The organism is Janthinobacterium kumbetense, assembly GCF_023703445.1.
In the GTDB taxonomy this organism is placed as follows: Bacteria; Pseudomonadota; Gammaproteobacteria; order Burkholderiales; family Burkholderiaceae_D; genus Janthinobacterium; species Janthinobacterium kumbetense.
In genome coordinates this window covers 114,483-159,087 of sequence record NZ_JAMQGR010000010.1, presented here as the reverse complement: position 1 = coordinate 159,087, position 44,605 = coordinate 114,483, and the positions used below count along the sequence as shown (strand labels likewise).

Below are 44,605 nucleotides of genomic sequence, written 5' to 3'. Positions count from 1 at the left end.
CAGGCGTAAAAAAAGGCACCGCTACGCGGTGCCTTGTTCATTTGTCATAACCATTAAAAATGGTAAGCGACTTTGACGTTCATGTAATTGACGCCGCTATTCGGTTTCTTGTAGCCGCCGTTCGAGAAATGCTGGATCTTCGCAGCGACTTCCCATTTGTTATTGAAGATATAGCCAACGCCGATATGGTCGCCGAACTGGAAGTGGGTCGACAGGCGGTTATCGTCGTTATCGTACAGCTTGGACAGCATGTGTACGCCAATGCCGCCTTCCGCATAGAAGCCCAGCTTGTTCGTGTTTTCAAAGCGGAACACGGGGGTAAAGCCCAGGTCCCACAGCTTTTGATGCTGGCCGGGGACATTGCGATAGCTCTTGCCATCCCAGCCGCCGATGCTGGCATCCCAGTAACCGCTCAGCTGTGTGCCATTCGATACAAACCAGGCCTTATCCCAGTTCGAGGTCACGCCGGCGCGTACCATTTGTACCTTCACGCCTTTGGCATATTCGCCGTAGACGGAGTCGATCAGTTTGTCGTCGGCGGCAAAGCCGGCGTTGGCTGCCATCAGCGCGGCAACAGCGGCGATGGATTTGAGGATATTCTTCTTGAAGGACATAGAGGCTTTCATCGTAAAATTGGCCGTAAGGCTCGTCTTGTTTGCGCAGACACCCAGTTTTGCACAGTGTTCCCGCCACCCGTTTGATTTCAGAGGTTCAATTGACATTCTCTACAAAAATCGCATTTCTCGGTATCGGTCTGATGGGGGATCCGATGGTCCGGTGCCTGCTGCGCGCTGGATATTCTGTCACAATTTGGAATCGCACGCACAGCAAGGCCCAAGTCTTGCGTGAGGCAGGGGCGCAGGCGGCCGTATCCGTGGCTGAGGCGGTCAATGGCGCGGACGTGGTCATCTCGATGCTGGAAGCCGGTCCCATCGTGGCGCAGGTGCTGCAAGAGGCGCTGCCAGCCTTACATGCAGGGGCGCTCTGGGTTGATATGAGTTCCACCAAGCAAGCAGAAGCGCAGCAATTTCATGCCACCTTGCAGGCGGCAGGCCATGCCTTCATCGATGCGCCTGTGTCGGGTGGAGTCGGCGGGGCACAGGCGGGCACCCTGGCCATCATGGCCGGCGCCAGCGCCAGCGATTACGCGCGGGTTGACGTGATTCTGTCGGCCATGGGGCGCCCGACCCTGGTGGGGGCGCCAGGCAGCGGCCAGGTCGCCAAGCTGTGCAATCAGCTGATCGTCGGCGCCACCCTGAATATCGTGGCGGAAGCGTTATTGTTGGCGCAGGCGGCCGGTGCCGATGCGGCCGCCGTGCGGGCAGCGATACGCGGCGGTTTTGCCGAGAGCAAGATTCTGGAGGTGCATGGCCAGCGCATGCTGGAGCGCAATTTTGTTGCCGGTGGACAGGTGAAAAGCCAGATCAAGGATATGCACAACATCCTCGCGGCTGCCGAGGCGGCGCACGTCACCTTGCCGGTGACGCAATTGGTGACGCAGCGCTATGAAACCCTTGCCGCCAGCCACCCGACGGCAGACCACGCGGCTGCCTTGCTGGCCCTGGAAGCGTTGAATCCGGGCCTGCGCCTGGGCACCGGTCCGGATAAGCTGAGCTGATTTACGTGACGGGCAGGCTCGCTTCTGCCAGCTTGACCCAGAAACTGGCGCCGATGGGCAGCAGATTGTCATTGAAGTCGTAGCTGCCATTGTGCAAGACGCACGGACCCAGGCCGTGGCCGCCATCGCGGTGCTCGCCATCGCCATTGCCGATGAAGATATAGCAGCCGGCTTTTTCCTGCAGGAAAAATGCGAAGTCTTCCGCACCCATGGTCGGTTCGACATTCGCGTTGACCTTGTCGGCGCCCACCACGCTTTTCATCACTTCCACGGCAAATGCCGTTTCCTTCGCGTGGTTGACCAGCGGCGGATAGTTGCGCTTGAAGTGGAACTCGACTTCGGCGCCAAAGGCGGCGGCCGTGTGCACGGCGATGTCGCGCATGCGCTCTTCGATCAGGTCCAGCACGGGCGTGGTGAAGGTGCGCACGGTGCCGACCAGGCTGGCGTCGTCGGGAATCACATTGGTGGCGCTGCCCGCATGGATTTGCGTGATCGACAGCACGGCCGTGTCGAGCGGGCTCTTGTTGCGCGTGATGACGGTTTGCCAGCTTTGCGCGATTTGCACGGCCACCATCACAGGGTCGATGCCCTTGTGCGGCTGGGCCGCGTGCGCGCCCTTTCCTTTGACGGTGACGTGGAATTCATTGCTGGACGCCATCATTGGCCCTTCCACCACGCTCAGGGTACCCGCTTCCGCGCCTGGCCAGTTGTGCATGCCGTAGATGGCATCCATGGGAAAGCGTGTAAACAAGCCGTCTTCGATCATTTCGCGCGCGCCGGCGCCGCCTTCTTCCGCCGGCTGGAAGACGAGGTAGACCGTGCCATCGAAGTTGCGGTGTTGCGCCAGGTAATGGGCGGCGCCGAGCAGCATGGCCGTGTGGCCGTCGTGGCCGCAGGCGTGCATCTTGCCCGGATGACGTGAAGCATGCTCGAAGGTATTCATTTCCTGCATCGGCAAGGCATCCATATCGGCACGCAAGCCGATGGCGCGCTTGGACGTGCCATGCTGGATGATGCCGACCACGCCAGTGCGGCCCAGGCCGCGTACCACGGGAATGCCCCATTCCGTCAGTTTGGCGGCGACCACGTCCGAAGTGCGCTGTTCTTCGTAGCACAGCTCGGGATACGCGTGCAGGTCGCGACGGATACCTTGCAGCTCGGATTGAAACGCCAAGATCGGATCAACTAGTTTCATGGGACTCTCCTGTGGATGCTGGCGCGCAGCAATGTATGGCGCGCCGGACCGCGCTTGTTTGATCAAAAACAGGCGCGGCTAATAGTGCATTGTAGCCCTTGTTTGCCGGGTAAATCCAGCGCACGGACGTGCCTGCCACGGCGCCAACAGCAAGCGCGCGGAATGGTTTACAGTATCGCCTTCCCCCAACGTTTTTGGATTGCCCCCATGACCACCACCCAAGTGCGCGCCGCCTGCCCGCTCGACTGCCCCGATACCTGCGCCTTGCTGGTCACCGTGACCGACGGGGTGGCAACAGCCGTCAAGGGCGATCCCGACCACCCGACCACGGCGGGCGTGCTGTGCACCAAGGTGTCGCGCTTCACGGAGCGCACCTACCATGCGGACCGGCTGCTGCATCCGCTGCGCCGCGTGGGCAAGAAGGGGGAAGGCAAGTTCGAGCGCATCAGCTGGGAAGAAGCGCTGCAGACCATCGCGGCCCGCTTGAAACCGATCGCCGCGCGCGATCCGCAGGCGATCTTGCCGTACAGCTACTGCGGCACCATGGGCCTGGTGCAGGGCGAGTCGATGTCGTCGCGTTTCTTCAACCAGCTCGGTGCTTCCTTGCTGGACCGCACCATCTGCGCCTCGGCGGGCGCCACGGGCTACCGCTACACGGTGGGCGCCAGCATCGGCACGGACCTGGAACAGTTCCAGAACGCCAAGTTGATCATCATCTGGGGCGGCAACCCGATCGCCTCGAATTTGCACTTCTGGATGCGCGCGCAGGAAGCCAAGCGCAATGGCGCCACCCTGATCGCCATCGACCCCTACCGTTCGTTGACGGCGGAAAAGTGCCATCAGCACGTCGCGTTGCTGCCGGGGACCGATGCGGCCCTGGCGCTGGGTTTGATGCATGTCTTGATTGTGGAAGATTTGCTCGATCATGATTACATCGAGCGCTACACTGTTGGCTACGAGGCCTTGAAACAGCGGGCCCTGGAATGGCCGCCCGAGCGGGTGGCCGAAGTGTGCGGCATCACGGCCACGGAAGTGGTCGACTTGGCGCGCCTGTACGGCCAGGCCTGCCGCTCCGGCGAGGGCGCCGCCATCCGCGCCAATTACGGCGTGCAGCGCGTGCACGGCGGTGGCATGGCCGTGCGCAATATCGCCTGCCTGCCGGCCCTGACGGGCGCCTGGCGCCATCCGGCCGGCGGCATGCAGCTGTCGAGTTCGGGTTCCTTCCCCATCAACCGCAAGGCCCTGCAGCGCCCCGATTTATTGAAAGGCACGCCGCGCACCATCAATATGAGCACCATCGGCGACGATTTATTGAAAGAAAGTTCCGCCGATTTCGGCCCGCAAGTCGAGGCCGTGATCGTCTACAACTCGAATCCCCTGGCCGTGGCGCCCGATTCCTCGAAAGTGGCGCAGGGCTTTGCCCGCGAAGACTTGTTTACGGTCGTGCTCGAACATTTCCAGACCGATACCGTCGATTACGCCGACATCGTGTTGCCCGCCACCACGCAGCTGGAACACGTCGATACGCATGCCACCTATGGCCATCTGTACATGATGGCGAACAATGCGGCCGTGGCGCCGCTGGGTGAAGCGAAGGCGAATACGGAAATCTTCCGCCTGCTGGCCCAATACATGGGCTTTGATGACCCGTGCTTCCAGGAAAGCGACGATGCGCTGGCGGCCAAGGCATTCGATGCGTCGGATGCGCGCGCCGTGCATTTCGACTGGGAATCGCTGAAGCGCACGGGCTGGCAAAAGCTGGCCATGCCGGAAGCGCCATTTGCCGAGGGGCGTTTCCCCACGCCATCGGGCAAGTGCGAGTTGTATTCGGAAGCCATGGCGCTGGCGGGCCTCGATCCCTTGCCCACGTATATCGCGCCGCACGAATCGCTGGCCAGCAATCCCGCGCTGGCGGCCCGCTATCCGCTGGCCATGATTTCCCCACCGGCGCGCAATTTCCTCAATTCCACTTTCGTGAACGTGAAAAGCCTGCGCGCGGCCGAAGGCGAGCCGCACCTCGATATCCATCCCGACGATGGCGCCGCGCGCGGCATCGTGGCCGGCGACATGGTGCGCATCTTCAATGACCGCGGCAGCTTTGTGGCCAAGGCCAGGGTGACGGACAAGGCACGACGGGGCCTGGTCGTGGGCTTGTCCGTGTGGTGGAAGAAACTCGCCAGCGACGGCAAGAACGCCAACGAAGTGACCAGCCAGCGCCTGACGGACATGGGCCGCGCGCCGACCTTCTACGATACGCTGGTTGAAGTGGAAAAGGCTGCCTGACCATGGCGCGCTGGCCGGCCCGCTTGCTTGTCGGCACGGTGTGCCTGCTGCTGGGCGGCTGCACGCAATTGCGCTACTACACGCAAGCGGCGCAGGGGCAATATGCCCTGTGGTCCGGCGCGCGCCCTATCGGCGACTGGCTCGATGACCCGGCTACCGAGCCGCGCCTGAAAGTGCGCCTGGCTAAGGCGCAGCAAATCCGCCGCTTTGCCGTCAGCGAGCTGGACCTGCCAGACAATGGCAGCTACAAGAACTATGCGGCGCTGCGGCGCCCGTTCGTGCTGTGGAACGTGGTGGCCACGCCGGAATTGTCGCTGCAGCCGCTGCAATGGTGTTTTCCCATTGCCGGCTGCGTCAGCTATCGCGGCTATTACAGCAAGGAGGAGGCGCTCGCGTATGCCGATGAGTTGCGGGCCCAGCATTACGACGTGCAGGTGGGCGGCGTGCCCGCGTATTCTACCCTGGGCTGGTTCGACGATCCCCTGCTGTCGACCTTTATCAATTACAACGATGCGGAGCTGGCGCGCCTGATCTTTCATGAACTGGCGCACCAGGTGGTGTACGTGCCTGGCGACTCGGCCTTCAACGAGTCGTTTGCCAGTGCCGTGGAAGAGGCCGGCGTGCAGCGCTGGCTGGCGCGCGAGGGCAACGACAGCATGCGCACGGCGTATGCCCAGTATGCTGCGCGGCGGCAGGATTTCCTGGCCTTGCTATTGAAATACCGGGGCGAACTGGAGTCCGTGTATGCGAGCGACGCCAGCGATGCGGACAAGCGCGCGCGCAAGGCGCAGGTATTTGCGGCATTGCAAGAAGCGTATCAGGTCCTGAAGAAAAACTGGGGTGGTTTTGCCGGTTACGACCGCTGGTTCGAGCAGCCATTGAGCAATGCGCACCTGGCTTCCGTGTCTACCTACAATGAATTTTTGCCCGCCTTTAAAAAATTGCTGGAAGAAAAAAAGAACTTTCGTGCTTTTTATGCTGCAGTGCACACAATGGCCCAGATCAAGAAGCCTGAGCGCAGGCAGGCGCTGGAACAATTGTCCAGCCCGTGACCCGTAAAGATTGTCCCGGACGTCAAGGCGAACGATCCTGCAACAGCGTATTTATCATGTTGCAGTGCAGCACAAAATACCCCTAGAGTTGCCGCTCGAATACTGTTGAAAGCGCTTGCATGGAAGCCCGGCGCCCGATAGCATCGCATTAGTAGCATAGAGCAATTGCTCGTCAGAATGCTCAAACTGACTGCAGGACGACAGAATCCGCAGCAATGATCCGCGCCGGCAGGGTGCGCCGGCTCCCCCACGATTATTCGAGACAAGAGGCACAGGATGGAAAAAATTTGGCTGAAGTCGTATCCTCCCGGCGTCCCCGCCGACATCGATCCTGATCAATATCGTTCGCTGGTGCATTTGCTGGAAGAAGCGTTTCAGAAATATGCGGATCGCAATGCCTATGTCTGCATGGACAAATTTCTCACCTATGCTGAACTCGACACCTATTCGCGCCAGCTGGGCGCCTGGCTGCAAAGCCGCGGCCTGAAGAAGGGGGCGCGTGTCGCCCTGATGATGCCGAACGTGCTGCAGTATCCGGTGGCGATTGCTGCCGTGCTGCGCGCCGGCTACACGGTGGTCAACGTCAACCCTTTATATACGCCGCGCGAACTCGAGCATCAGCTCAATGATTCGGGCAGCGAAGCCATCATCGTGCTGGAAAACTTTGCCCACACCCTGGAACAGGTGCTGGGCAAGACGGCCGTCAAGCATGTCGTCGTCGCCAGCATGGGCGAAATGCTCGGCGGCTTGAAGGGCATGATCGTCAATTTTGTCGTGCGCAATGTCAAGAAGATGGTGCCCGCGTATTCCTTGCCGAACGCCATGCGCTTCAAGCAGGCGCTGGCGCTGGGCAGCCGCATGAAACTCACGCCCGTCGAGCTGAGCGTCCATGACGCTGCTTTCCTGCAATATACGGGCGGCACGACGGGCGTGTCGAAAGGCGCGACCTTGAGCCACCGCAATGTGATTGCCAATGTGCTGCAGAGCGAAGCGTGGTCCGGCGCGGCGCTCGACCAGAACAGCAAGGAGCAGATGATCGTCGTCTGCGCCTTGCCGCTGTACCATATCTTTGCGCTGACGGCGTGCGCGATGTGGGGCACGCGCGTGGGCGCCCTGAATATCCTGATCCCGAATCCGCGCGATATTCCGGGCTTGATCAAGGAGCTGGGCAAGTACAAATTCAACCTGCTGCCAGCGGTCAATACCTTGTATAACGCGCTGGTGAACCACCCCGACTTTGCCAAGCTCGATTTCTCGGGCTTGAAGATCGCCAATGGCGGCGGCATGGCGGTGCAGCAAGCCGTCAATGACAAGTGGCTGCAAGTGACGGGCGTGTCCATCATCGAAGGCTATGGCTTGTCGGAAACATCGCCCGTCGCCACCTGCAACCGCGCCGACAGCACGGCGTTTTCCGGCACCATCGGCTTGCCCGTGCCCTCGACCGACATCGCCATCCTTGACGATGACGGCAAGGAAGTGCCGCTGGGCCAGACGGGCGAAATCGCCATCCGCGGCCCGCAAGTGATGAGCGGCTACTGGAACCGTCCCGACGAGACGGCCAAGGTGATGACCCCCGATGGCTACTTCAAGTCGGGCGACGTGGGCATCATGGACGAGCGCGGCTACGTGAAGATCGTGGACCGCAAGAAAGACATGATTCTCGTTTCCGGCTTCAATGTGTATCCGAACGAAGTCGAAGCCGTCATCGCGGCCCATCCTGGCGTGCTCGAGTGCGCCTGCGTGGGCGTGCCGGACGAACACTCGGGTGAGGCCGTAAAAGTGTTTGTTGTGCGCAAGGATCCGAACCTGACCCAGGCAGTGCTGGCCGCGTACTGCAAGGAACAATTCACGGGTTACAAGCGGCCGAAATACATCGAGTTCCGCGATGAACTGCCGAAGACCAACGTCGGCAAGATTTTGCGTCGCGCCCTGCGTGACGAAACAAAGATAGCAGCATAAACAGTGTGGGATGCGCCAGGAGGCGCGTCCCTTTTACAGATAAAGATGAGGCGAGATGGACAAGATTTGGTTGAAGTCGTACCCGGACAGCGTTCCCGCAGAGATTGATTGCACGCAATACCGTTCCGTCACGCATTTGCTGGAAGAGTCGTTCCAGAAATATGCGGACCGCAACGCCTTCGTGTGCATGGATAAATTCCTCACCTACCGCGAGCTTGACCAGCTGTCGCAACAGATGGGCGCCTGGCTGCAAAGCAAGGGCCTGCAAGCGGGCGCGCGCGTGGCGATCATGTTGCCGAACGTGTTGCAGTATCCGGTGGCCATGGCGGCGATCTTGCGCGCCGGCTACACCGTGGTGAACGTCAATCCGCTGTACACGCCGCGCGAATTACAGCACCAGCTGATCGATTCGGGCAGCGAAGCGATCATCGTGCTGGAAAACTTCGCCACCACGGTGGAACAGGTATTGCCGCATACCCAGGTCAAGCATGTGATCGTCGCCACCATGGGCGACTTGCTCGGTGGCTTGAAGGGCACCATCGTCAACTTTGTCGTGCGCAAGATCAAGAAAATGGTGCCCGCGTTTTCCTTGCCGGGCGCCATCGGCTTCAACAAGATGCTGGCCGAGGGTGCCCGTTTGACCTTGACGCCGGTGCAGCAGGGACATGACGATATCGTCTTCCTGCAGTACACGGGCGGCACGACGGGCGTGTCGAAAGGCGCGATGTTGTTGCACCGTAACGTGATCGCCAACGTGCTGCAAAACGAGGCGTGGATGTCGCCCGTGATGACCAAGGAAATGCGCGCGACCTCGATGGGCTTCATGTGCGCCTTGCCCCTGTATCACATCTATTCGCTGACGGTCAGCGCCCTGATGGGCATGCGCCTGGGCGGCATGAGCGTGCTGATCCCCAACCCGCGCGACATCCCCGGTTTCGTCAAGGAATTGTCCAAGCACAAGATCGTCGTCTTCCCGGCAGTTAATACTCTATATAACGCGCTGCTGAACAATGCCGACTTCGCCAAGCTCGATTTTTCCAGCTATAAAGTGTGCAATGGCGGCGGCATGGCCTTGCAGCGCAATGTGGCCGAGCGCTGGCTGAAATTGACGGGTTGCCCGCTGATCGAAGGCTATGGCATGTCGGAAACGTCGCCTGTGGTGACGGGTAACCGTGTCGACATCACGGAATTCACGGGCACCATCGGCTTGCCTTTCCCGTCGACGGAAGTGGCGATTTTGAACGACGATGGCGTGGAAGTGCCGCTGGGCGAACCGGGCGAGATCGCCGTACGCGGCCCGCAAGTGATGGCGGGCTACTGGCAGCGTCCGGACGAGACGGCCAAGTCGATGACGGCCGACGGCTATTTCAAGACGGGCGACGTGGGCGTCATGGATGAGCGCGGCTACGTGAAGATCGTGGACCGCAAGAAAGACATGATCATCGTTTCCGGCTTCAATGTGTATCCGAACGAAGTGGAAGACGTGGTTGCGTCGTGCCCGGGCGTGCTGGAATGCGCCTGCATCGGCGTGCCGGATGCCAACTCGGGTGAAGCCGTGAAAGTGTTTGTCGTGCGCAAGGATCCGAACCTGACGGTGGAACAGATCCGCGAGCATTGCAAGCATGAATTGACGGCGTACAAGAAGCCGAAATACATCGAGTTCCGCGATGAATTGCCGAAAACCAATGTCGGCAAGATCTTGCGCCGTCAATTGCGCGACGAAAAGAAAGCGGCTTAACTCGCCGCCAAGGCTGTGTCCGCCGCCACGGCTTGCCGTGGCCGGGCGGGCAAGCCGAAGCAGGGACGCAGCCAGTTCACCTTGCTGATCAGCAGCGAGGTGCCCAGCCAGCAGGCAGCCACCGTGCCTGCCAATATCAGCAGCGGCTCGAGCACGGGGCCCAGCTGCAACGGCACCAGCCAGTAGGCCAGCAGCACGATCGCGCTCTGGTGCAAGATGTACCAGGGAAAGACGGCCTGGCGCGCCCATGGCAGCCAGGCAAACGGTTTGTTCAGCAAGGTGTGCGACCAGCCCAGGATGGCGCAGATGGCCAGCCACATGTACAGGTTGCGCATGGGCCAGGAACCAAACGAGGCCCAGGTCAGCAGGTTTTCCGAAGCCACCAGGTCAAAACCCAGATACACGGCAAACGCGCCGGGCGCCAGCAGCAGCGCCTGCCAGCGCAAGCGGGCCAGTTCCTGCCACACTCCCTTGTCATTGCCCAGCCACCAGCCATACAGATACATGGTGAAATAGATGGCGTGCGCGTACCAATCCTTGAGCAGCGCATGGGTTTCCGGATAGCGCAGCTTCAGGAAGACCGTTGCCGCCAGCGTTGGCAGGGCGGGCAGGACCAGCAGGCGCCAGCCGCGCAGGCCCGCAAACAGCGGTCTTGCCTTGGCCAGCAGCGGCTGCAAGGCCACCAGCACGATGGTGTACAGCAACAGATACACCAGATACCACAGATGGTTCCACGTAAAACTGGTTTTCCAGCCCGTAAATGCGCCGGCCGGCCAGGCGTGGCCGCCAAAGTAATGCAGCAGGAATGGTCCATAGCCAGGCTCGACCAGGCCGTTGCTGACGCCCTCGCAATACGGTTGCACGGGAATCACCACCAGCACGCCAAACAGCAAGGGCAGCAACAGGCGCTTGATCCGGCGCCACAGGAACGCACCGCTGGACGCCTGCGTCATCATGGCGCAGGACACGCCGGAAATGAGGAACACGATTTCCATGCGCCACCGGTTGATAAAGACCATGGGAAAGTTCAATGTTTCCGTCAAGTAAGTACTTTTCATGTGGAAGGCGGCGCCATCCAGGTACAGCATGGCCGTGTGGTAGACGATCAGCAGGCTGAAGACAAGAAAGCGCAAGGCATCGATATCGTAACGGCGGGAATCTGTGGTCATGGTCGTGGGGTCCGTCGGCAAGGGAATGCCCCAGCATAGGCAGGCCGCATGGGGTGAACCAGCGAAAAGTGATCAATCGCGGGCTGTTTGTGACGAGCGGTGGCGCTGGGACGGCTTTGGGACCTTACAATCATGCAACTTATTCACTGTCCGCCGCCATGCGTCTCTCTTCCACCGATTTATTGCAACGATATCAACGCTGGCGCCAGATCGCCGAGCCAGCTTTCTGGATCGTCCTGTATCTGCTGCAAACGTCGCTCAACTGCTGGATCAGCTGGGCCGACCGCGTGCGCGCCGGGCTCGATACGCCCTTCTGGGAAGTGGCCGTGTGGGAGTGGAGCAGCAACCTGGTGCTGCTGGCGCTGGTACCGGTGGTGATCCTGGCTAACCAGTTTCGCCCCTTGCACCTGGTTTTCCAGAGGCAGAACCTGCGCTGGCACCTGGCCGCGTCGCTCGTCTACAGCCTGGTGCATGTGCTGGCCATGGTGGCCTTGCGCAAACTGGCTTACTGGAGCGCCGGCAGCGACTACGATTTCGGTAACTGGTGGCGCGAGTTGCCGTATGAATATGTCAAGGATGTGCGTACTTACTTCTCCATTTTATTGTTCACGGGCTTTTACCAGTTGCTGTTGATGCGCTGGCAAGGCGAGGCGACCCTGCTGGGCGAACCCGACGAAGGGCCTGCCGTGGAACCGGTGCAGCAGCCGGAACGCTTTCTGGTGCGCAAGCTGGGCAAGGATTTTCTGTTGCCGGCCTTTGAAATCGAGTGGATACAGGCGTGGGGCAATTATGTGAATCTGCATGTGCGCGGCCACGACTATCCGCTGCGCTCGACCATGGCGGCCATCGAGCGCCGACTCGACGGCAAGCGCTTCCTGCGCGTGCACCGCAGTTACATCGTCAACCTCGATTTTGTGCGGAGCATCGTGCCGCTGGAGTCGGGCGATGCGCGCGCCGTGCTGTCCACGGGCGGCGAAGTGCCCGTCAGCCGGCGCTACCGCGACGCCTTGAAAAGCATAGGCTAGATGCGTTGCACGCCAGCCTTGCCGTCCTGGACGGTGAAACTGGCCAGTGTCGCGATGGCCGACGCGCTGTCGCGCACATTCTCCAGGCCCTGGAACAGGGCCGTGGTTTTCTCCGGCGTGATGTCCAGCAACATATACCCGCGCTTGTCGCTGCGTCCGTAGCGGATGTGCGGGTTCATCGCCACGTACTGCTCCGTGCGTGCTTGCGGGCGGGAACTCGACGTGATTGAGGTACCGCAAAACTCGGTGGCCAGCACGGGATTATCCTTGCCGGCAGGGCGCATGGCGTTGCGGCTCAGTTCGGTGGCATAAAAGGTGTGCACGTCGCCCGACAGCACCAGCGGGTTGCTGGCCTTGCTGCTGCGCAAGGCGTCGAGCAAGTGCTGGCGCGCCATCGGATAGCCATCCCAGCCATCGGTCCAGATGCGTTCGTCGCCGGGCCGCAGGATGGGCACCTGGCTCGATTGCGCCATCAGGGTTTGCTGGGCCAAAATGTTCCAGCGCGCAGGCGAATTGTCGAGGCCGGCTTGCAGCCAGCGCTGCTGTTCCTCGCCCAGCATCGTGCGGTCGGGCTTGCGCAAGTCGGGACAGTTACGCGTGGTAACGGAATTCGAGCCGCCGCGGCCCGGCTTGGCGCAGGCGTGGTAGGCGCGGTATTGCCGGTCGTCCAGCACGTGAAAGCGCGCCAGGCGGCCCCAGTCATAGCGCTGGTAGATGCGCATGTCGACAAAACCCCGCCGGCCCAGCGGCAGCAGGCGCAGCGGCATGTGTTCATAGAATGCCTGGTAGGCGGCCGCGCGGCGCTGCAAAAAGGCAGGCGTGAGCAATTCGTCGCGGTCATTGCCGTAATCGTTGGCCACTTCATGGTCGTCCCAGGTGACGATCCACGGCGCGGCCAGGTGCGCACCCTGCAAGTCGCGGTCGCTCTTGTATTGTGCGTAGCGGGCGCGGTAGTCGTCCAGAGTAAAACTTTCATGCGTGCGCACGGCCCGGCTCGGGTGCTGCAGCTGGTATGGACCCCATTCGTAGATGTAGTCGCCAAGGAAGGCCACCAGGTCGGGCGCGGCGGCGGCGATGTGCCGGTGCGCCGCGTAGGCGCCGAATTCCCAGTGCTGGCACGAGGCGACGGCCAGTTTCAGCGAAGAAGGCATGGCGCCGGGCTCGGGCGCTGTGCGCGTGCGGCCCACGGGGCTGACGGCGTCGCCCAGCATGAAGCGGTACCAGTACCAGCGTCCGGGCGCCAGGCCGCCCACATCGACGTGCACGCTATGCGCGAGGGCGGGCGTGGCCGTGGCCTGGCCCTTGGCGGCGATGCGCCGGAACGCCTCGTCGTCCGCCACTTCCCAGCGCACGTTCAGGACGATGGCGGGCGTGGCGCTGGCATGCAGCGGGTCGTAGCAGATGCGCGTCCACAGCACGACGGCGTCCGGCAAGGGCGAGCCGGAAGCGACGCCGAGCGCAAACGGGTAGCCGGCGCCATTCAGGCGCGTGGCGGCGCTCGCGCTGGAACCGGACAGCACGCTGCCGGCGGCGGCCAGCGCACCGATGCGGGCGGCGCTCTGCAGGAAGATGCGGCGCTGGCTATCCATGCCGTCTGAAAATAAAACGTGGGATTAATGTAACAGCGACAATCAAGGCGACAGCAAGGTCTCGATCGGCGGCACTTTGCGCGGTTTGCGGTCGGAGTCCGTCGCCACATAGATCAGGGTGGCTTCCGTGACTTTCACGATGCACGCCTGCAGGCGGTTGCGCTCGGCATACACCTCGACATTGACGGTGATCGAGGTATTGCCAACCTTGACGATGTCGGCGTAGAAGGAGAGTAGATCGCCGACGAAGACGGGGTTTTTGAAGACGAAGGAGTTGACGGCGATGGTGGCGACACGGCCGTTGGCGCGCCGCGTGGCCGGCAGGGAACCGGCGATATCGACCTGCGCCATGATCCAGCCGCCGAAGACGTCGCCGTACACATTGGCGTCGGACGGCGCGGGCATCATGCGCAATTCCGGCATTTTTCCGGCGGGCAGGCCGGAGGCGAGGCAGTTGTCGGGGCGGTCGGGGGAGGTGCTCATCTTTTATTCTCATGAAAGGCTACAATTGCCCCGATTGAACCATAAAAAGCCGACCTTCGCCATGCGCCGTTCCCAGACTCCCCCTCCGCCCCGCTCGCCAGCTTCCGCCAGCCACAGCGATTTCGCCACCATCAAGACCTTGCTGCCGTATCTGTGGGTCTACAAATGGCGGGTGCTGCTGGCGCTGCTATGTCTGGTGGGCGCCAAGCTGGCCAACGTGGGCGTGCCCCTGATCCTGAAAAAACTCGTCGACGCGATGACGATCACGGCGGCCCATCCGCAAGCGCTGCTGGTGTTGCCGGTCGGCTTGCTGGTGGCGTATGGCTTGCTGCGCCTGTCGACCACCCTGTTTACGGAGTTGCGCGAATTCCTGTTTGCGCGGGTCACGCAGCGCGCCGTGCGCACCATCGCCCTGCAAGTGTTCCGCCACCTGCACGCCTTGTCCCTGCGTTTCCACCTGAATCGCCAGACGGGCGGCATGACGCGCGATATCGAGCGGGGCACGCGCAGTGTCGGTTCGCTCATTTCTTACACCCTGTTCAACATCCTGCCGACCTTGGTGGAAATCACCCTCGTGCTCGGCTACCTGGTCTTGCACTACGACATCTGGTTCACCGTGATCACGGCCGTGGCGCTGGTGTCCTATATCGCGTTTACCGTGCTGGTGACGAACTGGCGCACGCATTTCCGCCGCACCATGAACGACCTCGATTCGAAGGCAAATACCAAGGCCATCGATTCGCTGATTAACTATGAAACCGTGAAATATTTCGGTAACGAGGATTACGAGGCGAAGCGCTACGACGAGGGCTTGCAGCGCTACGAATCGGCGGCCGTCAAATCGCAGACTTCCTTGTCCTTGCTCAATACGGGTCAGTCGCTGATCATCGCCACGGCCGTGACATTAATTCTCTGGCGCGCCACCGTGGGCGTCATCAACGGCACGATGACTCTGGGCGACCTGGTGCTGGTGAACGCCTTCATGATCCAGCTGTATATTCCCCTCAATTTCCTGGGCGTCATCTATCGTGAAATCAAGCAAAGCCTGGCCGACATGGAACGCCTGTTTTCCTTGCTGAACGAGAACCGCGAAATCGCCGATACGCCGGAAGCCAAACCGCTCGTCACGCGGGGCGCGGCCGTGCGTTTCGCGCATGTGGATTTCAGTTATGAAGCCAAGCGGCAAATCCTGTTCGACGTGGATTTCCAGATTCCCGCCGGCACCACGACGGCCGTGGTGGGGCATAGCGGCTCGGGCAAGTCGACCCTGTCGCGTTTGCTGTTCCGCTTCTATGAAGTCGATGGCGGCGGCATCACCATCGATGGCCAGGATGTGCGCGCCATCACGCAGGATTCCCTGCGCGCAGCCATCGGCATTGTGCCGCAGGATACGGTGCTGTTCAACGACACTATCGAATACAACATCGCCTATGGCAAGCCGGGCGCCAGCAAGGAAGCCATCGTGGCGGCCGCGAAAGCGGCGTCGATCCATGATTTTATTGAAAGCTTGCCAGATGGCTACAATTCCATGGTGGGCGAGCGAGGCCTAAAACTGTCGGGCGGCGAAAAGCAGCGCGTGGCCATCGCCCGCACCTTGCTGAAAGACCCGGCCATCCTGATCTTCGACGAAGCCACCTCGGCGCTCGATTCCAAGGCCGAGCAGGCGATCCAGTCGCAGCTGAAGGACATCGCCAAAAACCGCACCACCCTGGTCATTGCGCACCGCCTGTCGACGGTGGCGGACGCCCAGCAAATCCTGGTGCTCGACCATGGCCGCATCGTCGAGCGGGGCACGCATCCGCAATTGCTGGCGCTCGATGGCCTGTACGCGCAGATGTGGCAACGCCAGCAGGCAAATATGGACGACGAGGCGCAAGAGGACGAGTTGGCGGGGCTGGCGCCGGCAAAATAAATCGGGAAGGCGAAATCAGTAGGAAAAATGCTACAGCCGCGCCGATTCAGGCGCGCGTATAGCGCCTATTTGCGGGCAATCGCAGAAAACGGCTAGTCCAGCGCTGAAAATGAAATAAAATTAATTCTATTGGTGGCGTCTGCACCACAGTTGTTTCGTTCGGAGTCCATCCGGTTTGTCCGCCCAGGAGAATTTATGAAATTGACCAAAATCATCGCCACGCTGCTCAGCGTCGGTGTCATCAGCAGCATGTCGCCAGTCCAGGCTCAGGAATTGACCGGCACCTTGGCCAAGATCAAGAAAGCCGGTTCCGTCACCCTCGGTGTGCGTGACGGTTCCGTTCCCTTCTCCTATCTCGATGACAAGCAGCAATACCAGGGTTATTCGATCGACCTGTGCATGAAAGTCGTCACTGCCCTGCAAAAGCACCTGGGCCTGAGCGAACTGAAAGTGGTGATGAGCCCAGTCACGTCGGCCAATCGCATCCCGCTGATGGCCAACGGCACCATCGACCTCGAATGCGGCTCGACGACGAACAACCTGGAACGCCAGCAGCAGGTGGCATTCGCCCCTACCATGTTCGTCATCGGCAACCGCGTGCTGTCGAAAAAATCCTCGAATATCAAGACCCTGGAAGATTTGCGCGGCAAGACCCTGGTCGCCACGGCCGGCACGTCGACCATCAAGCAGATGACCATCCTGAACAAGGAAAAAAACCTGGGCATGACGATTGCCGTCGGCAAGGACCACCCTGAATCGTTCCTGATGCTGGAAACGGGCCGCGCGGTGGCCGAAGCCAACGACGATATCCTGCTGGCGTCGCAAGTGGCCAACTCGAAAAACCCGAACGACTACGAAATCACCAAGGAAGCGCTGTCGGTCGAGCCGTACGGCATCATGCTGCGCAAGGGCGATCCAGCCTTCAAGAAAGTGGTCGATGACGCGCTGATCCGCCTGTACAAGAGCGACGATATCAACCGCATCTACGCGAAATGGTTTACCTCGCCGATCCCGCCGAAAAACATCAACCTGAAATTCCCCATGCCGCCGCAATTGAAGGCGGTCTTCACGAATCCGACCGATTCGGGCGACCCGGCTGCGTATGCGGCCGTACCGGAAGCGCAGAAGACCTCGGACAAACGGAAAAAATAACAAGAGTGCGTAACAAATCGGGGGGCGCAAGCCTCCCGTTTTATTTACGGGACGGGTGGCGGACAAGCCGCTTTCCTTGAGCTGCATGGAAGGATGATCATGAATTACAACTGGAATTGGCGCATTTTCTGGGAGATTTCTCCCGATGGCGTGGGCACGTACATGGACACCCTGTGGTCCGGCCTCGTCTGGACCCTGGCCACGGCCGGTGCGGCGTGGATCATGGCGCTGATATTGGGCCTGGTGATCGGCACCATCCGCACCCTGCCGAACAAATGGCTGGTGGGCGTGGCCAATGCCTACGTCGAATTGTTCCGCAACGTGCCGCTGCTGGTGCAGATGTTCCTCTGGTATTTCGTCATGCCGGAGCTGCTGCCGCCTGACCTGGGCGCCTGGGTCAAGTCGCTGCCGAATGCGCCGTTCGTCACGGCCGTGCTGTGCCTGGGATTTTTTACGTCCTCGCGCGTGGCCGTGCAGGTAACGACGGGCATCGAGGCGCTGCCGCGCGGGCAAAAACTGGCCGGCACGGCGCTGGGCCTGACGCTGCCGCAAACCTACCGCTTCATTTTGCTGCCGATGGCTGCGCGCGTCATTATGCCGCCGCTGACCAGCGAATTTTTGAACATCATCAAGAACAGTTCCGTGGCGCTGACCATCGGCCTGATCGAACTGACGGCCAGCGCGCGCGCCATCCAGGAGTTTTCCTTCCAGGTGTTCGAGGCGTTTTCGGCCGCCACCATCATCTATGTCGTCGTCAATCTGCTGGTGGTGGTGCTGATGCACCTGATCGAAAAAAAGGTCGCCATCCCGGGCTTCATCGTCGCCGGCGCCAAGACGGGAGGACATTGATATGTTCGGTAATTTCGACTTCGATGTCATCTCCCGCTCGTGGGTCTACCTGTTCCAGACCGGCATGGTCTTCACCCTGAAACTGACGGCGCTGGCCATGGTCGGCGGCATCGTGCTGGGCACCCTGCTGGCGCTGATGCGGCTGTCCGGTAACCGCATCGTTTCGGGGGTGGCATCGAGCTACGTCAATCTGATACGCTCGATCCCGCTGGTGCTGGTGATCTTCTGGTTCTACTTCCTGGTGCCGTATATCGCCGCCTGGGTCATCGGCGCGAACGAACCCGTGAAAGTGGGCGCGTTTCCTTCCGCGCTGATCACCTTCATCATGTTCGAGGCAGCCTACTATTGCGAGATCATGCGCAGCGGCATACAGTCGATTCCGCGTGGCCAGGTGTGGGCCGGCCAGGCGCTGGGCATGAATTACCGGCAAACCATGGGCAGCATCGTGCTGCCGCAAGCGTTCCGCAACATGATCCCCGTGCTGCTGACGCAGACCATCGTGCTGTTCCAGGACGTGTCGCTCGTGTACGTGCTGTCGATTCCCGATTTTGTCGGCGCCGCCTCGAAGATCGCCCAGCGCGACGGCCGCCTGGTGGAGATGTACGTGTTTGTCGCCGTCGTGTATTTCGTGCTGTGCTATGCCTTGTCGTTCCTGGTAAAACGCCTGCAGAAACGCGTCGCCATCATTCGCTAACCGAAAAAGAAAGAACAAGATGATTGAACTCAATAACGTCAGCAAATGGTATGGCCAGTTCCAGGTACTCACCGACTGCACCACCAATGTCGCCAAGGGCGACGTGATGGTCATTTGCGGCCCTTCCGGGTCCGGCAAGTCGACCCTGATCAAGACCGTCAACGGCCTTGAGCCGATCCAGCAGGGACAGATCATCGTCGACGGCATCAGCGTCAACGATCCGAAAACGAATCTGTCGAAACTGCGCGCGCGCATCGGCATGGTGTTCCAGAATTTCGAGCTGTTTCCGCATTTGTCGATCCGCGAAAACCTCACCATCGGCCAGATCAAGGTGCTGGGCCGCAGCGCCGACGAAGCCAATGCCAAGGGCTTGAAATACCTGGACCGCGTGGGCCTGCTGTCGCAGCAGGATAAATTCCCGGGCCAGCTGTCGGGCGGCCAGCAGCAGCGCGTGGCGATCGCCCGTGCGCTGTCGATGGATCCGATCGCCATGCTGTTCGACGAACCCACGTCGGCGCTCGATCCGGAAATGATCAACGAAGTGCTCGACGTGATGGTGGGCCTGGCGCAGGAAGGCATGACGATGATGGTCGTCACGCACGAAATGGGCTTTGCCAAGCGTGTGGCCAACCGCATCGTCTTCATGGATCAGGGCAAGATCATCGAAGATTGCAGCAAGGATGACTTCTTCAACACGACACGCTCGGACCGGGCGCGCGATTTCCTCGCCAAGATCATCCATTAATTTTTTTTGAAGTTGAGTACGAATGCCTGTCATGAAACAAATAGCCGGCGCCATGCTGGCGCTGGGCCTGCTCGCCCATGCCCACGCGGCCGACAAGATCGCCGTTGACATCGCCCTGCGCGACGCCACCCTGATCGACGTTGCCGGCGGTCGCGCCGTCAACGGCAAGACCGTGCTGCTCAAGGGCGACAGCATCGTCGCCGTCGTCGACGACGCGCAGTTGCGCAGCTACGCGCCGAAGCAGACCATCCGCCTGCCCGGCAAATACCTGATGCCGGGCCTGTGGGACACGCACGTGCACTTTGGCGGTGGCCCCGAGCTGATCGACGAGAACAAGCAGTTGCTGCCCCTGTACCTGGCGCACGGCATCACCACGGTGCGCGACTGCTCGGGCGACTTGCCCGACACGGTGCTGGCATGGCGCCGGCAGATCAACGCAGGCCAGTTGCAAGGGCCGACCATCTTCACGTCGGGCGCCAAGCTGGAAGGCATCAAGCCGCTGTGGAAGGGCACCATCGAAGTGGGCACACCGCAGGAAGTCACGCGCGCGCTCGACGGCCTGCAGGCGCAGCAAGTGGACTTCGTGAAGATCACGGAAAACACGCTGAAGCCTGAGCTGTACCTGGAAGCGCTACGCCAGGCGCGCGAACGGGGCATGCGCACCTCGGGCCATATCCCTGTGCAGCTCACACTGGAGCAGATGGCCGATGCGGGCCTGGGCACGATCGAACATCAATCGTATTTGCTGCGCGCCACCACGCCGCGCGAGCAGGAGCTGACGGACAAGGTGGCCGCCGGCGCGATGACGGGCAAGGAGGCCATGCACGCAAGCGTGCAAAGCTACGACGAACCGACGGCGCGCAAGGCCTTCAGTTATCTGGCCGCGCGCGGCACGGCCATCGTGCCTACCCTGTGGGGTTCGCGCGTGACGGCTTACCTGGACCGCGAAGATCACACGCACGATCCGGCCCTGCAATACATCGGCAAGGGCTTGCGCGCCACCTACGACTGGCGCGTGCAGCGCGCCGCCAAGGATGGCCCGGAAGCGATCGCCCTGCGTCACGCGCAGTTCGAGCAATCGGCAAAGCTGCTGCCGATTTTGCAGCAGCAGGGCATGAGCATCATCGCGGGCACGGATGCGGGCTTTTTGAATTCCTTCGACTACCCGGGCCAGGCCTTGCACGATGAAATCGGCCTGTACGTGCAGTATGGCTTGACGCCGCAGCAAGCCTTGCAGGCGGCCGTCATCAACGGTCCCCGCTTCCTGGGCAAGCTGGATCGCTATGGCAGCGTGGCGGCAGGCAAGGCGGCCGACCTGCTGGTTCTCGACGCGAATCCGCTGCAGGACATCGGTGCCACGCGCCAGATCCGCCTGGTGGTCAGTCGTGGTCGGGTGTACGACCGCGCCGCGCTGGACCGGATGCTGGCCGATATCCGCGCCTGGGTGGCGAAGCAGGAAGAGCCGCAGGCCAAATCCTGATTCGCGTGTACTCTTGATATTGAAAACGGCCGGCGCATACCGGCCGTTTTGTCGTCCGGGAGGCCGCGCATTCAGGTGATCCTGGCCGGCGGGTCGGCCCGTGGCTGGTAAAATGGCGCTATCCGCAATGACCGCCTGAGAGCAGCCGCCATGTCCACACTCGATCACACCCCCGCTTCCATCACCATCACCCGTCCGGATGACTGGCATTTGCACCTGCGCGACGGCGCCGTCATGGCCAGCGTGCTGCCGCACAGCGCGCGCCAGTTCGGCCGTGCCATCGTCATGCCGAACCTGAAGCCGCCCGTCACCACCACGGCCGATGCCGCCGCTTATCGCGAGCGCATCCTGGCCGCCGTGCCGCAAGGCGTGAACTTCGATCCGCTGATGGTGCTGTACCTGACGAACAACACCTCGCCCGACGAAATCCGCCGCGCGCAGGATAGCGGCATCGTGCAGGCCGTCAAATTGTATCCGGCCGGCGCCACGACGAATTCCGACCTGGGCGTGACGGATTTGAAAAATTGCTACAAGGTGCTCGAAGTGATGCAGGAAGTGGGCATGCCCTTCCTCGTGCACGGCGAAGTGACGGATCCGGAAATCGATATTTTCGACCGCGAAGCCGTCTTCATCAAGCGCGTGATGCGCCCGCTGCGCAGCGCCTTCCCGGCCCTGTCCGTCGTGTTCGAACACATCACCACCAAGGATGCGGCGCAGTATGTGGCCGAAGCGGAAGGCCCCATCGCCGCCACCATCACTGCGCACCATCTGCTGTACAACCGCAACGAGATTTTCAAGGGCGGCATCCGCCCGCATTACTACTGCCTGCCCATCCTCAAGCGCGAAGAGCATCGCCTGGCGCTGATGACGGCGGCCGCCAGCGGCGACGAGCGCTTCTTCCTCGGCACGGATTCTGCACCGCACGCGCAAGGCGCCAAGGAAATGGCCTGCGGCTGCGCCGGCTGCTACACGGCCCTGCATGCGATGGAAATGTATGCGGAAGCGTTCGAACGGGCCGGCGCGCTCGACAAGCTGGAAGCGTTCGCCAGCTTCCACGGCCCCGCCTTCTACGGCGTGCCGCGCAACACGGACACCATCACCCTGAAGCGCGAAAGCTGGACCTTGCCGGCCTCGCTACCGCTGGGTGACAGCCATGTGATTCCGCTCAATGCGGGCGAGCAGATCAACTGGAAAATGGTGTAATTACTCCATGCTGCCATCGATAGACTGGACCCGCCCCTGGTTTGCCACGGTGTTGCCGGCGCGACGGCAGCTGGACTTGCAGCGCGACACGGTGATCGCCGCGCTGAACGGACGGGCGCGGGCGTTGGACTTGCGCAATCCCTCCGGCCTGCCGCTGGCTTTCGTGCCGCAAGCGGACCTGCCCGAAGGCGTCGCCTACGAGGAGTTCATCGGCGCGACGGGCGGCGTGCCCACGCGCGACAATTTGCACGATTTTTTCAACGCGCTCGTGTGGCTCACCTTCCCGCGCATCAAGCGGCAATTGAACGCGCTGCAGGCGGCGCAGATCGCCCTGTCTGGCGTGGGAAAATCGCGTGGTCCCGCACGCGACGGCGCGACGATTTTTGACGAAAATTCCGCCTTGCTGGTGCTGCGCGACAGCGATGCGGGGCGCGCGCTGGATGCGGCGTTGCGCGGGCATGAATGGCGTAGTGCGTTCATTGCGCAGCGCGACAGGTTTGACGCGGGCGGCGACGCCGAGGTCTGGCTGTTCGGCCACGCGCTGATGGAGAAACTGGTGGCGCCGCGCAAGGCCATCACGGCGCATACGCGCGTGATCTTTGCCGGCGATGCCTACTTTGCGCTCGATGATGCGGCACGCCGCGCCTGGCTCGACGAGCGGGTGGCGCAGGATCTGGCGCAGCAAGGCCTCACCACGGCGGACTTCACGCCGCTGCCCGTGCTCGGTTTGCCCGGCTGGTGCGCGGGCCAGGACGACGATTTTTACAATGACGCGGCGGTGTTCCGCCCGAAGCGCAAGGTGGCTGGCGCAGAAAGAGAGCAATAGCATGGAAAATACCGTCCGCTGGGGCATCCTCGGCACCGGCAAGATCGCCCGCGCGATGGCCAATGGCTTGCGTGATGCACCCGGTGCGCAACTGGTGGCGGTAGCTTCGCGCAGTGCTGCCGGCGCGCAGGCCTTCGGCACCGAATTCCGCATCGAGCGTTGCCACGGTTCCTACCAGGCGCTGGCCATGGATCCGGATGTGGATGTGATCTATATCGCCACGCCGCACACCCTGCATGCTGAAAATGCCATGCTGTGCCTGGCCGCCGGCAAGCACGTCGTGTGCGAAAAACCGTTCACCATGAATGCGCGCGAAGCGCAGGCCGTGGTCGATATGGCACGCGACAAAAAACTGTTTTTGATGGAAGCCATGTGGAGCCGTTTCCTGCCCGCCGTGCAGGAAGCGCAGCGCATCATCGCCAGCGGCGAAATCGGTGTGCTGCAGCAGGTGCAGGCCGACATCGGCTTTGTCGCCAATTTCCCGCCCGAGCACCGCATGTTCAATCCCGAACTCGGCGGCGGCGCGCTGCTCGACGTGGGCATTTATCCGCTGTCGATGGCGGCCTTCTTCCTCGGCCCCGTATCGCAGGTACAGGCGCTGGCCGAGATGGGCGCCACAGGCGTCGATGAGCAGGTCGTGTTCTCGCTGCGGCACGCGGGCGGGGGCACCTCGTCCTGTGCCTGCAGCCTGCGCGCGCAGACGCCGACGGAAATGACCATTTCCGGCTGCCTGGGCCGGATTCGGCTGCCCAACCGTTTTTACAAACCCGACCACCTGATCGTCGAAACGATGGATGGCGAGCGCCGTGTCGTCGCCGCGCCCCATCTGAGCAACGGCTATGCGCACGAAGCGATCGAAGCGATGCGCTGCATCCGCGCCGGCTTGCTGGAAAGTCCCGTCATGCCGCACGCGGACAGCGTGGCGCTGATGCACAACCTTGACACCATGCGTGGCCAGATCGGCCTCGTGTACCGAGCCGACCAGGCGTGAACAGGAATCCCATGACATTGCATTCATCCCGTCCCAGCCTGAAAACTGTCCTCATCGCCAGCGGCGTCGTGCTGACCCTGGCGATGGGCGTGCGCCATGGCCTGGGTTTCTGGATGCAGCCGATCTCGCAAGCGAATGGCTGGACGCGCGAAACGTATTCGCTGGCGCTGGCCATGCAAAACCTGATGTGGGGCGTCTTCGGCCCGTTCGCCGGCATGGCGGCCGACCGTTTCGGCACCATGCGCGTCGTCATCGTCGGCGCCATCAGCTACATGGCGGGCCTGGTGTGGATGGCGCTCGTGACGCAGCCCACGCTGTTCATCGTCGGTTCCGGCATCTTCATCGGCCTGGCACTGGCCTGCACTGCCTTTGGCGCCATCAGCGGCATCATCGGCCGCAGCGCGCCGCCCGAGCAGCGCTCGTGGGCCTTCGGCATCTCGTCGGCGGCCGGCTCGTTCGGCCAGTTCCTCATGATGCCGGTCGAGCAGCAACTGATTTCCGCCGTGGGCTGGCAAAACGCCTTTTATGTGCTGGCCGCGCTGGTACTGCTGGCCATGATCCCGATGGCCTTCTACTTGCGCGAGCCGCCCGTGTCGCACGCCAGCGGCCCGCAGCAAAGCGTGGGCGCCGCCTTCAGCGAAGCCATCGCCAGCCGTTCGTTCTGGCTGCTGCTGGCAGGGTATTTCGTGTGCGGCTTCCAGCTGGTGTTCATCGGCGTGCACTTGCCGGCCTACCTGAAGGACCAGGGCCTGATGAATCCGAATATCGCCGTCACGGCACTGGCGCTGATCGGCCTGTTCAACATCGTCGGCTCCTACTATGCGGGCAAACTCGGTGGCAAGATCGCCAAGCGCTACCTGCTGTCGGCCATCTACGTGACCCGCGCCGTGGTCATCACCGTGTTCCTGCTGGCGCCTTTGTCGGCGTGGTCCGTGTATCTGTTCGCCGCCGGCATGGGCGTGCTGTGGCTGTCGACCGTGCCGCTGACGAACGGCATCATCGCCGGGATTTTCGGCGTGAAGCATCTGTCGATGCTGGCGGGGATGGTGTTCTTCTCGCACCAGGTGGGCAGTTTCCTTGGCGCGTGGCTGGGCGGCTATCTGTACGAGCACCAGGGCAGTTACCACATCGTGTGGATGATCACCATCGGCCTGGGCCTGCTGGCCGCGCTGATCAACCTGCCCATCGACGAGCGCGCCGTCAAGCGCGTGGCGGTGGCCGCGTAATGGCCAGCTGGCGCACCTGGCTATGGCGCCTGGCTGGCGCCGCGCTGCTGGCTCTCGTCTTCCTGGCCTATCTGCGTCCCGATTTCATGCTGGACCTGGCGAACCGCTTCTGGATGTGCATGTAGGGCGCTCCTAGACTTTCAGGAATTCCTCTTTGCCGCCCAGCCAGCGCGCCAGGTGCGCTTCCACGGTGGCCGCGGCGGCCGTAGTGGTAGCGTGCAGCAGGTCGTGCGCCACGTCGCGCGCCTGATCTACTAACCATTGATCCGTTTCCAGGTCGGCGAAGCGCAGCATGGCCTGGCCGGACTGGCGCGCGCCAAGAAATTCGCCGGGGCCGCGGATTTCCAGGTCGCGGCGGGCGATTTCAAAACCGTCCGTCGTTTCGCGCATGGTCATCAAACGCTGGCGCGCCACGCCGCCCAAGGGGCCCTGATACAGCAGCAGGCAGACGCTGGCCGCCGATCCTCGCCCCACGCGGCCGCGCAGCTGGTGCAGCTGCGACAATCCAAAACGCTCGGCGTGCTCGATCACCATCAGCGAGGCGTTCGGCACGTCGACGCCCACTTCGATGACGGTGGTGGCCACCAGCACGTGGATATGCCCGGCGATGAAGGCGTCCATCACTTCCTGCTTTTCCGCCGGCTTCAGGCGGCCGTGCACGAGGCCCACCTGCAGCGCGGGCAGGGCTTCGGCCAGCATCATGTAGGTGTCGGTGGCCGTCTGCAGCTGCAGCGCTTCCGATTCCTCGATCAACGGGCAGACCCAGTACACCTGCCGGCCTTCCAGCGCGGCCGCATACACGCGGGCGATGACTTCGTCGCGGCGGTTCTGGTCGATGGCGCGCGTGACGATGGGACTGCGGCCCGGTGGCAGCTCGTCGATCACCGACACTTCCAGGTCGGCGTAATACGTCATGGCCAGGGTGCGCGGAATCGGCGTGGCCGACATCATCAGCTGGTGCGGCACGGCTGCGCTGTCGCCCTTGTTGCGCAGGGTCAGGCGCTGGCCCACGCCGAAGCGGTGCTGCTCGTCGACGATCACCAGGCCCAGTTTGGCAAACAGCACATTGTCCTGGATCAGCGCATGCGTGCCGATCACCAGCTGCGCTTCACCCGATTCGATCAGGGCCAGCGCCGCCGTCTTTTCTTTTTTCTTCAGGCTGCCCGTCAGCCAGGCCACCTTCACGCCCAGCGGCTCCATCCAGGCGGCGATCTTGCGGAAGTGCTGCTCGGCCAGTATCTCCGTGGGCGCCATCAGCGCGGCCTGGTAGCCGCTGTCGATGGCTTGCGTGGCCGACAGGGCGGCGACGACCGTCTTGCCGCTGCCAACGTCGCCCTGCAGCAGGCGCTGCATCGGGTAGGGCTGGCGCAGGTCGGCGCGGATTTCCTCGAGCACGCGCGCCTGCGCACCCGTCAGCTTGAAGGGCAGGGCGGTGCCGAAGGCGTTCGATAAAGTCCCGACGACGGGCAGCGAGGCGGCGCCTTTCGAGCGGCGCGCGCGCTGGGCGCGTTTGAGCGACAGCTGCTGCGCCAGCAGTTCATCGAACTTCATGCGCACCCAGGCCGGGTGCGAGCGGTCCATCAGCGCGCTTTCATCGATGTCCTGCGGCGGATAGTGCAGCAGGTGCACGGCGGCGCGGAACGGCGACAGCTGCATGTCGCGCAGCAGATGATCGGGCAAGGTGTCTTGCCAGTCGATGCGGCGCATGGCGTCGGCGATTTCGCGCCGCAGCACGTGCTGCGACAGGCCTTCGCCGGACGGGTACACGGGCGTCAGGGCCGTGGGCAGCGGCGCGCCTTCGTTGACCACCTTATACGTCGGGTGCACCATCTCGGCGCCGAAAAAGCCGTGTTTGAGTTCGGCGCGCGCGCGTACCCGCGTGCCTTCGGCCAGTTGTTTGACCTGGCTGCCGTAGAAATTCATGAAGCGCAGCAGCAAATTGCCCGTTTCATCGGCGATCGTCACCAGCAATTGCTTGCGCGGCTTGAAATTGACTTCGCACTTGGTGACGATGCCCTCGACTTGCCACGACTCGCCGCCGCGCAGGCAGGCGTCGCGTATCGTGTAGACCTTGGTTTCGTCCTCGTAGCGCATCGGCAGGTGCAGCACCAGGTCCATATCCGTGCGCAAGCCCAGTTTGGCCAGCCGGCTTTCCGTGCTGACCACTTTTTTGGCGGCTTTCGGCTTCGCGGCCGGCTTGGCTGCGGGAGGAAGATCGGGCTTTGGATCGGACATATGCAAGGTTTTGGTGCCGCTAGCGTAAAATAGAGGGTTGTCCGGCACACCCTGTGCGTACCGCAGTCGTAGTTGTTGCGGCGGATTATTGTAATGCCTGTATAGGCGCACAGTATAGTGCCAGATGTTCCATTGCGCACTCCTAATCATTTTTGACGTACTTTTGAAGCAAAACGCATGTATTCGCTTTCCGATTTCGATTTTAATTTGCCGCAAGAAAACATTGCGCAAACTCCGTTGGCCGAGCGCAGCGCCTCGCGCCTGTTGCATCTGGACGGCGACGCCTTGGTTGACCGCTGCTTTGCCGATATCGTCGGGCTGTTGCAGGCGGGCGACCTGCTGGTGATGAACGATACGCGCGTGCTCAAAGCGCGCTTCTTCGGCGTCAAGGAAAGCGGCGGCAAGATCGAGGCGCTCGTCGAGCGCGTGCTCGATGATCGCACCGTGCTGGCTCAGGTGCGCGCCTCGAAGTCGCCGCCGCCCGGTTGCCGCATCCGCCTGGCCGATGCCTTCGACGTGACCGTCGGCCAGCGCGCCGGCGAATTCTTTACGCTGCACTTCGACGCCGACGTGTTCGAGCTGATCGAGGCGCATGGCCGTTTGCCGTTGCCGCCCTACATCGAGCACGATGCGGACGAATTTGACGAAACGCGCTACCAGACCGTGTTCAACAAGGTGCCCGGCGCCGTGGCGGCACCGACGGCCGGCCTGCATTTCGACCAGGCCCTGCTCGACCAGCTGAAAGCGAAGGGCGTCAACTTTGCCTATGTGACCCTGCACGTGGGCGCCGGCACCTTCCAGCCCGTGCGCACGGAGGTGTTGGCCGAACACAAGATGCATACCGAGTGGTACACCATGCCGCAGGAAACCGTCGACGCCGTGCGCGCCGCCCAACTTGCCGGGCGCGACGTGGTCGCCGTCGGCACGACCAGCCTGCGCGCGCTGGAATCGGCCTCGCAAAGCGGCCAGCTGGTGGCGGGCAGCGCCGATACGGCCCTGTTCATCACGCCCGGCTATGCATTTAAAACGGTAACGCGCCTGATCACCAACTTCCATTTGCCGAAGTCGACCCTGCTGATGCTGGTGTCGGCCTTTGCCGGCTATGAGCCGATCCGCAGCGCCTACGCGCATGCGATCGCGCAGAATTACCGTTTCTTCAGCTATGGCGACGCGATGCTGCTCACCACGCAATCGCGCGCTGCGCTGAACCTTGATACTCCCGTGAAAGACTGACATGCTGGAATTTAAACTACTCAAGACCGACACGAGCGGCCTGACCAAGGCACGCCGCGGCACCTTGAAACTCAACCATGGTGTCGTGCAGACGCCGATCTTCATGCCAGTGGGCACTTACGGTTCCGTGAAAGCCATGTCGCCGCTGGAACTCAACGAGATTGACGCGCAGATCATCCTGGGTAACACGTTTCACTTGTGGTTGCGTCCAGGCAACACCGTCATGGAGAAATTCGGCGGCTTGCATGGCTTCATGGGCTGGAACAAGCCGATCCTGACGGATTCGGGCGGCTTCCAGGTGTTTTCGCTGGGCGCCATGCGCAAGATCACGGAAGAGGGCGTGCATTTCAATTCGCCCATCAATGGCGATAAACTGTTCCTCTCGCCGGAAGTGTCGATGCAGGTGCAGCGCGTCTTGAATTCCGACATCGTCATGCAGTTCGACGAATGCACGCCGTACGAAATCCAGGGCCGTCCGGCCACCATCGAGGAAGCGGCCAAGTCCATGCGCATGTCCCTGCGCTGGGCGCAGCGCTCGAAGGATGAGTTCCACCGCGGCGAAAACCCGAATGCGCTGTTTGGCATCGTGCAGGGCGGCATGTTCGAAATGCTGCGCGATGAGTCGCTGGCCAAGCTGGAAGAGATCGATTTCCCCGGCATCGCCATCGGCGGCCTGTCCGTCGGCGAGCCGAAGGAAGACATGATGCGCATGCTGGCCCACGTGGGTCCGCGCTTGCCGGCCAACAAGCCGCATTATCTGATGGGCGTGGGTACGCCGGAAGACCTGGTGGCGGGCGTGTCGAACGGCATCGACATGTTCGACTGCGTCATGCCGACGCGTAACGCCCGCAATGGCTGGCTGTTTACCCGTTTTGGCGACATCAAGATCAAGAACGCCAAGTACAAGGAAGACCAGGCGCCGCTGGACGAGACCTGCAGCTGCTACGCCTGCCGCAATTTCTCGCGCGCGTACCTGCACCATTTGCACCGTTCCAAGGAAATCCTCGGTGCGCGCCTGAACACCATCCACAACCTGCATTACTACCTGGACTTGATGCGTCAGATGCGCGAGGCGCTGGACGAAGACCGTTTCCACGCGTTTACCCTGCAATTCCATGCGGAACGCGCACGCGGAACTTAAGAAAAGCTTAGCTTGAGCCCTGGCTGCGGCATGGCCGGAAGTTTTGTGTATTGGTGCTTGGACTGGGGCGATAAAGCATTGCATAATGCTTTTTTAGCCCCATTTAAAGTTGCCATGGCTGCAATTCGGGTTATGACGTATAGCCAATGCTAGAATACAGCGCTATTTTTTCAAACTGATTAGAACTGGAGTCACCGTGTTTTTCATTTCCAACGCTTATGCGCAAGCCCCAACCGAAGCCCTGGGCCTCGGCGGCAACCTGACCAGCTTCCTGCCGCTGGTATTGATGTTCGTGGTCATGTATTTCCTGATGATCCGCCCACAGCAAAAACGCGCCAAAGAACAACGAGCGATGATGGACGCGCTGGCCAAGGGTGACGAAGTCGTCACCGCCGGCGGCATGCTGGGCCGTGTTTCCAAGGTAGTGGACGCTTACGTCACCATCGAAGTGGCGGCCGGCACCGAAATCACGGTGCAAAAGAGTTCCATCACCACCTTGCTGCCTAAAGGCACCCTGAAGGCGCTGTAATTCCTCGCTGTCATTGCCTTGGCAATGATAGATCCGGGGCGGCTATCGGCCGCCCCTCGCGACGCCTCCGACGCTCAACACTGAACGCTGAATCACTATGAATCGCTATCCTGCCTGGAAATACATCATCATCGTCGTCGCCTTATTGCTGGGCGCACTCTATACGGCGCCCAACTATTTCGGTGAGTCACCGGCGCTGCAAGTAACCAGCGGCAAGTCGACCGTCAAAGTGACGGGCGAGCTGATGACGCAAGTCGAGCAAATATTGACGAAAGAGAACGTCAAGTCGGAAGGTGTCACCATGGATGGCGCCGGCAATCTCGCCTCCGTGCGCGTGCGTTTTGCCGATCCCGATACCCAGTTCAAGGCAAAACTGGTGCTGGAAAAGGATCTGAACCCCGATTCCACCGATCCCGCGTTCATCGTGACGGTCAACCTGCAAGCCAATACCCCAATGTGGATGCAAAAATTGCATGCCTTGCCCATGTTCCTGGGCCTGGATTTGCGCGGTGGCGTGCACTTCCTGATGCAGGTCGATGCGAAAGCCGTACTGAACAAGAAAGTCCAGGGCGTCCAGTCCGCCGCGCGTAGCGTGTTGCGTGACAAGAATATCCGCCATGCGGGCATCGAGCGCGTGGGCGACAGCGTGCAAATCAACTTCCGTGACGCCGAGACGCGCCTGAAGGCAAAAAATGTCCTGTCCGACCAGATGACGGAACTGGCGTTCGTCGATGCGGGCGAAGGCAGCGATTTGAAACTGAACATCACCCTGAAACCGGCGGCCCTGAAGGCAACCATCGACGAAGGCGTCAAACAGAATATCTCCACCCTGTCCAAGCGCGTCAACGAGCTGGGCGTGGCCGAGCCGCTGATCCAGCAGCAAGGTCCTGACCGCATCGTGGTGCAATTGCCTGGTGTGCAGGACGTGGCCCGCGCGAAGGCCATCATCGGCCGCACGGCGACTCTGGAAGTGCGCCTGGTCGATGAAACCATCGTGCCTGGCACCGAACTGTCGAGCGCCATCCCGTTCAACTCGGAACTGTTCACCGTCGGCAAGGGCGTCCCTGTCGTGCTGGCGAAAGACGTGATCCTGACGGGCGACTATATCTCCAGCGCCACGGCCAGCTTCGACCAGAATCAGCAAGCGGCCGTGTCGATCGACCTGAATGGCGACGGCGGACGCAAGATGCGCGAAGCGACGCGCGAGCGCGTCGGCAAGCGCATGGCCATCGTGCTGTTTGAAAAAGGCAAGCCGGAAGTGCTGTCGGTTGCGACCATCCAGCAGGAACTCGGTTCGCGCTTCCAGATCACCGGCATGGGCGGCGCGGAAAACGCGAATGAACTGGCGCTGCTGTTGCGCTCGGGCGCTCTGTCCGCACCGATGACCGTCATCGAAGAACGCACGATCGGACCGCAGCTGGGCGCGGAAAACATCGCCAAGGGCTTCCACTCGACCCTGTACGGCTTCATTGCCATCGCCATCTTCATGATCGCCTACTACATGCTGTTCGGCGCCTTCAGCGTACTGGCCTTGGCCACCAACCTGCTGCTGCTGGTCGGCTTGCTGTCGATGATACAGGTGACGCTGACCTTGCCAGGTATCGCCGCTATCGCGCTGGCGCTGGGCATGGCGATTGACGCCAACGTGCTGATCAATGAACGTATCCGCGAAGAGCTGCGCGCCGGCAATACGCCGCAAGCGGCGATCGCCGCCGGCTTCGACCGCGCCTGGGCCACGATTCTCGATTCGAACGTGACCACCCTGATCGTCGGCCTGGCGCTGCTGGCCTTCGGCAGCGGCCCGGTGCGCGGCTTTGCCGTCGTACATTGCCTGGGGATCCTGACCTCGATGTTCTCCTCCGTTTTCGTCTCGCGCGGCGTGGTCAACCTCTGGTATGGCCGCAAGAAAAAGCTGACGACCTTGTCGATCGGCACGGTCTGGGTACCGGGCACCAGCAAATAAGCCAGGGCTCCGACTTACCGAATAGCGTCAACAGCGATAGCGTCCGGCAGCCCAGCCGCCGGACGCACAGAACAGAACTCAGAGGATTTCATGGAATTTTTCCGGATCAAAAAAGATATTCCCTTCATGCGCCATGCGTTGATTTTCAACGTCATTTCGGCCGTGACCTTCATTGCCGCCGTCTTCTTCTTGTTCCACAAGGGCTTGCACCTGTCCGTGGAATTCAAGGGCGGCACCCTGATGGAGGTCAAATACCCGAAAGCGGCCAACCTTGAAGGCATACGCGGCACCCTGATCGGCCTCGGCTATGAAGAGCCGGGCGTGACCAGCTTCGATACGGCGCGCGACGTGATGATACGCCTGCCGGTGGAAAAGGGCGTGACTGCCGCGAATACCTCGCAGCGCGTGTTTGAAACGCTGTGCAAGGCCGAGCAAGGCACGACCAAGGGTATCGATACGGTCACCGACAAGGGCGAGCACGTCATCAAGACCGCCTGCGTGGACCCTGCCGGCAACGAAGCGCTGGTGCTGCAGAAAGTCGAATTCGTCGGCCCGCAAGTGGGCGAGGAACTGACGCAGAACGGCTTGAACGCGCTGGTGATGGTTGTCGTGTTTGTGATGATCTACCTGGCCGTGCGCTTCGAATGGAAATACGCCGTGTCGGCGATTATCGCCAACTTGCATGACGTGGTCATCATCCTGGGCTTCTTTGCCTTCTTCCAGTGGGAATTCTCGCTGACGGTGCTGGCGGCCATCCTGGCGGTGCTCGGTTATTCCGTCAACGAATCGGTGGTGATCTTTGACCGTATCCGCGAAAACTTCCGCAAGCAGCGCAAGGCTTCCGTGCATGAAGTGATCGACAACGCGATCACCAGCACCATTTCGCGTACCATCATCACCCACGGTTCCACCCAGATGATGGTGCTGTCGATGCTGGTCTTCGGCGGCCAGACCCTGCACCACTTCGCGCTGGCGCTGACCATCGGTATCTGCTTCGGTATTTACTCCTCCGTGTTCGTCGCGGCCTCGATCGCCATGTGGCTGGGCGTCAAGCGCGAAGACTTGATCAAGCCGGTCAAGGAAAAAGACGAAACCGACGGCGCCGTGGTGTAAGCGCAGGGTTTTTTGCAGGTCGAATGAAGAACGATCACCGTTTGCGGTGGTCGTTTTTTTTATGGCGGATGACGATGAAGCGTTTTTTATGGGTAGGTTTGATGGCGGGCATGACGGCGCTGGCCGGCGCCGCCGATTTCAGCCGCACTGGCAGTGATAGCATCGCCATGCGCGGCCCGATCGCCGCGGGCGACGTGGCCAAGCTGCAAGGGTTGGCAGCGCCAGGCACCACGCTGTTGCGCGTCAATAGCGATGCAGGCGACCCGCAGGCGGCCATGCAACTGGGCCGCTATCTGCGCCAGCAGCAATGGCGTATCGCCATCGACACCGTCTGCGCGGGCAGCTGCGCCCTGTACGTCTTCCCGGCCGCGCGCCATATGCACATCCCCGCCGGCGCCGTGCTGGCGCTGCAGGAATCGGCGTTCCTGCGCGCGCAGGCCGGCCCGGAGCGCATGCGCCGCAGCCTGATCGAGGCGGGCGTGCCTGCCGATGCGCTTGACCGTGAAACGGCGGCGCTGGCGGCCCAATTGGCAGAGACGGCAGCGCTGGAAACGGCGTTTGCCGCGGAGCTGGGCATTGCGCCCGCCTTTTACCGCGATTTTCGGCAAGTGGCAGCGCAGGCCGAGAGCGTGCGCCAGCGCTTTCCCGACCAGGAGGCGGCCGTCTACTGGTGGCCAGCCGCCGCCCGGCTGCAGCGCTGCTACGGCATCGCCGGCGTGCAAGAGGGGACGCGCGCGGCGCGCCTGGCGTCCGACGGCTATCTGTACGTGCCGGCCCTGTCGGCCCTGGTCATGGGCGACCAGGTTTTGCAGGCCTGTCCATGAGCCGCAGCGGCCGCCTGTTCCTGCTGATGGACGCCATGCGCGCCAGGCGCGTGCCCGTCACGGCGGCCCAGCTGGCGCAGCAGCTGGGCGTTTCCGAGCGCACGATTTATCGCGATATCCAGACCCTGGCCGAATTGGGCGCCCCCCTGCAGGGCGAGGCCGGCATCGGTTATGTGCTGCGTCGTGGCGCCTTCTTGCCGCCGCTGATGTTTGGCGCCGATGAACTGGAAGCGCTGGTGCTGGGCGCGCGCTGGGTGCGCCGGCAGGGCGATGCCGGCCTGGCGCAGGCGGCCAGCAATGCCCTGGCCAAGATCGCGGCCGCCTCGCCGCGCGACTTGCGCGACAGCATGGCCGAGACCAGCTTGTGGGTGCCGCTGGGGCGCCCCGCCGATGGCACGCAGCCGGCCGACCGCTACGTGCAGCCCGTGCGCGAGGCCATCCGCTACGAACAGAAGCTCACCCTGGGCTACCAGGATGAGCATGGCAGCGCCACCTCGCGCACGGTGTGGCCGTTTGCCCTGGCGTTTTTCGAAGGCAAGCGCCTGCTGGCCGCGTGGTGCGAGCTGCGCGGCGATTACCGGCATTTCCGCATCGACCGCATCGCCAGCGTGCAGCAGCATGACGAACGCTATCCCACGCGGCGCCATGTGCTGCTGGATGCCTGGCGCAAGGCGCATGATATCGATCCTGAATCCTGATTTGCGCTCCTGACAAAAACTGTCAGTGCCTGGGCCTACGATGGTGGCTTCTTCACTCACCGGAGCCATCCATCATGCGCCTGTACCACCACCCCATGTCCTCGAATGCCCGCCGTGCCTTGATGACGGCGATCCACCTCGGCTTGCCTCTGGAACTGGCGGAAGTCGACCTGATGAATGCGGACGACCGCCGCCGCCTCGCCGAGCTGAACCCGAACGGCAAGGTGCCCGTGCTGGCCGATGGCGCTTTCCTGCTGTGGGAATCGTGCGCCATCATGCAATACCTGGCCGAGCAGGTGCCGGGCCAGACGATTTATCCGCAGGCGCCGCAAGCTCGCGCCGACGTCAACCGCTGGCTGTTCTGGGCCGCGCAGCACTTCGCGCCCGCCATCAGCGTGCTGGCCTGGGAACGCGCCTGGAAGGGCATGACGGGCAATGGTCCGGCGGATCCGCTGGAAGAGGCGCGCGGCGAGCGCGATCTGCATGAGTGCGCCGTGGTGCTGGACGCGCATCTGGCGGGACGCGGCTGGCTCAGCGGAGAAGAGGTGACCCTGGCCGATTTCGCCGTGGCCGCGCCGCTGATGTACAGCGAGGCCGTGCGGCTGCCGCTGGCGCAGTACCAGCATATCCAGGCGTGGTTTGCCCGCGTGCGGCAGCTGCGCGCCTGGCAGGAAACAGACGTGCAGCTATTGCCGGGATAATCTGCGCGCTAAGTGTGCCAGCGCACGGAGCTGGCGCGGCGCACAGCATAAGATAGGGCTGTCTCTTTCAGGACATCCCTAGCTTTGGACTTTACCCGCTTTCGAGCGGGTTTTTTTTGTCCGGTGTTTGAGGGTGGCTTGATAATTTGATACTTGCTGCACATATGGGGCCTCTCCCACTGCCAGCAGGTACGCCATGTTCATGCCACGCCACCCGAAACCCCTGTTGAGTACCAAGGCGGTTGCCACGCAAGTCGTCCAGCAAAAGCAGGGAATGAAGGCCATGGACAAGCATGTGCTGATCGTCGACACGGTCAAGCCGGCAGCAGTACCGCCAGCGGCCAGCAAGCCCGCAGGCTAGTGCACGAGCACCTTCAGCAGCGACTGCACTTCATCGTCCGATTCTTCCATGATGCTCGACAAGGTCGCATCGTCGCCGATCAGGCAATCGATGCTGCGCGCGGCGCGGGCGGCGCGCACGGCGATGGCGGCCGGGCTTTCGTTGAGGGGCGACGAGACGGGCGCCAGGTCATTCGCCAGCAGCAGGGTATCGCCCAGCGATTCGGGCGGGATGGCGCGCAAGCCTTCCCACAGCGCATCGATGGCGCCCATCACCGCTTCCGGCACCTTCAATTTGGTCAGGACGCCATGGCCGATCGCTTGTTCGCCATGTTCGACCCAGTCTTCCGGTTCGCCGTCGAGGATGCCGGGGAATTCGGCCGCGCGCGACAGCAGATAAAAGCCGCCCACTTCATGCATGATGCCGGCAAACAGGGCCGTATCGGGGTCCACCTTGGTGACGCGGCGGGCCAGTACCTGCGACAGGGCCGCCACGTGGGCCGTATGCTCCCACAACTGGTTGGCCTTCGCTTGCAGCACGGGATCAGTGATGGTGCTGCCCAGCTGGCGCACGATCAGCGATGCCACCACCGACTGCAGGGTACGCACGCCGAGCCGTTGCACGGCGTTGCGCACGCTGGTGATTTCATTGCCGGACCGGTTGAACGCCACGGAATTGGCGATGGCCACCGTGCGCGCCGCCAGCAGCGGGTCAGCCTGCACCAGCTTGGCTGCGGCTTCGATATGGCAGTCGGGATCGGCCAGCGCCTCTTGCAGCTTGAGCGAAGCGTCCACATTGGCAGGAAAGGTCAGCTCGCCACGAGCGGCTTGTGCGGCGATGCTTTTAAAGGCGTCGAGTCTGTTCATTGAAAAAATTATACTCGCAATATTTCCGTGCGGAACTTTTTAACCATGATCTTTTCGCAAACAGCTTAGCAAAAGGCAAGCAACTGCCCCGTAAACGAAAAAAGGCATGCCCCTATACTGGTGGCATGCCTTTTTTAACGACAGCGATTGTCACAGCGCTGGACAGGACCATCGCGAGCGGATGGGATTTGTGGCCGAGAAGCGCAACCGTACTTTAGTACGGGGGCGCCGAGCCGGTGAGCATCGCCGGCCGCAAAGCGCACCGCGCAGCAGGTCCTGTTCAGCGCTACTACAGAGCTTCGCTGAAGATGGCGTCACAGCCTTCAACCAGCTCGTCGCTGTCTTCCAGTTCATCCGTCAGGCCCAGGTCGAACAATTCCTCGACGGCGTTCATGAAGCTGTTGTGCTTGGTGGCGCCGATCAGGCGGTAGATTTCGCCGTCTTCGTTGCGCACGCCGATGATCAGTTTTTCCTGGCGCACCAGTTCCGGCGTGCTGGCGTTGAGCAGCAGGTTGCCGATGATGTGTTTATCGAAATGAGCGGGCTTTTTGCCTTCGAGCAGTGTGGTTTTCAACTTGGTTTCCTTTGTCTTGTTTGAATGTCTATGCTTGGTGTATGGTCAGCCGTGGCCGTTGGCGATGGCGTGCTTCAAGCCCGCCAGGGTGGTTTCCAACCGCATGAAATCGTCTTCGGTATAGCCGTCGAACAGGCGCTGGCCCTGCTTTGTCAGCTTGGGGAACACGTCATGGAACACGTGTTCGCCCTCGCAGCTCAGGCGCACGTAATAGGAACGCTTGTCGCGTGGACAACGTTCGCGGATCACCAGCCCCTTTTGTTCCAGCCGGTCCACCACGCCCGTCAAGGTACCCTTGGTGATCAGGGTTTTCTGGCCCAGTTCCTTGTAGGACATGCCACAGGTGTTGCCGAGCGTGGCGATGATGTCGAATTGCGCATGCGTCAAGCCGTACTGGCGCACGAAGTCGCCAGAAAACCGCTCGAAGCCTTGCATGCATTCGGCCAGCAGCCGGATACTTTTTAAATATCGTTCACCCATGGGGGGATTATATCCTTCCGCCCCGCTTTTTTCCGCCGCGCCAGGATGTGCCCTTGCATGAGGGGCTCGATGGGGCGGAAGTCCGGTATCATGTGGGCAACTCAGCCCTTGCCCCTGGCCCGCCTCGCCGATGTCCTTCGCTAATCTTTCCCGTATCGGCCTCGACAAACCGCTGCGTTTGCTGCTGGTCCATGCCGGCGATGCCGAGTCGATTACCTGGGCAGGCCTGGTGCAGCCGCTGCGCCTGTGCGCGCGGGCGCTGGGACCGGAAGCCCTGCAGCTGGACGTGCGCACGCCGGAACAGGTGGCCGCGCAGGGCGGCAACTGGCATATCGCACTGCTGGTGGCCGATGAAACGGAGGCGCCGCTGCGCGTCGAGCTGTGCCGGGCCGTGATCGAACGCTGTCGCTCGGCGCCATTCTGGGGCGGCGTGGGCGCTGCCGTGCTGTGGCTGGCCGACGCGGGCGTCATGGATGGCGTGCGCATCGCCTTGCCCTGGGCCTTGTATGCCGATGCGGAAGCGAAGGCCGAACGGGCCATTTTGACGCCGCATTTGTTCGATATCGACGGTCCGCACGTTACCTGCTGCGGCGGCGCGGCCAGCATCGACTTTTCGCTGACCCTGATCGAGACCATCTTTGGCGCCGACGTGCAGGCGCTCGTCAAGGAGGCGTTGTGCGTGGACAAGGTGCGCGGCAAGGAAGAGCGCCAGCGCGTGGCTCTGCAGGCGCGTTTCGGCGTGCTGCAGCCGAAATTGTCCGAAGCGGTGACTTTGATGGAGGCCAATATCGAGGAACCGCTGTCGACCGACGACATCGCCAGCCTGGTGGGCCTGTCGCGGCGCCAGCTCGAGCGGCTGTTCAAGCAATACCTGGGCAGCCTGCCGTCGCGCTACTACCTGGAGCTGCGCCTGCAGCGCTCGCGGCAATTATTGCTTGATACACATTATTCCATCGTGCAAGTTGGCCTGATGTGCGGCTTTTCCTCCGGTTCGCACTTTTCCACGGCGTTTGGCACTTTATTTGGCAACACCCCCCGTGAAGAGCGGCAGCGCAAGCTGATGCCGCCGGCCTAGCCCCGCGTCAAGGCAGCTGTGATGAATTGTGAAAATCCTTGTCGCAGATTCAAAAGAGTTTTAGCATCCCGCTTTTTATAATGCAGTACACACGTAGCTGTCGTAGCTGCGGAGTACCTAACATATTGATGGGGAAATGCTATGAATGCCAAGCTTGATTCGACCGTAACGGCTCGTCCAGTCACCCGGGAAACCTTTGACCAGGTCCTCGTTCCTACCTACGCCCCTGCTGCCATGGTGCCCGTGCGCGGTTCCGGCCTGGATCTGTGGGACCAGTCAGGCAAGCATTACCTCGATTTCACCTCCGGCATCGCCGTCAACAGCCTGGGTCATTGCCATCCGGCCCTGGTCGACGTGCTGACCAAGCAAATCAATAATTTGTGGCATTTGGGCAACGGCTACACCAACGAGCCTGTCCTGCGCCTGGCGCTGGCCCTGACGGAAGCGACCTTCGCCGACCGCGCCTTCTTCTGCAACTCGGGCGCGGAAGCCAACGAAGCGGCCCTGAAACTGGCGCGTAAGTATGCGCACACCAAGTTTGGCGCGCACAAGTCGCGCATCATCTCGTGCTTCAGCTCCTTCCACGGCCGCACCCTGTTTACGGTCTCCGTCGGCGGCCAGGCCAAGTACACGGAAGGCTTCGAGCCGCTGCCGCCGTCGATCGACCACATCGCCTACAACGACATCGAAGCGGCGCGCGCCGCCATCGGCGATGACGTGTGCGCCGTGATCGTCGAGCCGGTACAAGGCGAAGGCGGCGTGGTGCCAGGCAATCCGGAATTCCTCAAGGAGCTGCGCGCCCTGTGCGACAAGACGGGCGCCCTGCTGATTTTCGACGAAGTCCAGAGCGGCATGGGCCGCACTGGCGCGTTGTTCGCCTACATGGGCTACGGCGTCACGCCGGACATCCTGACGGCCGCCAAGGCGCTGGGCAACGGCTACCCGATTGGCGCCATGCTGACCACGAATGAACTGGCGCAAACCCTGGCCGTCGGCACCCACGGCACCACTTACGGCGGCAACCCGCTGGCCGCCACCGTGGCCCTGACCGTGCTGGAAACGATCAACACGCCGGCGTTCCTGGCGCGCGTGAAAGAAGCGAGCGTCAACACCATCGCCATGCTGCAAGGCTTGATCACGGATTACCCGCAAGTGTTCTCCGTCGTGCGCGGCAGCGGTTTGCTGCTGGGCCTGGTAGTTACCGATGCCTTCAAGGGCCGCGCGAAAGACATCCAGAAAGCAGCCGAAGCGCAAGGCTTGATGGTGCTGATCGCCGGCATGGACGTGGTGCGCCTGGCGCCGGCCCTGATCGTCTCGGACGAACAGATTGCCGAAGCGGGCCGCTTGCTGCGCGTGGCCATCGACGGCATGCTGAAAGCCTGAGGCTAGCCTCGCTCCCTGTTTGATCACCGGCCCGCCGCTTTGCTGCGGGCCGGCTTGGTTCTACCCTGGCATTGTCTGCACTGAAGGAGTATCCATGTATGTTGTCCGTCCGGTAGAAATTGCGGATATCGCAGCCCTCGAAGCGCTGGCCGCGGTAACCATGCCGGGTGTCCATACCCTGCCGAAGACGCGCGAAAAAATCGCCGCCTCCGTCGAGCGCTCCATCGCCTCGTTTGCCGCCCATGTCGACATCCCCAGCGAAGAGTCGTATCTCTTCGTGCTTGAATCCCTGCTCGACAAGAGCATCGCCGGCACGGCCGCCATCTTCGCCTCGGCCGGCTCGAACGGTACCTATTTTTCCTTTCGCAACGACGTCATCCAGCAAGTCTCGCGCGACCTGAACATCAGTCACAGCGTGCATGCGCTGACCCTGTGTTCGGAGCTGACGGCGTACTCGCAGCTGTCCGGCTTCTATGTGCGCAACATGGAGCAGGCGGGCCTGGAGGCGGCCTTGCTGTCGCGCGCGCGGCTGCTGTTCGCCGTGCTGGCACCGCACCGTTTCGGCGATCGTTTCTTCGTGCCGCTGGCCGGCATCACGGACGCCAACGGCCAGTCGCCGTTCTGGGATGCGCTGGGCCGCAAGTTCTTCCAGATGGATTTCCTCGATGCGGAGAAAGTCATCGGCGGCGCGCGCAACCGCACCCTGATCGTCGAACTGATGCCGCATTACCCCGTGTACGTGCCGCTCTTGCCCGGCGACGCGCAGGCGGCCATGGGCCAGATCCACCCGAGCGGCGAACTGGCGTTCAATCTGCTGACGGAAGAAGGTTTCGAAGCCGACGACTACATCGACATCTTCGATGGCGGCCCGATCCTGCAGGCGCACAAGAATTCGCTGCGCTCGTTTACGGGCTCGCTCACGCGCCGTGTCGTCGCAGGCGTCACGCCCAGCCGCACGGGCCTGAAAGTGCATTACGCGATCGCTTCGGGCGCGGAGCGCAACTTCCGCGCCGTCACCTTCACCTGCGATGCGCTCGAAGGGCAGGACACCGTCGGCTTGCCGGCCGAGCTGCTCGAGGCGCTGGCCGTGGCCGAAGGCGACAGCGTCATCTGCGTACGCATCTAACCGAGAGAACATTATGCTAGTAGTACGCGCCATCAACGCTTCTGACCTGGATGCCCTGTACGGCCTGGCCAGCCAGGTCGGCACCGGCATGACCACCCTCAAGCCGGACATGAAAATGCTGGGCGACCGCCTGGCCATCGCCTGCGCCTCGTTTGCCGAAACGATCCCGCCCGAAAAGCGCGACTACATGTTCGTCATGGAGGATACCGACACGGGCCGTCTGGCCGGCGTGTGCGCCATCAAGGGCGCCGTGGGCCTGGACGAACCGTTCTACAACTACCGTATCGGCACGCTCGTGCATTCGAGCCGCGAGCTCGATGTGTTTACGCGAATGGAAACGCTGTACCTGTCGAACGACCTGACGGGCAGCACGGAACTGTGCTCGCTGTTCCTGCACCCCGATTACCGCAGCGGCAACAACGGCAAGCTGCTGTCGAAAAGCCGTTTTCTGTTCATCGCCCAGTTCCCGCACCTGTTCACGGAAAAGCTGATCGCGGAAATGCGCGGCTACCAGGCGCCGGATGGCAGCTCGCCGTTCTACGAGGGCCTGGGCCGCCACTTCTTCAAGATGGATTTCCACCACGTCGACGACCTGACGAGCCTGGGAAAAAAATCGTTCATCGCCGAATTGATGCCGCGCCAGCCCATGTACGTGGCCTACCTGCCCGACGAGGCGCAGGTAGTCATCGGCAAGGTGCATCTGAGCACGGCGCCCGCGCGCCGCCTGCTGGAGCAGGAAGGCTTGCACTTCGAAGGCTATGTCGACATTTTCGACGCCGGTCCCGTGCTGCAGGCGCGCGTCTCCGAGCTGCGCGCCATGCGCGACAGCATGCCGGCCGTGCTCGACGCCGAGGCGGCACCGGAAGCCTGTGGCGACCTTGCCCAGGCCGAGCCTTACCTGGTGTCGAACACCGACCTGAAAGATTTCCGCATGATCGTCACCAGCGCCAATCCGCACAGCGGCAAGATCGCGCTGGACGACGATGAACTGCATTTGCTGCGCTGCCATCACGGCGACACCGTGCGCACCTTGTCACTCAACCCGAGGAAGCATCCCCATGTCTAACGTATTTAATTCGTCTACCGCAGCATCGAACTTCATCAACGGCGCCTGGCTGCCAGGCACGGGCCGCGAACTGCTCACCATCGACCCGTCGAACGGCAAGCAGACCTGGGCCAGCCTGGAAGCGACGGAAAACGAAGTGGAGCAGGCTTGCCAGTCCGCCCGCGCAGCGTTCGAAGCGTGGGCCGATACGCCCGTCGAAGAACGCATCGCCATCTGCGTGCGCTTCCGCGAGCTGCTGAAGGAGCACGCCGAAGCGCTGGCGCTGCTGATCTCGGAAGAAGTGGGCAAACCGCTGTGGGAATCGCGCACGGAAGTGGCCACCATGGCCAACAAGATCGATATCTCGGTGCAGTCGTACAACGCGCGCACGGGCATCACGCAAAGCAAGATCGCCGACGGCGACGCCGTCTTGCGCCACCGTCCGCATGGCGTGTTCGGCGTCTTCGGCCCGTACAATTTCCCCGGCCACCTGCCGAACGGGCACATCGTGCCGGCCCTGATCGCCGGTAACACCATCGTCTTCAAGCCCAGCGAATATGCGCCGCGCACGGCCGTCAAAACCGTGCAACTGTGGCAGCAGGCGGGCTTGCCGGATGGCGTCGTCAACCTTGTCAACGGCGGGCGCGACACGGGTGTCGCGCTGGGTGCCAATGCGCACCTTGACGGTGTGCTGTTTACGGGTTCCTGCCAGACGGGCATCAGCCTTCACCGCCAGTTCGGCGGCCAGCCGGGCAAGATGCTGGCGCTGGAAATGGGCGGCAACAATGCCCTCGTCGTGTGGGACGTGAAGGACGTGGACGCGGCCGTACACCACGCGATTTTCTCCGCCTTTGTCTCCGCCGGCCAGCGCTGCACCTGCGCGCGCCGCCTGGTGGTGCAGGACAACGCTGCCGGTGCCGCGTTTGTCACGCGCCTGGTGGAAGTGGCCGCGAAACTGGGCATCGGCGCGTCCGACGCCCAGCCGCAGCCCTTCATGGGTCCAGTGGTGTCCAGTGCCGTGGCCGCGCGCCTGGTGCAGGCGCAGGCGGATATGGTCGCCAGGGGCGGCACCACCTTGCTGCAGATGCGCCAGCTCAATCCGCAGGCGGGCTTTGTCACGGCCGGTATCGTCGACGTTACCGCTGCTACCGGCATCCCTGACGAAGAGTGGTTTGGTCCCCTGCTGCAAGTGATCCGCGTGGCCGATTTCGATGCGGCCCTGAAGGTGGCCAACGCCACCGAATTTGGCCTGGCCGCGGCGCTCTTGTCCGACGATCCGGCCCTGTGGCAAACTTTTCAAACGCGCGCTCGCGCCGGCATCATCAACTGGAACCGTCCCACGACGGGAGCGGCCAGCACGGCGCCGTTCGGCGGCATCGGCAAGTCGGGCAACCACCGTCCGAGCGCGTATTACGCGGCCGATTACTGCGCCTACCCGGTCGCTTCGATCGAGAACAGCGCGCTGGAAATGCCAGCCAAGCTGTCGCCCGGCCTGAATTTTTAAGGAAATCCCATGCACAGCACGCGCGAATACAACTTTGACGGCCTGGTCGGGCCATCGCATAACTATGCTGGACTATCGTTCGGCAACGTGGCCTCGTTCAGCAATGTGAAAAGCGCTTCGAATCCGAAGCAGGCCGCCTTGCAGGGCCTGGCCAAGATGCGCGCCCTGGCCGCGCGCGGCTTTGCGCAAGCCTTGCTGCCGCCGCAGGACCGGCCGAATTTCCGCCTGCTGCGCTCCATCGGTTTCACGGGCACGGATGCCGAAGTGCTGGCGCGCGCCTACAAGGAGTCGCCCGTCATCCTGGCTTGCGCATATTCCGCCTCGCCCATGTGGACGGCGAATGCCGCCACGGTCAGTCCGTCGGCCGACACGCAGGATGGCCGCGTGCATTTCACGGCCGCCAACCTGAATAACAAGCTGCACCGCGCCTTCGAGCATGCGCAGTCGGCGCGCAGCCTGCGCGCCATTTTCAGCGACGACAGGCACTTCGCCGTGCACGAGGCGCTGCCCTCGACGCCGGCCTTTGGCGACGAGGGCGCGGCCAACCACACGCGCCTGGGCGCAAGCCACGGTGCGCCATCGGTTG

Annotated in this window: 41 protein-coding genes (1 of these 41 running past the window's edge); 32 read left to right on the top strand and 9 right to left on the bottom strand. The window is 62.2% G+C overall.

What is annotated here, in order from left to right:
- Window positions 1–53: 53 nt before the first annotated feature.
- A complete protein-coding gene (locus NCG91_RS23185; protein ID WP_077408864.1) occupies window positions 54–614 on the bottom strand; it encodes an acyloxyacyl hydrolase in 561 nt (186 codons plus the stop codon).
- Between the two features lie 101 nt (window positions 615–715).
- On the opposite strand from NCG91_RS23185, the gene NCG91_RS23180 reads away from it, so the two are divergent.
- Window positions 716–1,618, top strand: a complete 903-nt coding sequence (locus tag NCG91_RS23180) for an NAD(P)-dependent oxidoreductase (RefSeq protein WP_285817213.1) — start codon at window positions 716–718, stop codon at window positions 1,616–1,618.
- 1 nt (window position 1,619) lies between these two features.
- On the opposite strand, the gene NCG91_RS23175 is transcribed toward NCG91_RS23180, so the two are convergent.
- Window positions 1,620–2,813 carry a M20 aminoacylase family protein gene (locus NCG91_RS23175; RefSeq protein WP_251351357.1) on the bottom strand — a complete coding sequence of 398 codons (1,194 nt, stop codon included), beginning with the start codon at window positions 2,811–2,813 and terminating at the stop codon, window positions 1,620–1,622.
- A gap of 207 nt (window positions 2,814–3,020) precedes the next feature.
- Between NCG91_RS23175 and NCG91_RS23170 the strand changes: the two genes are divergently transcribed.
- The 4 genes from NCG91_RS23170 (at window position 3,021) to NCG91_RS23155 (ending at window position 9,845) form a co-directional block, all read left to right on the top strand.
- Complete coding sequence (locus tag NCG91_RS23170; RefSeq protein WP_251351356.1) at window positions 3,021–5,096, top strand: molybdopterin-containing oxidoreductase family protein; 2,076 nt, start codon at window positions 3,021–3,023, stop codon at window positions 5,094–5,096.
- Between the two features lie 2 nt (window positions 5,097–5,098).
- The gene (locus NCG91_RS23165; RefSeq protein WP_180278667.1) at window positions 5,099–6,148 is read left to right on the top strand and encodes an aminopeptidase; all 1,050 of its coding nucleotides are present in this window, start codon (window positions 5,099–5,101) and stop codon (window positions 6,146–6,148) included.
- Between the two features lie 276 nt (window positions 6,149–6,424).
- Entirely contained in the window at window positions 6,425–8,107 is a 1,683-nt protein-coding gene (locus tag NCG91_RS23160; RefSeq protein WP_099666194.1) for a long-chain fatty acid--CoA ligase, read from the top strand.
- Between the two features lie 55 nt (window positions 8,108–8,162).
- The gene (locus NCG91_RS23155) at window positions 8,163–9,845 is read left to right on the top strand and encodes a long-chain-fatty-acid--CoA ligase (RefSeq protein ID WP_251351355.1); all 1,683 of its coding nucleotides are present in this window, start codon (window positions 8,163–8,165) and stop codon (window positions 9,843–9,845) included.
- On the opposite strand, the gene NCG91_RS23150 is transcribed toward NCG91_RS23155, so the two are convergent.
- Window positions 9,842–11,014, bottom strand: coding sequence for an acyltransferase family protein (locus tag NCG91_RS23150; RefSeq protein WP_251351354.1), 1,173 nt, complete (start codon window positions 11,012–11,014; stop codon window positions 9,842–9,844). The two genes, NCG91_RS23155 and NCG91_RS23150, sit on opposite strands and share 4 nt — an antisense overlap.
- A gap of 158 nt (window positions 11,015–11,172) precedes the next feature.
- On the opposite strand from NCG91_RS23150, the gene NCG91_RS23145 reads away from it, so the two are divergent.
- Window positions 11,173–12,039 (top strand): LytTR family DNA-binding domain-containing protein, encoded by an 867-nt coding sequence (locus tag NCG91_RS23145; RefSeq protein ID WP_251351353.1) that lies wholly within the window; start codon window positions 11,173–11,175, stop codon window positions 12,037–12,039.
- Here the strand turns inward: NCG91_RS23145 and NCG91_RS23140 are convergent.
- Both NCG91_RS23140 and NCG91_RS23135 read right to left on the bottom strand, forming a co-directional pair.
- Window positions 12,036–13,628, bottom strand: a complete 1,593-nt coding sequence (locus NCG91_RS23140; protein ID WP_251351352.1) for an alkaline phosphatase D family protein — start codon at window positions 13,626–13,628, stop codon at window positions 12,036–12,038. The genes NCG91_RS23145 and NCG91_RS23140 overlap by 4 nt on opposite strands.
- A gap of 42 nt (window positions 13,629–13,670) precedes the next feature.
- Window positions 13,671–14,111, bottom strand: coding sequence for an acyl-CoA thioesterase (locus NCG91_RS23135; protein WP_052139932.1), 441 nt, complete (start codon window positions 14,109–14,111; stop codon window positions 13,671–13,673).
- A gap of 61 nt (window positions 14,112–14,172) precedes the next feature.
- On the opposite strand from NCG91_RS23135, the gene NCG91_RS23130 reads away from it, so the two are divergent.
- The 11 genes from NCG91_RS23130 (at window position 14,173) to NCG91_RS28075 (ending at window position 25,314) form a co-directional block, all read left to right on the top strand.
- Entirely contained in the window at window positions 14,173–16,023 is a 1,851-nt protein-coding gene (locus tag NCG91_RS23130) for an ABCB family ABC transporter ATP-binding protein/permease (protein WP_077409319.1), read from the top strand.
- A gap of 195 nt (window positions 16,024–16,218) precedes the next feature.
- Window positions 16,219–17,175, top strand: coding sequence for an amino acid ABC transporter substrate-binding protein (locus tag NCG91_RS23125; RefSeq protein WP_034778971.1), 957 nt, complete (start codon window positions 16,219–16,221; stop codon window positions 17,173–17,175).
- Window positions 17,176–17,274: 99 nt separating this feature from the next.
- On the top strand, window positions 17,275–18,024 hold the full coding sequence (locus tag NCG91_RS23120; protein ID WP_077409318.1) for an amino acid ABC transporter permease: 750 nt from the start codon (window positions 17,275–17,277) through the stop codon (window positions 18,022–18,024).
- Between the two features lies 1 nt (window position 18,025).
- On the top strand, window positions 18,026–18,718 hold the full coding sequence (locus tag NCG91_RS23115; RefSeq protein ID WP_099666200.1) for an amino acid ABC transporter permease: 693 nt from the start codon (window positions 18,026–18,028) through the stop codon (window positions 18,716–18,718).
- 19 nt (window positions 18,719–18,737) lie between these two features.
- Window positions 18,738–19,463: an amino acid ABC transporter ATP-binding protein gene (locus NCG91_RS23110; protein WP_099666201.1), complete on the top strand. Its 726-nt coding sequence runs from the start codon at window positions 18,738–18,740 to the stop codon at window positions 19,461–19,463.
- 31 nt (window positions 19,464–19,494) lie between these two features.
- A complete protein-coding gene (locus NCG91_RS23105) occupies window positions 19,495–20,943 on the top strand; it encodes an amidohydrolase family protein (RefSeq protein ID WP_251351351.1) in 1,449 nt (482 codons plus the stop codon).
- Between the two features lie 150 nt (window positions 20,944–21,093).
- Window positions 21,094–22,146, top strand: coding sequence for a dihydroorotase (gene pyrC, locus NCG91_RS23100; RefSeq protein WP_251351350.1), 1,053 nt, complete (start codon window positions 21,094–21,096; stop codon window positions 22,144–22,146).
- Between the two features lie 7 nt (window positions 22,147–22,153).
- Window positions 22,154–22,972 carry a DUF3025 domain-containing protein gene (locus NCG91_RS23095; RefSeq protein ID WP_251351349.1) on the top strand — a complete coding sequence of 273 codons (819 nt, stop codon included), beginning with the start codon at window positions 22,154–22,156 and terminating at the stop codon, window positions 22,970–22,972.
- A gap of 1 nt (window position 22,973) precedes the next feature.
- The gene (locus NCG91_RS23090) at window positions 22,974–23,963 is read left to right on the top strand and encodes a Gfo/Idh/MocA family protein (RefSeq protein WP_251351348.1); all 990 of its coding nucleotides are present in this window, start codon (window positions 22,974–22,976) and stop codon (window positions 23,961–23,963) included.
- An 11-nt stretch (window positions 23,964–23,974) separates the two neighbouring features.
- Complete coding sequence (locus tag NCG91_RS23085) at window positions 23,975–25,189, top strand: MFS transporter (protein ID WP_081922621.1); 1,215 nt, start codon at window positions 23,975–23,977, stop codon at window positions 25,187–25,189.
- Complete coding sequence (locus NCG91_RS28075; protein ID WP_255206293.1) at window positions 25,189–25,314, top strand: hypothetical protein; 126 nt, start codon at window positions 25,189–25,191, stop codon at window positions 25,312–25,314. Before NCG91_RS23085 ends, NCG91_RS28075 begins: the two co-directional genes overlap by 1 nt.
- A gap of 7 nt (window positions 25,315–25,321) precedes the next feature.
- On the opposite strand, the gene recG is transcribed toward NCG91_RS28075, so the two are convergent.
- Window positions 25,322–27,424 (bottom strand): ATP-dependent DNA helicase RecG, encoded by a 2,103-nt coding sequence (gene recG, locus NCG91_RS23080; protein WP_251351347.1) that lies wholly within the window; start codon window positions 27,422–27,424, stop codon window positions 25,322–25,324.
- A gap of 177 nt (window positions 27,425–27,601) precedes the next feature.
- On the opposite strand from recG, the gene queA reads away from it, so the two are divergent.
- The 9 genes from queA to NCG91_RS23035 all read left to right on the top strand — a co-directional run bounded on the left by queA (window position 27,602) and on the right by NCG91_RS23035 (window position 35,987).
- Window positions 27,602–28,657: a tRNA preQ1(34) S-adenosylmethionine ribosyltransferase-isomerase QueA gene (queA, locus tag NCG91_RS23075; RefSeq protein ID WP_251351346.1), complete on the top strand. Its 1,056-nt coding sequence runs from the start codon at window positions 27,602–27,604 to the stop codon at window positions 28,655–28,657.
- 1 nt (window position 28,658) lies between these two features.
- Window positions 28,659–29,798, top strand: a complete 1,140-nt coding sequence (gene tgt / locus NCG91_RS23070; RefSeq protein WP_035822848.1) for a tRNA guanosine(34) transglycosylase Tgt — start codon at window positions 28,659–28,661, stop codon at window positions 29,796–29,798.
- Window positions 29,799–29,994: 196 nt separating this feature from the next.
- Entirely contained in the window at window positions 29,995–30,327 is a 333-nt protein-coding gene (yajC, locus tag NCG91_RS23065) for a preprotein translocase subunit YajC (RefSeq protein WP_077408845.1), read from the top strand.
- Between the two features lie 97 nt (window positions 30,328–30,424).
- Complete coding sequence (gene secD / locus NCG91_RS23060) at window positions 30,425–32,290, top strand: protein translocase subunit SecD (RefSeq protein ID WP_251351345.1); 1,866 nt, start codon at window positions 30,425–30,427, stop codon at window positions 32,288–32,290.
- 90 nt (window positions 32,291–32,380) lie between these two features.
- Window positions 32,381–33,403, top strand: a complete 1,023-nt coding sequence (gene secF / locus NCG91_RS23055) for a protein translocase subunit SecF (protein ID WP_099666210.1) — start codon at window positions 32,381–32,383, stop codon at window positions 33,401–33,403.
- A 74-nt stretch (window positions 33,404–33,477) separates the two neighbouring features.
- Window positions 33,478–34,227, top strand: coding sequence for a hypothetical protein (locus tag NCG91_RS23050; RefSeq protein WP_251351344.1), 750 nt, complete (start codon window positions 33,478–33,480; stop codon window positions 34,225–34,227).
- Window positions 34,224–34,925, top strand: a complete 702-nt coding sequence (locus NCG91_RS23045; protein ID WP_251351343.1) for a helix-turn-helix transcriptional regulator — start codon at window positions 34,224–34,226, stop codon at window positions 34,923–34,925. The genes NCG91_RS23050 and NCG91_RS23045 overlap by 4 nt, the downstream gene beginning before the upstream one ends.
- Window positions 34,926–34,999: 74 nt before the next feature.
- A complete protein-coding gene (locus NCG91_RS23040) occupies window positions 35,000–35,626 on the top strand; it encodes a glutathione S-transferase family protein (protein WP_251351342.1) in 627 nt (208 codons plus the stop codon).
- Window positions 35,627–35,822: 196 nt separating this feature from the next.
- Window positions 35,823–35,987 (top strand): hypothetical protein, encoded by a 165-nt coding sequence (locus tag NCG91_RS23035; RefSeq protein ID WP_251351341.1) that lies wholly within the window; start codon window positions 35,823–35,825, stop codon window positions 35,985–35,987.
- Here the strand turns inward: NCG91_RS23035 and NCG91_RS23030 are convergent.
- From NCG91_RS23030 to NCG91_RS23020, 3 genes are all read right to left on the bottom strand, one after another.
- A complete protein-coding gene (locus NCG91_RS23030) occupies window positions 35,984–36,832 on the bottom strand; it encodes an HDOD domain-containing protein (protein WP_046684532.1) in 849 nt (282 codons plus the stop codon). The genes NCG91_RS23035 and NCG91_RS23030 overlap by 4 nt on opposite strands.
- 289 nt (window positions 36,833–37,121) lie before the next feature.
- A complete protein-coding gene (locus NCG91_RS23025; protein WP_070220679.1) occupies window positions 37,122–37,406 on the bottom strand; it encodes a hypothetical protein in 285 nt (94 codons plus the stop codon).
- Window positions 37,407–37,451: 45 nt separating this feature from the next.
- Entirely contained in the window at window positions 37,452–37,886 is a 435-nt protein-coding gene (locus tag NCG91_RS23020) for a MarR family transcriptional regulator (protein ID WP_180278670.1), read from the bottom strand.
- A gap of 130 nt (window positions 37,887–38,016) precedes the next feature.
- On the opposite strand from NCG91_RS23020, the gene NCG91_RS23015 reads away from it, so the two are divergent.
- From NCG91_RS23015 to astB, 6 genes are all read left to right on the top strand, one after another.
- Window positions 38,017–38,961: a GlxA family transcriptional regulator gene (locus NCG91_RS23015; RefSeq protein ID WP_099666215.1), complete on the top strand. Its 945-nt coding sequence runs from the start codon at window positions 38,017–38,019 to the stop codon at window positions 38,959–38,961.
- Between the two features lie 141 nt (window positions 38,962–39,102).
- Window positions 39,103–40,344 carry an acetylornithine/succinylornithine family transaminase gene (gene astC / locus NCG91_RS23010; protein WP_099666216.1) on the top strand — a complete coding sequence of 414 codons (1,242 nt, stop codon included), beginning with the start codon at window positions 39,103–39,105 and terminating at the stop codon, window positions 40,342–40,344.
- Window positions 40,345–40,438: 94 nt separating this feature from the next.
- The gene (locus tag NCG91_RS23005; protein ID WP_251351340.1) at window positions 40,439–41,470 is read left to right on the top strand and encodes an arginine N-succinyltransferase; all 1,032 of its coding nucleotides are present in this window, start codon (window positions 40,439–40,441) and stop codon (window positions 41,468–41,470) included.
- A gap of 13 nt (window positions 41,471–41,483) precedes the next feature.
- A complete protein-coding gene (astA, locus tag NCG91_RS23000; protein ID WP_251351339.1) occupies window positions 41,484–42,536 on the top strand; it encodes an arginine N-succinyltransferase in 1,053 nt (350 codons plus the stop codon).
- Window positions 42,529–44,019 (top strand): succinylglutamate-semialdehyde dehydrogenase, encoded by a 1,491-nt coding sequence (gene astD, locus NCG91_RS22995; protein ID WP_251351338.1) that lies wholly within the window; start codon window positions 42,529–42,531, stop codon window positions 44,017–44,019. Before astA ends, astD begins: the two co-directional genes overlap by 8 nt.
- Before the next feature lie 9 nt (window positions 44,020–44,028).
- Window positions 44,029–44,605 carry the beginning of an N-succinylarginine dihydrolase gene (astB, locus tag NCG91_RS22990; RefSeq protein ID WP_251351337.1) on the top strand. It continues 764 nt past the right edge of the window, so the window shows 577 of its 1,341 coding nt (coding positions 1–577); it begins with the start codon at window positions 44,029–44,031; its stop codon lies beyond the right edge, outside the window.

What these genes read in the sequence shown, in the direction of transcription:
- NCG91_RS23090 (WP_251351348.1), top strand. Translation starts at nt 22,974, where the DNA reads ATGGAAAATACCGTCCGCTGGGGCATCCTCGGCACCGGCAAGATCGCC.
- NCG91_RS23135 (WP_052139932.1), bottom strand. Translation starts at nt 14,111, where the DNA reads ATGAGCACCTCCCCCGACCGCCCCGACAACTGCCTCGCCTCCGGCCTG.
- NCG91_RS23140 (WP_251351352.1), bottom strand. Translation starts at nt 13,628, where the DNA reads ATGGATAGCCAGCGCCGCATCTTCCTGCAGAGCGCCGCCCGCATCGGT.
- secF (WP_099666210.1), top strand. Translation starts at nt 32,381, where the DNA reads ATGGAATTTTTCCGGATCAAAAAAGATATTCCCTTCATGCGCCATGCG.
- NCG91_RS23120 (WP_077409318.1), top strand. Translation starts at nt 17,275, where the DNA reads ATGAATTACAACTGGAATTGGCGCATTTTCTGGGAGATTTCTCCCGAT.
- NCG91_RS23015 (WP_099666215.1), top strand. Translation starts at nt 38,017, where the DNA reads ATGTCCTTCGCTAATCTTTCCCGTATCGGCCTCGACAAACCGCTGCGT.
- NCG91_RS23130 (WP_077409319.1), top strand. Translation starts at nt 14,173, where the DNA reads ATGCGCCGTTCCCAGACTCCCCCTCCGCCCCGCTCGCCAGCTTCCGCC.
- NCG91_RS23095 (WP_251351349.1), top strand. Translation starts at nt 22,154, where the DNA reads ATGCTGCCATCGATAGACTGGACCCGCCCCTGGTTTGCCACGGTGTTG.
- astD (WP_251351338.1), top strand. Translation starts at nt 42,529, where the DNA reads ATGTCTAACGTATTTAATTCGTCTACCGCAGCATCGAACTTCATCAAC.
- secD (WP_251351345.1), top strand. Translation starts at nt 30,425, where the DNA reads ATGAATCGCTATCCTGCCTGGAAATACATCATCATCGTCGTCGCCTTA.
- NCG91_RS23155 (WP_251351355.1), top strand. Translation starts at nt 8,163, where the DNA reads ATGGACAAGATTTGGTTGAAGTCGTACCCGGACAGCGTTCCCGCAGAG.
- NCG91_RS23125 (WP_034778971.1), top strand. Translation starts at nt 16,219, where the DNA reads ATGAAATTGACCAAAATCATCGCCACGCTGCTCAGCGTCGGTGTCATC.
- NCG91_RS28075 (WP_255206293.1), top strand. Translation starts at nt 25,189, where the DNA reads ATGGCCAGCTGGCGCACCTGGCTATGGCGCCTGGCTGGCGCCGCGCTG.
- NCG91_RS23175 (WP_251351357.1), bottom strand. Translation starts at nt 2,813, where the DNA reads ATGAAACTAGTTGATCCGATCTTGGCGTTTCAATCCGAGCTGCAAGGT.
- NCG91_RS23150 (WP_251351354.1), bottom strand. Translation starts at nt 11,014, where the DNA reads ATGACCACAGATTCCCGCCGTTACGATATCGATGCCTTGCGCTTTCTT.
- pyrC (WP_251351350.1), top strand. Translation starts at nt 21,094, where the DNA reads ATGTCCACACTCGATCACACCCCCGCTTCCATCACCATCACCCGTCCG.
- NCG91_RS23115 (WP_099666200.1), top strand. Translation starts at nt 18,026, where the DNA reads ATGTTCGGTAATTTCGACTTCGATGTCATCTCCCGCTCGTGGGTCTAC.
- NCG91_RS23020 (WP_180278670.1), bottom strand. Translation starts at nt 37,886, where the DNA reads ATGGGTGAACGATATTTAAAAAGTATCCGGCTGCTGGCCGAATGCATG.
- NCG91_RS23170 (WP_251351356.1), top strand. Translation starts at nt 3,021, where the DNA reads ATGACCACCACCCAAGTGCGCGCCGCCTGCCCGCTCGACTGCCCCGAT.
- NCG91_RS23040 (WP_251351342.1), top strand. Translation starts at nt 35,000, where the DNA reads ATGCGCCTGTACCACCACCCCATGTCCTCGAATGCCCGCCGTGCCTTG.
- NCG91_RS23035 (WP_251351341.1), top strand. Translation starts at nt 35,823, where the DNA reads ATGTTCATGCCACGCCACCCGAAACCCCTGTTGAGTACCAAGGCGGTT.
- NCG91_RS23185 (WP_077408864.1), bottom strand. Translation starts at nt 614, where the DNA reads ATGTCCTTCAAGAAGAATATCCTCAAATCCATCGCCGCTGTTGCCGCG.
- NCG91_RS23105 (WP_251351351.1), top strand. Translation starts at nt 19,495, where the DNA reads ATGAAACAAATAGCCGGCGCCATGCTGGCGCTGGGCCTGCTCGCCCAT.
- NCG91_RS23045 (WP_251351343.1), top strand. Translation starts at nt 34,224, where the DNA reads ATGAGCCGCAGCGGCCGCCTGTTCCTGCTGATGGACGCCATGCGCGCC.
- NCG91_RS23050 (WP_251351344.1), top strand. Translation starts at nt 33,478, where the DNA reads ATGAAGCGTTTTTTATGGGTAGGTTTGATGGCGGGCATGACGGCGCTG.
- tgt (WP_035822848.1), top strand. Translation starts at nt 28,659, where the DNA reads ATGCTGGAATTTAAACTACTCAAGACCGACACGAGCGGCCTGACCAAG.
- NCG91_RS23145 (WP_251351353.1), top strand. Translation starts at nt 11,173, where the DNA reads ATGCGTCTCTCTTCCACCGATTTATTGCAACGATATCAACGCTGGCGC.
- recG (WP_251351347.1), bottom strand. Translation starts at nt 27,424, where the DNA reads ATGTCCGATCCAAAGCCCGATCTTCCTCCCGCAGCCAAGCCGGCCGCG.
- astA (WP_251351339.1), top strand. Translation starts at nt 41,484, where the DNA reads ATGCTAGTAGTACGCGCCATCAACGCTTCTGACCTGGATGCCCTGTAC.
- NCG91_RS23005 (WP_251351340.1), top strand. Translation starts at nt 40,439, where the DNA reads ATGTATGTTGTCCGTCCGGTAGAAATTGCGGATATCGCAGCCCTCGAA.
- NCG91_RS23110 (WP_099666201.1), top strand. Translation starts at nt 18,738, where the DNA reads ATGATTGAACTCAATAACGTCAGCAAATGGTATGGCCAGTTCCAGGTA.
- NCG91_RS23160 (WP_099666194.1), top strand. Translation starts at nt 6,425, where the DNA reads ATGGAAAAAATTTGGCTGAAGTCGTATCCTCCCGGCGTCCCCGCCGAC.
- astC (WP_099666216.1), top strand. Translation starts at nt 39,103, where the DNA reads ATGAATGCCAAGCTTGATTCGACCGTAACGGCTCGTCCAGTCACCCGG.
- NCG91_RS23165 (WP_180278667.1), top strand. Translation starts at nt 5,099, where the DNA reads ATGGCGCGCTGGCCGGCCCGCTTGCTTGTCGGCACGGTGTGCCTGCTG.
- queA (WP_251351346.1), top strand. Translation starts at nt 27,602, where the DNA reads ATGTATTCGCTTTCCGATTTCGATTTTAATTTGCCGCAAGAAAACATT.
- NCG91_RS23085 (WP_081922621.1), top strand. Translation starts at nt 23,975, where the DNA reads ATGACATTGCATTCATCCCGTCCCAGCCTGAAAACTGTCCTCATCGCC.
- NCG91_RS23030 (WP_046684532.1), bottom strand. Translation starts at nt 36,832, where the DNA reads ATGAACAGACTCGACGCCTTTAAAAGCATCGCCGCACAAGCCGCTCGT.